This is a genomic window from Kangiella aquimarina DSM 16071, assembly GCF_000374105.1.
Lineage (GTDB): Bacteria > Pseudomonadota > Gammaproteobacteria > Enterobacterales > Kangiellaceae > Kangiella > Kangiella aquimarina.
In genome coordinates, this window is the sequence record NZ_KB893650.1 from 242,862 (window position 1) to 300,532 (window position 57,671).

Genomic DNA, 57,671 nt, shown 5'->3' on the forward strand with positions numbered 1-57,671 from the left:
GCCTGAGTACATTTTTCTGCAGCGTATGCTAGGTCAGAAGAGTAGCCCCAACCAGAAGCGTTGAATACCTTGATGATGTGCATTGGAACGCCAGGCGCCATACCTACAACACCAAAACCATTATCAGCTGCGCCAACTGTACCTGCTACGTGAGTACCGTGTGGGCCACCGTCAGTGAACCAGTCGCCCGTACCTGAATCGCTGTCACCGGTAATAACTGACCAGTCAAAGTCAAAGTTCTTGCCGCCAGTTTCGCCCTGGCCGCCTGCGATACCTGAATCGATAACACACACTTTTTGTCCAGGTTGCAATGTTAGCTGATCAGCCTGTGACTGATAAATTGCATATGGCGTCAATTGTTGGCTTGCAGGATCACCTGCGTCATCATTATAGATAGCCATTGGGAAACGCTTGTAGTCAGCTTCCATTGATTTGAAGCCTTTCTTACCGCGGATGGCACTTTTGCCATTCTCGTCCAGCTCAACAGCGAACCAGCCTTTTCCTTCTACTTTTACCTGGTGACCTTTTTTAAGGCCTTGACCATTGCTATCGTATGAAACGATAACACGCTCAGCGTGTGCCGCTGAACCTAGCGCTAATAATGTGGCCGCGCAAGCCATCTTTACTTTAAAAGACATTAAACCTACCCCTTCTCTGGATAATTCTTTCAATCATTAATTAATCTATCTAAATAATGATTACTGAATCATTTGCTTAATCTTTCGATCTCAAAAGTTAAGTAACTGCAAATGAAGTGGGCCTGATTAAAGCAAAGCGGTTAAAAAGTCGTCAAGGGATAATTTAACTAATCCCATTAATTAGCTAAATTTATCATCAATGTAAGCAAATCTATCAGAAATGTATCGTTTAGTATCAACAAAAGTGTAAAAAATATCGGCATTAATTAACAAGGCCTATTTAATTAATCATTTCTATAGGATTAGTTTTTCTAAGCCAAATTAAAAATTAATGCTTAAAGCCCTTATTGCAGGCTTTGCGCTTTGTCCGTGCTGTATATCGCCATAAAAAAAGGCCGCCTAAGCGACCTTTTCTTTTTTACTAGAGAGACTAGTTTGAACTTCCGTCCAGGCTAACACCTGAATAGCTACTGTAGCCACTTAGCATTATGTAATAAGTACCTTCCTGAGCAGTAAGTGAACACGACTCATTGTTACCATACTTATAAGGACGACAATCGTAGCTTGAAGTAGTAGGCTCCGAACCAAACTTAACGTATAAGTCAGCGTCGCCTGATCCTCCTGACATCACAATATCAACAACCGAACGGCCTGCTGGTACATCCAATGTGAAGTATTGCTTGCTACCCTGAGCACCTGACAAGTTAGACTCGCTCAGGGTGTCATTGATTGGAGTAGAACCACCATCAACATAGTCCGCAACCAGGCTCATACCCGAATAGGCCTGATAGCCACGGATCATCACATGCCATGTACCGGCCTGTGGCGCCGCGAAACTACAGTTTTCGGTGTTACCGCCTTTATACGGACGACAGTCATAGCTTGATGTGGTTGGATCCGCGCCATACCTTACGTACAGATCAGCATCGCCCGAACCGCCACTGATATCAAAAGTCAGATCCGTAGCCCCTGCAGGTACTTCAAAGGTATAGAAGGTTTCTGAACCCTGGGCACCGCTTAAGCCAGTCAGCGCAACACCCTTGCTCAGCTCATTACCACTCGGTGGTGGCTCAGTACCGCCGCCACAGTTACTAGCATTCAAATAGTTTACTGCAGCCTGAGCTTTTACCAGGCCATAACCCGTTTTGTTATCAACACCTGATACATCCAGATCCACGGCTGTTGCTTGTAACGCACTGCGAATTTCTGCTGCGGTACAGCTCGGATGGAAGCTCCAGGCCAATGCCGCTACCGCACTGACGTGTGGTGTTGCCATTGATGTACCATTGTAATATTCCCAGTCCTGACCACCGTCTTTAGACATGGTTACGCTTTGACCGGCACGATTAGCAAGCTCCAAACCAGTAGCTCGGTCAACCGAAACAACTGGTGTAGTGCCAATCTTACTGTCGAAATCAATCAAGAATGGATGCTGTAGACCAGGACGGGCAGCATTACTGTAGACCACTACGCCAGATGCACCGGCATCCATACAGGCATTAACCGCACGATATTCTGGGTAGTTGTTTTCTGTTGAGCTGGTGTTATCAGCCTGGTTCTCACCACGCTCTACTAAACATACTTTGCCAACCATACTAGGACAGCTGTAGCTGGTGCCAGATGTTGAACAGACGCCTAAAGTGCCTGAAGCAGTACCAACGTTTGCCCCATTATCGAACTGCAGGCTGCTGTTGTAGAAGTTTTGCGGCACTACACCATTATCAAAATAGTCGACACCACCTACTTCAAGCTGGCCTAAGTAACCGTCGCCAATCGCAACACTTGAAAGGATAGCTTCGCCAGGACCTGCTAGTTCCACCTGGTCATTGCGTTGTGAGAAATTAGCATGCTGATTACCTGAATCCACTGCCGCTATCGATACCACATCATCATAGGATGCAGGATATGAATATGAAGTGTCGCCACCGTTACCTGCTGCGGCAATACTCAAGACACCATTGTTATAATAACTTGAGAAAGCGTTGCCCTCAGTTGTTGAAGAGCCGCTACCGCCTAAACTCATGCTAATGATATTAGAGCCAGCAGCAACACAGTCATCGACTGCACTAACCAAATCTGACGAATAACCCCAACCGGATTCATTGAAGACCTTGATAATGTGCAAGTTAACATTCGCATTTGGAAGAACCCCTTCAACTCCAGAGCCATTGGCTACTGCAGCGATGGTGCCGGCAACGTGTGTACCATGAGAGCCACCTGGCTGGTACCAGTTACCTGTTCCAGAATCATTAGTTCCAGAAACGCTGTTCGAACTTAAATCAGAATGGTTAATGTCATAACCTGAGTCGATGATACAAACAGTACGATTACCGGCATTAGCATCAGAAACCAGATCAGCCTCAACTCGGGCAAGGCCCCAGGGCTCAACTTCAGTGGTATCAAGATTGGTTGAAAGCAATTTACGAGTCAGATCTGGCTCAATGTACTCAACATTTGGATTATTACGCAAACCTTTCAATGCCTGAGTGGGAACCTCAATGGCAAAAGCATCATGCTGCTTCAAGTCTACTTTAAGTTCGCCGCCAGCTCTTGCCGCAGCGGATTTAACAGTGCTTCCATGTCCTGGTTTAAATTTAATGATAACGCGCTCTTTACCTTTTGCAGTGGTTGGCGCTTTGGTTGCCTGATTACCTAACTCATTAGCACCATGAGCAGTAACGCCCATTGCTAATAGTGTTGCGGCACAAGCCATCTTTAATTTAAAATACATTTAGTTACCCCTTAGCTATATTTTTTAGTTAATAAAAAAGCCCTAACTCCGAAGACTAACTCACGAGTTCCGTCTTAAGAGATTAGGGCTGGGTCTGGTTATACCAGTTAGAAAAATTGATTACAAGGGCAGTTTTGTATTAGTTACGGTAATAGCTGCATTACCATGATCCCAATGCTTTCTTATTAACTTTATAATAATCAGGGACTTAAGTTACCGGCTCCAACTTGGCATAAGCCAGCATTAATTTTTTCAGTCCTTCCTTTTCAAAATTGATCTGAACGGAGGCCTGCGGTCCTTCCCCTTCATAATTGATGATAATGCCTTTGCCAAATTTCGGATGCTTGACCAGTTGACCAAGATAAAATCCTTCGGGACCTTTGCGCTGAATGGGTGATTTAGGTGAGCGGTTAAACACAGGGCGCTGCACTCGAGTATTCAGTCGCACTTCGGTTAGCAGTTCGTCAGGGATTTCGCGGATAAAACGCGATTGTTGCGGATAGGTTTCGCGGCCAAAAATGCGACGTTTTTCTGCGAAAGTCAGATACAGCTGCTTCATGGCGCGTGTAATACCGACATAAGCCAGACGTCGCTCCTCTTCCAGACCACCGGGTTCATCCAGCGACATCTGGTGTGGGAATAGCTTTTCTTCCACACCGGCAATAAAAACCAGTGGAAACTCAAGACCTTTCGCCGAATGCAAAGTCATCATCTGTACCGACTCCTGATATTCGTCGGCCTGAGTTTCACCTGCTTCTAAAGTGGCATGGGCGATAAAGGCCTGTAATGGCGTCATGTCTGGTGTTTCATCAGGAATCGCTTCGTCTGGGTCGAACTCACGAGTAGCATTGACCAGCTCCTGCAAGTTCTCTTTGCGCGCCTGACCCTTCTCGCCTTTTTCCTTGCTGTACATGTCCAGCAAACCCGAATGCTCAATCACAATATCGGTCTGTTCCCACAAATCCAGTTCTGCGGTGCTGGTTTCCAATTCATTGATTAGATGCAGGAAACCACCCAAAGCATTCTTGGCACGTGGTGGTAACAATTGCTCCACCACCATTTTACTGGCCGCCTGCCACAGTGAGGTTTCATCCTGACGGGCCTGCATACGGATCATATCAACTGACTTTTCGCCCAAGCCTCGCGCTGGCTGATTGACCACTCGTTCAAAGGAAGTGTCATCGTCTCGATTGGCCATGAGGCGCATATAAGCCAGCGTATCCTTAATCTCAGCGCGTTCGAAGAAGCGTAAGCCGCCATAGATTCTGTACGGTATGCCTTTCTGGAGCATGGCATCCTCCAGAATCCGCGATTGAGCATTGCTGCGATACAGAATGGCGATATCGTCATAACTGTTGCCCTGCTGCACCCAATCTTCAATACGGGCTGCGATAAAACGCGCTTCTTCCTGCTCATTAAAGGCAGAATATAGAATAATCGGTTCGCCCTGATTGCCCTCAGTCCACAGGCTTTTACCCATACGATCCTGATTATTGGCAATCACCGCGTTAGCAGCTTTCAGGATGGTCGAGGTTGAGCGATAGTTCTGCTCAAGGCGAGACACCTTACAATCCGGAAAGTCTTTCTCGAACTGCTGAATGTTTTCAATACGCGCACCACGCCAGCCATAAATCGACTGGTCGTCATCACCGACAATGGTAATCCGGTTGTTATCGTTGCATAACAGGCGAATCCAGGCGTACTGTATCGCATTGGTATCCTGAAACTCGTCCACCAGGATATGCTGGAAACGATCCTGATAATGCTTCAGTAAATGAGGATTATTAGCCCACAGTTCATAGGCACGCAGCAACAGCTCATTGAAATCGACCAGGCCGCCTCTTTTACAGGCTTCTTCGTAGGCGTAATAGACTTTGACCATGGTGCTGACAAAGAAGTCACCGTGATGATGAATATCACCGGGACGCAGGCCATCGTCTTTTTTGGCATTAATAAACCATTGCGCCTGCTTGGGTGGCCACTCGTTGTCATCCAGGTTGAGTTCTTTCATGACCCGCTTGATGACTCTTAACTGATCCTGGGCATCAAGGATCTGAAAACCTTCGGGCAGCCCTGCGTCGCGATAATGGGCCCGCAACAGGCGATGAGCGATGCTGTGGAAAGTGCCGATCCACATGCCACGAGCAGGCATCGCCAGCATATCCTCAACCCGGCCCAGCATTTCCTTGGCCGCTTTATTGGTAAAGGTTACAGCCAGTATGGAATGAGCAGAAACGCGTTCCACCTGTACCAGCCAGGCGATACGGTGAACCAAGACGCGAGTTTTACCCGAACCGGCACCGGCCAGCACCAACAATGCTTTATTGGGCGCGGTGACCGCTTCTTTCTGGGCGTCATTCAGGGGTTGTATTATGCTACTGGCATCCATTAGGGTATGCTTGCTTCTATTGAAAATAATCGGCCTATTGTAGGGAAAAAGCCACTATGAAAAAAGCATTGCTCGGTATTAGCCTCGTTTTCTCGTCATTAGTTGTCGCATGCGTCTCTACGAATGCACCGGAAAAGAATCCATCCGCTGACGATCTGGAATCAGCCTATCAGCTGCAATATCAATTAGTTCAAGGAGTTGCCTTTCCTATTATCGGTTACAAGGCTGGCTTAACCAGTGAAGCCGGACAAAAGAAGTTTAATGTCAGTGAGCCGGTTGCTGGTGCCCTATTTCAGGAAGGCCTCGCTTTTGATCGCCATGCCTATCTACTGAGCAATCACACCAATCTCATGCTGGAAACTGAAATTGGCTTCATCCTTAATCAGAATATTACCCAACTGGTCACCGCCGAGCAGTTACCGGCGATGATCAAAAGCGTGGTGCCAGTAATTGAATTACCTGACCTGCGCTTTGAAGATCCCTCCAGCATTTCAGGACATGGATTGATAGTGAATAATGTGGCTTCCAACAAAGTGCTGGTGGGTAAACCCATCAGTGTTGAATCGCTGGATATCAATCAAATAACAACTAGGCTGACACGCAACGGCCAACTGGTTATTGAAGGTCAAGCGACCGATGCCATGGGCGATCAATGGCGGGCGCTTGCGTGGCTGATCAATCGCAGCCTAAGAACCGGCTACCCGGTCAGCGAAGGCAACCTCTTGATCACAGGCTCTTTAGGCCCCATGATTCCTGCCGAGCGAGGTCAATACGACGCCGACTTTGGCAAGTTGGGAAAGCTGGCTTTCTCAATACGATAGATTCTTAAACAATTTACAGACAAGATTATTTAAACAGGAACCTTATTTATGCGCGCAGTGTTTCTTGATGCCGATACTCTGGGTCAATGGCAAGACAACGAAAAGCAAAAAGCCAAAGTAGATTTAACGCCGCTGACCAGCTGTTTTGACGACTGCAAACTGTATGGACTAACCAGCCCCGAGCAACGTCTTGAGCGTTGTCAGGATGCCGATGTCATTATCACCAACAAGGTAGTCATTGATCGAGAGTTAATCGAGCAGTTGCCCAACCTCAAAGCCATTCAATTAGCCGCTACCGGCATGAACAATATCGATCTGGAAGCAGCCAAAGAAAAAGGTATTCAATGCTTTAATGTCGCCGACTACTCAACCTTTGCCGTCGCGCAGTTAACCATGCAGTTTATTTTAAATTTCGCCACCCGCGCCAGTGATCACTTTAATCTGACTCGCCAAGGTGCGTGGCAGGAAAGCCGCATGTTTACCTTAACCGACTTCCCGACCATGGAAGTCGCAGACAAGACATTAGTCTTGGTTGGCTATGGCAACATTGCGCAACAAGTTGAAGCGTTAGCCAAAGCATTCGGTATGCGCGTTCTCATCGCCAATATTCCAGGTCGGCCTATGCGCGATAATCAGGTGCCATTACACACAGCACTACCACAAGCCAATTTTGTATCGATTCACTGTCCATTGACTAAAGAAACGAAAGAGCTGGTCAACAAAGACTTTATTGACCTCATGAAAACCGGCAGTTTTATTATCAACACCGCACGCGGCCCCATCATCAATGAGCAACACCTGGCCGATGCACTCAAAAACGGAAAAATCGGCGGAGCCGGCCTCGACGTTTTATCCGTCGAGCCACCCAGTCCTGACAATCCATTGTTGCAAGATGATGTACCCAACACCTACATCACACCCCATATCGCCTGGGCCAGCCACGAAGCAAAAATCCGATTGATAGAAGGCATGGCTGAGAATATGGAAGGATTGTTGGAGTGATTACTCCACTCATTTCTCCCTCTCAATACTCACCAACAATTCCTTAATCTAATTCATGTCATTCCCGCGAAGGCGGGAATCCATGCTCTTATTAATTACATTCCTTAATTAATGGTTTCGCCCCTCGGCGAGTTACTTTTCTTGCGTGGTCAAGAAAAGTAACCAAAAGAAGACCACCCCGAGATTGAGGCTTCACTTCGTTCAACTTCCTTCGCTACTGCCAAAATACTTAACGTACCAGAATTTACATCACATCCTTGTGCTGAAAATTCTTATCAAAATCATCCACGATTTTGATTACTATATTTTGTACGTAACTCAGCTCAATCTAAGGGGAATATTGGTGCAAATCTGAAATTTATCATTTGTAGGGTGCGTCACGACGCACCCTACTAAGACTATTTTTTATCTATTGGTGTTCTGGGTGGAATAACAATGTATCGATGCACCAAAGTCCAGCCCTTATCGAGTTCAAAGTAACACATGCCACTCTCACCTAAATTTTCTAAGTAATCTTCCTCGCACAAATAAGATTCTGATACGGGTGACTTGTAATACTCATAAGAGAATGAGTGAGACCTATTTTGCTTTACAGTATCAAAGGTCAAGAGAATGAAACCATTAGGATCACCTCCACCTAAGGGACTAGCTTTAGCATTGTATAAAGCTGTACAAAGCTCTTCAAAGTTCAAGATTTCTTTCTGCTCTTGTAGAGATAGCGATTTAAAGTACTCATCTTCTCTTACATCCTCTCCATCAAAGTAATAAATGCAGTGTTCTTCACCTATAAATTTATGATTATTGTCATAGTAATATTTCTTAATGAACTCAAATTCCTCAACGTTATCCCTAAAATTCTGATTAATAACTTTAATTACTTTTTCTAACGAAGAATTTTGATCTATGGTTGGTTCACAAGCTTGTAAGCTTAGTGCTAGCAATAGCAAAATAATTTTATTCATCACATAATCCTATTAAATACTTCTTTGTATTTCACCAAAAATCAGCTGCACTGTTCTAAATCACTTCAGTCGATTTTTAACGCGGCTAGCGACTGCAGGAAGTTGCCACGAAACCGCGGTATGACAAAAAAAATAAATCAACTCACCACCCACTCATACAACTTCCCAATATCATTTACATGAATTTCTAAATGCTGGCAGTCGGCGGCTATGCTACTTTTGATGTCGGTTTCGTAACTGTCGCCTATATGGAGAAGTTGTTGCGGCTCTATATTTTTAATTTCACATATTTTATGTAGCATTTCTGGTGAGGGTTTGGCGCGTCCATGAATCCCTGCGATGAAGTGGTGCTCGAAGTAGTCCATTAAGCCAAGCGCATATAAATTGGAATTGCCGTTGCTGGTAGCAAATAAGCTATATTTTGTCTTTAATTTTTTTAATAGATCATGGGTGATTTGTGGAATTTCGATTTGGCTTCGACAACCGTAAAACACTGCGAAGGCTGGATTAATGAGTGCGGCACCACCACCTGTTTGTTCAAGCATTTGGTGAATCATTTCTTTGCGGAGCACAGTCATGTTATCCAGTTCAGGACGGTCTTCCTGAATCAATTTCTTTGAGATTGCCTGCATGGCAGCAACGTCATACTTCTCACCAATTGGCGGATGCTCTTTTGCGAGGAACTCCAGTAAGTCCTGTTCACATTTTTCTATGACACCACGGTTGTCCCATAGCGTATCATCTAGATCAAAGCTGATGACTTTGACTTGTTGCCAATCGATCTCTTTTATCTTTTCGGTCATTGTTTAATCTTTCTTTTTTCTTGCTCGAGGATGGGCGGCATCATAGGTTTTCGCGAGATGTTGAAAGTCCAGATGAGTATATATTTGCGTGGTGGAAATGCTGGCGTGACCCAGTAATTCCTGAACTGCTCGAAGGTCACTTGATGATTCGAGTACATGGGTTGCGCAGGAGTGTCGTAATTTATGGGGATGTAAACGATCATTCAAACCAAGTTGCTTTCCCCAATGAGAAAGTCTTTGCTGTATTGCTCGATTGGTTAATCGATTGCCTTGTTGGCTGACAAATAGCGCTTTTTCATCTGCACTCTTTACCAGCTGGTTTCGCTCTTTAATCCATATCGTCAATATTTTTTTTGCACTATTTCCAAAGGGAACTTCACGAATTTTATTTCCCTTTCCCAAAACCCTAAGTATTTGGTCTGAGAAACTTAAGTCATTCACATCCATTCCGCTGAGTTCTGCGAGTCGTATGCCAGATGAATACAAAAGCTCCATCATCGCCTTATCGCGAATTTGTAAAGACTCATCTTCGGGCATTTGATCGAGAAAATGATTTAAACTATCGACATCAATATTCTTAGGAAGACGTTTCGCTTTTTTAGGTCCACGCACCCCAACTGCGGAATTAAGCTTAATTTTCTTTTCGCTGAGTAAGAATTCCAAAAAGCGTCTTGATGCTGATAAGAGCAATGCACATGTTGCAGGGGATGCTCCTTGTCGATGTTGTTTGGCAATGAGCATCCGTATGTCTTGAGTGGTAATCTGTTGCCAGTTGTTGTATCCGGCGTTTTGACAGAAGGCTAATAATTTTTCAAGCTGACGTCGGTAATTATTGACCGTATGTTCTGAATATCGTTTTTCATGCAACAGTCTGTTCAGATAGCGTTGAATATCAGATTCCATGGTCAGCAGTTAAATTAACTCTCCTGTTTTGCCAGGCACGCTTCTGTCACATCACCGATCAAGCGTAAAAATAAGGTGCCCATATCAGCGGTAAACAAATCCACATCTTTACTGCCCAGAGCAATAACACCAATGCTGGCATTTTCGCCAAGCGGAATCATCGAATAGGATTCCAGCTCATGATCACCACCGAACAGTTGTGAAATACTTTCTGTTACACGGCCGCAAACGGGATCGTTCTGAATGAAATGCTGATCAGTCAGTTGACGTATAATTTCGATGTCGCTGTAATTCACATGGTGTAACGTACCGCTGTCATCACATAACCATAATTGAACATTATCCAGTTCGAAATTATCGCGCAGATGCTCAAGCAGACGATCAACCATTTCCTGAGTAGAGTGAGCCGAGATCATGGCCACAAACAGCTCTGCACATTTATTGAGTAACTCACCATTGCTGTGAGCATTATCAATCAATGTATTAAGTTGCGTTTGCAGTTTTTCTGCCTTACCTCTTAGACCCAAAATCTGTCGTTCAACCAAAGAAACTGAGCCATACACTTTATGCTGTAATCTCAGCTTCTCTAAAATTTCTTGATGATTCTCAAAGAACTCTGGATGCTGCTCCAAATAAGCGGCAACTTCCTGTTCTTTTTTCAATCGGTCTTCTGCTGAATTGCCTTCTGTCATTGTACTTCCCCGAAAAAGGTATTCCCTTGATAAATAAATAAAGCCATTCCCAACTGGTGCGCAGCTCGCGCTATTTTTTTATTGTTAAATCTTTAGAACTAAACTTCTACCTGACCTTCAAAAACAACTTTTGCCGGGCCACTCATCAGAACTGTTGAGCCTTCACCCTGCCATGTAATCCAAAGACTACCGCCTGGTAGTGTAACTTTGACCTTTTCGTCGGTCAGTCCTTGCAAACGGCTAACGACCACCGCTGCACAGGCACCTGTACCGCACGCCAGGGTTTCGCCAACGCCGCGTTCAAAAACACGTAGCTTTATATTCTGGCGATCGACGACTTCCATAAAACCTACATTGGCCTGCGCCGGGAAGTAGCTATGCTGGCTTAGCAATGGGCCGACAGTTTGTACAGGAGCCTTCTCAACATTATCCACTTTAAGCACACAGTGTGGGTTGCCCATTGAAACCGCACCCACCTTATAACTAATTCCACCAGCGTCTATTGAATATAGAACCTGTTTCTCAGCAAATCGCAATGGGATCTGTGCTGGTTCCAATCGCGGCTTGCCCATATCAATGGTTATTAATCCATTATCTTCCAGAGTCGCCTGCATGGTCGCGGTATTAGTCGACAATCTTAGCTGTTTTTTCCAGGTTAGACCCTTTTGTCGCACATATTTTGCAACCGCACGGGCACCGTTACCGCAATGACCAGCTTCGCTACCATCCGCATTAAATATACGGAAGTGGAAATCCGACTCCGGATGCTGTGGTGCTTCGACAATCAACAACTGGTCAAAGCCAATACCAAAATTTCTATGGGCCAAATTAGCAATCTGCCCCTGATTCAGATAGACCGGCTGCGATATAGCATCCACCACCACAAAGTCATTGCCCAGTCCCTGCATTTTGCTAAATGGCATAATCATGGCTGATCACCTGTTGGCTCAACAGATTCCTGTTCAACCTCTTGCTCAGTTTCCATGATAGGTCCATCTTTCGGATCCTGCTCATCTGGTGCTTCTTTAGTTTGAACCTCACTTTCAGTAGTTTCAGGTTCCGCTAAGAACAAGTCACCTTTTTGGCCGCAGCCTGTAATTATCAGACCCAGCAATGACAGTGCTAATAACTGTCCAATTCGATTTTTACACATCGTGTGTCGAGTTTTTTCATCAATTTGAGAATTAGCCCTATCTTCCTACAGCTTGCCGTTTCCTGCAAGTTCGCATCGCCCATAAAAACAGGCCTGATAGACTATTTTAACTTAACCCTGGGCTACCAATCTGGCACAATGTGCCAGCATTAATCATTAAGATTATTAGGAATTGCTATGACTGAATCTGAATTCAATCAACAGGTTGATGACACTCTGATTGCCATCGAAGAAGCACTGGACGAGCTGGATCTTGATATTGACTATGAAACCAGCGGCGGAATTTTGACCATTACGCTGGAAAATGGCACCAAGGTCATCATCAATCGTCAGACGCCGGTTAAACAATTGTGGCTAGCAGCCAAAGATGGCGGCTATCATTTAGACTGGGTTGATGAGCAATGGCTTACTGATAAAGATCAGGAACCGCTCTCTCAATTACTCTCACGCGTTATGACTCAGCAATCTGGCGAGTCAGTGACTATCACTCTATAACCATTATTTTATAACTATAAGTTTCTTTTTATGTCTGAATTACTTCCTTGCGTTATTGTTGAGCCCACTACTGAGCACAAAGCCACTGTCATCTGGCTACACGGACTTGGGGCCGACGGCCATGATTTCGAACCGATTGTTCCCGAGTTAAAACTTCCTGCTGAGTTGGGCGTTAAATTTATCTTCCCGCACGCACCCGTGATACCCGTCACCATCAATGGTGGCTACCAAATGCGAGCCTGGTATGACATTCGAAATGCCGATCTGTCTCAGCGCGAAGACGAAGCAGGCGTTCGCCAGTCTGCCGAACAGGTTGAGCAACTGATAAAACATGAAATCGAGCAAGGCATTCCAGCAGACAGAATCATTCTTGCAGGCTTCTCACAAGGCGGTGCCGTAACTTTGCATCTAGCCACACGCCTCAAGCAAAAACTGGCTGGCATAGTTGCACTATCCACCTACCTGACTATTCCAGACAAACTTGCTGGTGAAAAATCAGACGCTAATCTCGACACCCCAATTTTCATGGCCCACGGCCAGCAAGATCCCGTCGTCCCGATGCAACGCGGCCAATACAGCGCCAAAGTGCTTGAAGACAATGGCTTTAAAGTCCAATGGAGTGACTACCCAATGCCACATGCGGTGTGTTTAGAGGAAATCCAGGCTTTAGGTAGCTATATTCAATCCGTTTTGAAATAACTTTTGCTTTTCCTGCATCCTATTACTGGATGCAGGTTCAATTCTGCTCAACTTTTTCTACTTCTCTGTTTTTCAACTAACTTGTGGATTTCCTTGCACTTTTGCGCGACTATAAGCTTCATGAATGCTGCAAAACAGACCAACAGCTCATTGAACCAGCTCCCCGACTTCTGTCAGGCGGCTACCCTTTATCTGATTGTGATTGCCAGTGTTATTCTGGCTTTGCTGCTCAGTTTTGCCACAGCCAATTGGCAACAGCAATTCTGGATTCACCTCAGCCTTTACTCACTGTTTATTCTTTGGACTTCGCTGACCAGTCTCGGCATCTTATGTCTGTTGCGGCGCTACATTCTATTAAAGCTGCCCAATGTCAGTCTGCAACGTTTCTCAGCTTTGGCTATCGGTATCATTTTGCTGGTTACTCTCAGCTATAGCCTGCTGATCAGTTTCTATTTAAGCGAAGAACCTTCGCTATGGTTTCTGCTTCGCAATCTCTTTATCGCCTTAATTGTTAGTGGCGTTTTCTTTCGCTACTTTTATCTGCGCGAAGAAAGCCTGCGTCGTATTCGCTCTGAAGCTGAAGCTCGTATTCAAGCATTACAATCACGCATTCGGCCACACTTTCTGTTCAATAGCCTGAATACGCTAGCCAATCTGGCGATTATCGATCCGGTAAAAACCGAACACATGATTCTCGATATGGCGGATATTTTCCGCGCCAGTATGCAGCGCTCAGACGTGCTGATCCCATTCAGTGAAGAAAAAAATCTTTGCTCTCAGTACCTCAATCTTGAGCAACAGAGGCTTGGCGACAAACTACGTTACGAATGGCAAACTGATACTATTGACCCAAACATATTAGTACCGCCTTTATTGCTGCAACCGATTATTGAGAACGCGGTGTACCACGGTGTTCAGGCCTGTCCTCAGGGCGGCTCGATCATCATCAAAGGTGTCAGCTACCAGAAACATATTCAGCTGGAAGTGATTAATCCTCTGCCTGAAGAAAGCGCCAAGCAACACAAGGGCAACTCGCTGGCTTTGAGCAATATTCAGCAAAGACTGGATGTACTGTTTGGCAATAAGGCATCGGTTAATTATCATCAGGCTAATGGCCGTTTTTATTGCACACTGACGATTCCCAAACGTTTAAGTTGATAGATTATGATTTCGGTACTGATTGTTGATGATGAACAACCCGCTCGCCAGCGTTTACGTCGCCTGCTTGGTGAGCATCCACAGCTGGACATTGTTGGTGAAGCAGATAATGGTCAAACCGCCCTCGAATTGATCGAGCGGCAACAGCCGGACCTGATCTTTCTTGATATATCGATGCCAGTCATGAATGGCATGCAGGTGGCCAAACAACTCAATGAACAACCACATCAACCGCATATCATCTTTACCACCGCCTATGATGAATACGCATTGCAGGCATTTGATGTTGATGCACAGGATTATCTGCTGAAACCGATTCGTCAGGAGCGTTTGTCCAAAGCCCTACAAAAACTGAAGCGACAGACAGCTACTGCCAAGAGTGCATTTCTGAGTATTCGTGAACGTGAAACCGTGCGTCGAATAGCGATTGAAGATATCCTCTTTCTGCACTCCGATCAGAAATATACCGAAGTCCATTTAGCCAATGAAGTACTGCTGTCGAGCGATAGCCTTAAAGATCTGGAGCAACGCTTTAGCAATGACTTTATCCGAATCCATCGTTCAACGCTGGTCAATCGGCAACACCTGATTGGTATTGAGCAGGAAGATAATGCGTGTCTGGCGTTAATTAAAGATAGCCAAACGCGGCCGGAAATCAGTCGACGCCATCAGCCTGATGTACGTCAATTTTTGACCGCAAATTCTGCTTAAGTAAATAAGTTTATGCTAAGATCCGCGCAACATGCTTGATAAGCAACTAACTGTTAAGAGTTAACTATCCAATTATGAGTATCTCAACCCTTCGAATTGCCACCCGCCAAAGCCCATTAGCCATGTGGCAAGCCGAATATGTTCAATCCCGCCTCCAGCAACTGCATCCTGATCTGACCGTTGAGCTGGTTCCGATGACCACTCAGGGCGACAAGATTCTTGGCACGCCCCTGACTAAAATCGGCGGCAAAGGATTGTTTGTTAAAGAACTGGAACAGGCCATGCTTGAAGGACGTGCCGATATCGCCGTGCATTCAATGAAGGATGTGCCCTACCAGTTCCCGGAAGGGCTTGAACTGAAGGTGATCTGTGAGCGCGAAGATCCAACCGATGCCTTCGTCTCCAACAAGTACCATAATCTGGATGAGTTGCCGTGTGGTGCCAATGTCGGCACTTCCAGCCTACGCCGCAAAATTCAGCTATTAAAAGCCCGCCCCGATCTTAAAATTACCGATTTACGGGGCAATGTCGGTACCCGTTTATCCAAGCTGGATGACGGCAATTATGATGCCATTGTGCTTGCCTCGGCAGGCCTTAAACGTTTAGGTCTTGAAGAACGCATTCGCAGTCAATTTGAGCCAGAACTGATGCTTCCAGCACCGGGCCAGGGCGCCGTCGGTATTGAAGCGCGCACTAATGATCCTGAACTGGATGCCATTTTGCAGCCTTTGCAGGATGAAACCACCAGTCTTCGTGTTCTCGCCGAACGCACCATCACTAAAACCCTGCAGGCCAGTTGTCAGGTACCGGTTGCCGCCTTTGCGACAATTGATAATGACACCTTGTCGTTGCGCGCTTTAGTCGGTGGTGTCGACCAGCAAATTATCGAAGCCAGTGCAGAAGGCTCGGCCAAAGATGCATTAGCGATTGGCCAGAAGGTCTCGCAGGAATTACTGGATTTAGGCGCAAGAGAACTTATTCAGGAACTGGCTGCCAGCGCAGACCATTAACGAGCCTCCGATTGCCATGGCTAATTCGCCAACCATTATCGTCACTCGCCCATCACCCATGGGCGAAAAGCTGTGTCAGGAACTTAATGAGCATGGTTATCGAGCCATTCATTGCCCGCTGATCCGTTTTACCGCAAATACCGACTACAAGCCCGAGCAGAAATTTGCCTTATTGAAACAGCATAAGCTGTGGATTTTCGTCAGTAAACAGGCGGTGGATTTTTCATTAAAAGACCTCAGCAAAGAGCAGCTTGATCAGTTTCTTGGCCATACTCTTATTGCCGTGGGTAAAGCTACCCAGAAAGCATTACAACCTTATGGCCTGTCAGCGCTGGTTCCGAAAACACCGGACAGCGAAGGCATTCTGGCACTCATTAATCAATTCTCATTACCTGCGGATTATCCGATCCTTCTGATTCGTGGTGATAAAGGACGCGGCCTGCTAGAGCAGGAACTGAGTGGTCCTTATCAGCTTGGCGTTCTACCGGTCTATCACCGTATTGAACTTACCGCAGCTCTGCCTCCAGCTGTGCAACAGTCAAGCGCAGACAAACCTATTGGCTGGGTCGTCACCAGTGGCCAACTCCTTGAACTCACCGATAAGATGCTCTCAACTGCGGGGATAAAACCCGAACAGGTTGCTATTATCGGGGGAAGTGCACGAATTAGCGATTTGGCTCGACAAAAGGGTTATACAAATTGTTATACTGCAAAAGACGCATCCAATGTTGAAATCATTCGTGCCTGTCAGGAATGGCAAAAAGCCTGATCAAAGTCACGGTAAAGCAGCAACTTGCCAAGTTCGTTCAGCAATGTTTTATTTCTGATATGAATAAGTAACTGATAATGAATAAATAAAGAGAGAGACACTATGAGCAAAAAGGATAAGGACGCAAAAGATATGGTTAAGCAAGAGTCGTCTCCTGCCAGCCAGGATGACAATCAAGCGACCTCCAGTACAGATTCTAAAGCTGATAGTAAGACCAAGTCAGAGCAAAAAGAGCCAGCCAAAAAAGTAACCGGTTCTGGCCCAGGCAAAAAGACGCCACCAAGCAATACCACTAGCCCTAAAAACTCCTCTCCTTTTAAGTGGGTCATCATCGTTATTATTCTGGCAATCATCGGTGCTGGTTCATACTATGGATGGACGCTCTGGAACAATTATCAAACAGCACAAGACAAGGCGAGCACTCTCGATCGACTCAATCAACAAGTGCAACAACAACAAAATGTTATCGACAGCCTGGAAAGCGACAGCAAGCAGCAGGCTAACGAACTATCACAAGTTAATCATCAGCTCTCGTTACAGCTCGAGCAACTGCAAAAAGAATTAAAAGAAACCCAGCAAAAGATTACTTCTACTGACGAGCAACAAAATCAGTGGATGCTTTCCGAAGCCGAGTACCTTATTCGTCAGGCTTCCTACAAATTGCATTACACTGATAATGCCAAAACCATCGTCGGCTTATTACAGGCCGCCGATCGTCAGGTGTTGGCCATGAATGATTCCAGCCTGCAAAATCTTCGTCAGGCTATCAGCAATGACATCAATGCAGTGCGTGCCAGTGGTGCGCTCGACATTGAGGGCGTGACTATCAAGTTACAAAGTCTCAAGTCATTGGTCGCCGATCTCGAATTAGCTACCGTGCAACTGCCTGACAGCCAAACGAATCAGGAATCAAATGAAGCAGAAACAACCAGCGAAGAAGACATTTCTGGCTGGCAACGCTTCAAAGACTCTTTCAGTTCTGCATTGAGTCAGTATTACACGGTGCATCATTATGATGAGTCGATGAAACCCTTTATCTCGCCACAGCACGATGCTCTGCTCCGTCAGAATATCCTGTTGAATCTGCAAACCGCTCAACTGGCCGCCATTCAGCATAATGACGCCATGTATCACAATGCGCTAAGTGTAGTAGAAGACTGGGTAAGCCAGTATTTCAAAAGTGAACCGGCAACCACCACTGCTTTTATGCAGCAACTGGACGAACTGGTTCAGATGAATGTGGCGCTGAATTTGCCACAGCAACTGGAGTCATTGCCTGTTATCGAGCGTGTTACTGGACGCCAGTCGCAGACAGCTCCAGTGCAACAATCGCAACAGGAAGCTGTAAAGGAAGAGCCAGCAACCTCTGAGGAGGTCGCCCAATGAAGTTGAAATGGTATCTACTATTCGGTCTGCTCGGCGGTCTGATTATTGGGCCTCTGATCAGCAAAATCCCTGGTTCAACTTACATCCTGCTCGACAAAACTGCCATTGAGTTTAAGAACAATGTTGCGCTTGGTATGTTAATTCTTGCTATCGTCCTGTTATGGCTAGTCTGGATTTTGGTTCGTTACTTATTGCGTACCAGCAACCTGACGCTTAACTGGTTCGGCGATCGCAACCTGCGCAAAGCTCGCCAGAACACGATTGATGGCATGATTGCACTGGCCGAAGGTCATTGGAAAACCGCTGAGAAACTTCTGGCCAAAGGTGCTCAGATTCGCAATACCAAACTGATTAATTATCTGGCGGCTGCCCGCGCCGCTCAAGAACAGGGCGATGACAAAGGTCGTGATCACTACCTGCATATTGCTGCAAAAACCCAACCGGATGCACAGGTAGCCATTGGTCTGACTCAGGCTCAGCTACAAATGCAGCACAAGCAATATGAACAGGCGCTTGCGACACTATCACATCTGCGTGACTTATCACCGCATCATCCTTACGTGCTCAAACTGTTGTATCAGTTATATGCGCGTTTAAACGATTGGCAACATGTCATCGACATATTACCGAAGCTGCGTAAGAACCGCGTTTTTGATACAGAACAATTAAGCAGCATCGAAATCACCGCCTGGCAACATCAGCTGCAGAAGCATGCGGAAACCGCCAACTTTGATAAGCTCTCTGCATTCTGGAATGGCATACCTGCTCATGTTCGTAAATCGCCCGAGCTAGAGCTTACCTATGGTAAAGCGCTGGCTCAATTGCAACAGGATCAGGAACTTGAAGTACTGGTTAAAGATTCGGTTAAACACCAATGGCAAGATGAGCTGATTCAACTGTTCGGTGATATCGATACACCACAGCCGGATAAAACATTGGCTTATGCAGAAACTTGGCTCAAGCAAAAGCCACACAACGCAGTGTTGCTTACAACACTCGGTAAGCTTTCTCTAAAAGCCCAACTCTGGGGCAAAGCCAAAAATTATCTGGAACAAAGTCTGGCCATCATTCCGACACCTTCAGCACACTACTACTTGGCGCAGGCATACAATGAACTTGGCCACCCGATACAGGCACAGGAAGCTTATCAAAATGGATTGGCTAATGAAGTTAAACCAAGAAGGGAATATGATTTGATTGGTGATTTAACGGAAAAGAGATAAAAATTACTCTCTTCGTAGGGTGCGTCGAGACGCACCTTTTTTTCGGTTAAATAGTGCCGACCCAAACAATAAGCATTAAAAGTGTAATCCCAACCACATAGATTGCATTTTTACGCTTACTATTTCCAACCTCATCTAATATTTCTGGTTTAAATAACCAGTATAGTGTTAAAAAAGGAACTTTAGAAAACCCTTCTTTTATGTGGTTGTATGCTATAAGCCAGTTCCACACATACATAATACCCGCGATTGAAATTAAGCTAATAAATAGTAGGTTCATAGAGTCCCTCCTTTCTTAGAATTATATGAATTTACACCCAGTTATAGATTCCCGCCTTCGCGGGAATGACGTGTCGGAGAATATAATGCTGTAGTTTACTTCTTTCTTACTCTTCAACTAACGAAAACTCTAATGCATAACCCTCTTAAGCAACCACGCAAGCTTGTCATTCCCGCGTAGGCGGGAATCCATTTCATTTGAACCAAAAGGTGGCCTTCACCTAATCGGTGCGTCAAGACGCACCCTACACCTAACCTTGAGCACATCTCAGTCTTTTTAGCTATACCCCTATAACTCTTTGACCTTAATAATCTGCGGCTTTGATTTATCTTCTTGTTCTTCGTCATGACCAATCTTTTCATGAAATCCACAGTCAAGGCATTCGCGTACAAAGATATCGTCTTCGTAATAGCAGACGGTAGTGTCCATCGCCTTACATTCAGGGCAGACGGCACCGGCGACGAAGCGTTTGGGGGTTGTTTTCTCTTGCATTGAATTTACCTGATGATTGCTATATGGTGCTTTGACGGAAAACTCGAATAACAAAACCATTACCAATATGTCCTGGTTAAGCATCCTTCCACCCATTGTAGCGATTTTAATTGCTGTCTGGAAACGTCAAGTCATCATCGCTCTGTTGATGGCTATTTTCACGGCTGAGTTAGTTCTGGTCGGCGGTAATCCTATCCATGCGTTTACCGACACCGTTGACCGCCTAGTGAGTGTTTTTTCCAGCGCTTACAACACCCGTATTTTGATGTTTAGCCTTTTGATTGGTGCCCTGATTCAGTTGATTAAGATTTCCGGTGGGGTATCCGCATTGGTCAATTGGTTAACGCGCAAAGAGTATGTGCACAATCAACGCCGCGCTGGCATGCTACCGACCATTTTAGGCAGCAGCATTTTTATTGATACCAATATGAGCGTTTTAACCGCCGGCCTTTCGTCACAGGCGTTATTCGATAAGTTTAAGATGAGTCGAGCACGACTGGCTTATATTATTGATTCGACCTGTGCGCCAATCAGCGTTCTGATTCTTCTAAACGGATGGGGCGCAGCCATTCTCGGTCATGTTGAAAAAACCGGCGTCACTAATCCAACTGAAGTCTTAGTCACCAGTATTGGTCTTAACTTTTACGCCATAGTCACCCTGCTGATCGTGTTTTACACCGTATACACCGGCAAAGTTTACGGTCCCATGAAAGCCGAAGAATCAAAAGCACTGGAAGTACCAAGCGAGCCATTACCACCAGCCACTAAGAAACGGTATATGCTATGGCCACTAGCTTTTATGGTGCTAAGCATTCTTGTGTTTATGTTTATCACTGGCGATGGCGATCTACGCAAAGGTTCTGGTTCAGAATCCGTTCTATGGTCAGTCATCCTATCGACACTTTTAATTTTTGCTCTTTTACGCTTTGACGCTAAACGCAAAACCAAAGAGCTGATGGAGGAATCGTTCAAAGGACTTGGACATCTATTACCCTTGGTTACTTTAGTTCTTCTTGCTTTTGCCTTGTCTGACTCGATGACGGATTTAAAAACCGGCGAGTTTGTGGCTGGTGCAGTTGGTGACTTCCTGCCGTTATGGATTATCCCAGCGCTAATTTTTGTATTAGCCGGTTTTATTTCTTTTACCACCGGAACCTCATGGGGCACCTTTGGCATCCTAATTCCGATTGCCATTCCACTCGCAGTCAGCTTGGGTATATCACCAAGTCTGGTGCTTGCAGCCGTTCTCGGCGGCAGTGTTTTTGGTGACCATGCCTCACCGATTTCTGATACGACTGTAATATCGTCTTTAGCGGCTGGTTGCGATCTTTTGGATCACGTTAAAACCCAGTTACCTTATGCGCTGTTTGCAGGCGGCATAAGTATTGTGCTCTATATTATTTTCGGTTTAATCGGTTAGAGTTTTTATATGACTAGCATTATTGATCCCAATAGTCCGTTACGCCTTGGCGTTGTCGGTAACCCCATATCACACAGCATGTCACCACAACTGCATCAACAATTTGCCCAGCAGTTTGGTATGAAAATTCAATATGGAAAGATCTGTCCAACGGTAAAAGGTTTCAACCGCGTCCTTAATGACTTCTTTCAAAGCGGTGGCTATGGCTTAAATGTTACCGCTCCTTTTAAGCAACAGGCCTTGCAGTATGCAACCATCATTACGCAGCGCGCGGAAGATTCGCAAAGCGTTAATACTCTGGTTAAAACCAAAGAAGGTATTCTTGGTGATAGCACCGACGGTATCGGTTTTGTCAAAGACCTGCACCATAAACAGATTGACTTTCAAAACAAGCGCGCAGTCTTATTGGGTGCAGGTGGTGTTGCCCGATGTATAGCTCAGGCTTTGCTGCTGGATGGCTTTGAGGTCTACCTGATTAACCGAACTCAAAGCAAAGCTCAGACTATGGCTGATGCACTGCAGCATCTCGGCTCAATTCAACTTTACAACAATGAACCTGCGATAGATTTAGTCGTCAATTCGGTCAGTTTTAATGCAGAACAGTTTTTGCAGCAGATTCAGTTTGACCCAAAGGCTATTGCTTATGACTTAAATTATGGCGCTAAAGCTGAGTCTTTTTTAACTGCTGCCAAAGATTACACCGCGCAACAGTTTGATGGTCTGGGCATGCTACTCGAACAGGGAGCAGAGTCCTTTGGTCTATGGACAGGTAAGTATCCAGATACTTCATCTATCCATTTATAATTTACACTTTATTCTTAAGATACCCTATGCACGCTTTAGAATTAAAAATTCCCCCAATCATAGTATTGTTTTTATTTGCTTTGTTGATGTGGGTAACACAATATTTATTTTCTATCTTGCCCTACACTTTTGTAGGTAAAGATTTTTTTGCCTGGACACTCTATTGTCTTGGCGCGCTCTGTTCACTGCTCGGTGTTTATCAATTTCGTAAAGTACAAACCACGGTTGATCCTCGCTTTCCTGAGCAAACAAGCTCTCTCGTTCGCTCAGGCATTTACCGTTTCAGCCGAAATCCAATGTATCTTGGTTTTTTGTTCATTTTAATAGGCTGGGCAATCCAATTGGCAGATGTACTGCTTCTGTTATTCCTACCTTCTTTTATTGCCTATATGAATCGCTTTCAAATTATTCCAGAAGAGCGCTACTTAGCTGCGAAGTTTGGCTCTGACTTTAACGATTATCAATTGAAGGTTCGTCGTTGGCTCTAAATCTTTCCTGCAAAAAAAAATGCCACCCAAAGGTGGCATTTTTTATAGTATTAAGCAATTACTCAAGATCAAAACGATCATTGGTCATTACTTTACTCCATGCAGCGACAAAGTCATTCACAAATTTTTCTTTTGAATCACTTTGTGCATACACTTCTGACACTGCACGCAGTTCCGAGTTAGAGCCGAAGATCAGATCCACTGGCGTTGCCGTCCACTTCAGTTTACCTGAGGCACGGTCATAACCTTCGTACATGCCGTCTTTACCTTTGGCTTTTTGCCATTTGGTATCCATGCTCAACAAATTCACAAAGAAGTCGTTGGTCAAGGCTCCGGGCTTGTCAGTAAAGACACCATGCTTAACACCGCCGGTGTTTGCACCTAATGCGCGCATACCACCTACAAGTACCGTCATTTCTGGCACAGTCAGGCCTAAGGTATCCGCCTTATCAACCATCATCTGTGCTGGTGATAAACGGTTTCCGTCAGCAAAATAGTTACGGAAGGCATCAGCTTTTGGCTCTAGATACTGGAATGAATCTACTTCCGTCATTTCAGCTGTCGCGTCAGTGCGTCCAGGATAGAACGGAACTGTTACATCATAGCCGGCATCTTTCGCTGCTTTTTCAACTGCCGCAGCACCACCTAATACGATGACATCAGCTAACGATACTTTTTTGCCGCTCTTTAAGCTTTTATTGAAGCTTTTCTGAATCGACTCAAGCTTCTTCAGAACTTTAGCCAACTCTTTCGGATCATTAACTGCCCAGTCTTTTTGCGGGGCCAGACGTAAACGCGCGCCATTAGCACCACCGCGCATGTCGGTATTACGGAATGTTGCTGCAGATGCCCATGCAGTTCTTACTAACTGATCGACAGTTAAACCTGAATCCAATATTTCTTCTTTCAGGTCAGCAATGTCATCTTCATCAATTAGGGTGTAATCAACTGCTGGAACTGGATCTTGCCAGATCAAGTCTTCTTTAGGCACTTCATCGCCAAGATAGCGGGCTTTAGGTCCCATATCGCGGTGCGTTAGTTTGAACCAGGCTTTGGCAAATGCCAACTCGAACTCTTCTGGATTCTCATGGAAACGCTTTGAAATTTTACGGTACTCAGGATCGAATTTTAGCGACAAGTCCGTGGTGAACATGATTGGTGCATGACGCTTGCCTTCGATGTGTGCATCAGGAACCAGATTAGCGGCCTGACCATCTTTTGGTACCCACTGAATTGCACCTGCCGGGCTACGGGTCTGCTCCCACTCAAATCCAAATAAATTATCAAAGTACTGAGTCGTCCAGGCAATTGGATTAACCGACCAGGCACCTTCAAGGCCACTGGTTACTGTATCTTCCGCATTACCTTTGCCACATTTGTTCATCCAACCGAAACCCTGGTTTTCTGTTGGTGCGCCTGCGGGGTCAACTCCTACACACTCATCAGGCTTATGTGCACCGTGCGCCTTGCCGAAGGTGTGACCGCCAGCGATTAAAGCTACAGTTTCTTCGTCATTCATCGCCATACGACCGAACGTATCGCGAATATCTTTCGCTGCCAATAATGGATCTGGGTTACCGTTAGGACCTTCTGGGTTTACATAGATCAAACCCATTTGAACTGCTGCCAATGGATTATCCAGTTTACGGTCACCTTTATATCGCTTATCAGCTAACCACTCTTTTTCTGGGCCCCAATATACGATGTCAGGTTCCCATTGATCGACACGACCGCCAGCAAAACCAAAGGTTTTAAAGCCCATGGATTCCAATGCCACATTACCAGTCAATACCATCAAATCAGCCCAGGAAAGGCTACGGCCATACTTCTGCTTTACTGGCCACAATAGACGACGAGCTTTATCAAGGTTCACATTATCTGGCCAGCTGTTAAGCGGTTCAAAACGCTGCTGACCACCACCGGCACCACCACGGCCATCTTGTACGCGATAAGTACCCGCGCCGTGCCATGCCATACGAATGAAGAATGGACCATAATGACCATAGTCAGCCGGCCACCATTCCTGATCAGAGGTCATCAGGGCTTCAATATCTTTTTTAACTTCGTCTAAATCTAATTTGCTGAATGCTTCGGCATAGTCAAAGTCATCGCCGTAGGGATCGGATTCGGGACTATGCTGGCGGAGGGGTTCAAGGTCCAGTTTGTTAGGCCACCAATATTCGTTTGCCATGGACCCAGTTTCATCTGCCGCAACAGCATGTGTCGATGCCATTCCTAATGACACCGCTACTGCCAAAGCAGAGATTAAAGGGATTGATTTTCTTAACATTTTACGACTCCTTCTGTATGAGAAATACAAGGTTCCTTTTGAATATACTCTTACCAAAGAATCGCTAACATTTTTAAAGAACTATGAGATAGATAGATTTTATTTATAAGAAGTCATAAATGCATAGATTATGCACTGAAGAATTGCTACCCCTGGCTCTTTCCAAACCGGCATGCTGGTCAGAATATATCCTTACAAAAGCTAGGGTATTCCTCTACATTGTCAATTTCAATCCTATATTCGTAAAAACTAATGCTAGCTCTCAATTAAAGCTGCCTCTGAACAGGCTTGACTTAAATCAAGTCAATCTTCTGCTCAACCTGTTAGCTTTTACCTGTTATTTTTCATCTCTCAGGTGTACTTATGCTTATTAAACGTTGGCTCCCCTTTTCCCTTATTGTTGTATTTATTTCCTTATTACCAATTAACCAAGCCTCTGCTCATTGCGACACTTTGGATGGGCCTGTTGTCATGGCTGCCAAAACCGCTCTTGAAAAAGGTGATATCACTCCCGTTTTGAAATGGGTCAGTACAGATGACGAAGACATCATTAAAGCGGCTTTTGACAAGACTGTTACAGTTAGAAGTCAAAGTAAGGAAGCAATGGAACTAGCAGACATGTACTTTTTCGAAACTTTGGTTCGAATACATAGGGCCTCTGAAGGAGCTCCTTATTTAGGGCTGCAGCCAGCTAACTCCACTAGCCCTATTATACAGCTAACCGATAAAGCTATTGAGTCTGGGGCTGTGGACGAACTTAAAAATGCCCTCCTCCAGAAACTATCACGTAAACTGGTTACCGATTTTGAAGCTACGAAAAATGCTTCCAAGAATGCAGACAACTCTGTGCAGGCTGGTCGTCATTTTGTAAAACAGTATGTTGAATTTACGCACTTTGTTGAGGCTGTCCATGAACTACTTGATAATACCAGTAATGAAAGCATTCACGCAGACCACACAAATCACTAAATACTTTAATGATGTATAAACGATTATGCATTATGCAGTTGTATTCTGGGTTTCTCCATGAAATCCAGAATACATAAAAAGTATCTAATTCTAATTTATCAAACCGGAACGATATCAAATGACGTTTTAATCGGCATATTGGGATCAAGTGAATGCATGACTGAACAGTATTTCTCCACTGATAGATCGATCGCCTTCTTCACATGCTTTGGAGACAGATCCTTTCCATTGACTACAAAATGGAAGTTTATTCCCGTAAAGCGGCGCGGTGGCTCATCGGCTCTGTCAGCTTCGATTTCACAATGACAACCAGTAATATTCTGACGTGCTTTTTCCAGAATCATGACCACGTCAATCGAGGCGCAGGCTCCTGCAGACATCAATAAATTCTCCATTGGAGAAACATAATCACCCTCTCCGCCAAACATGACACGCTGGCGTTTGCTGTTCTTTCCGACGAAATTCAGGTCGCCGACCCAGTCTAAGGTTACTTTCATAGTGTTTTGTGACTCAGTTGTATAATTAGGTGGCTATATAGTGCCACAACAAATTTGATTTTGAAGGGGTACATGACTAAGATTTCATGCTATATTTTCATTAGATTACAATAAAATAGGACGACTTCATGGCGCTACCTTATCATTTGGCACAAGACGAGACCATTCAATGGTTCCTCAACCATTGTCAAAGACGTCGCTTCCCAGCGAAAAGCACTCTGATTTATGCCGGCGATTCGTCAAATACACTGTATTTCCTACTTGAAGGCTCAGTAACCGTATTGATTGAAGATGATGAAGGTCGCGAGTTAGTGCTTGCTTACCTGAATCCTGGTGATTTCTTTGGTGAGATGGGCCTTTTTACTGATGACCATGATCGCACTGCCTGGGTTCGTACTAAATCTGAGTGTGAGGTCGCTGAAATCAGCTACGACAAATTCCGCCAACTGACGCGTGAAAATCCAGATGTGCTATTCCGCTTGGCGACTCAATTGGCTACCCGCCTGCGTAAAACCAGCCGTAAAGTTGGTGATTTGGCATTCCTCGATGTGACAGGTCGTGTGGCACATGCCCTACTTGAGCTAGCCAAAGAACCCGATGCTATGACTCACCCAGACGGGATGCAGATTAAAGTCACCCGTCAGGAACTCAGCCGAATTGTTGGCTGTTCGCGTGAAATGGTTGGCCGAGTGCTGAAAGCGCTGGAAGAAGAAGGCCATATTCACGTTAAAGGTAAGACAATGGTGATCTTCGGAGCACGCTAGTTTTACTGTTTCGTTATGATAAGAAAGCCATGTGGAAACACATGGCTTTTTTGTTGGGTGATTGATTCTAAACAAGTACCTGGATCACCTAGTCGATGGCTCGTTTAACCAAATATCGTCAGAGACAGACAAGATCGAAAATCATACTTCACCGGATACTTCTGTAATAATAGCAACTTTTTATGGATTCCCGCCTTCGCGGGAATGACATGTCGGTGAAGATATTGCTCTGCGTTTACTTTGGTAATACTTAACGAGATGAAGACTATAAATGTAACCGAGAGATGAACTAACTAATAAGCTTGTCATTCCCGCGTAGGCGGGAATCTATGCTCTTTTAATTTTCAATAGAATTAAATCAACCATCATTTTCGAACTTTCTCATCTATCAACTCATAATACAAATCTTCCCACTCAGGATTCATCTCTTCAATTAACCTGATCTTCCAAACCCTATTCCATTTCTTGATCTGTTTCTCGCGCGTAATAGCAGACACAATGTCTTCAGTAACTTCATAATAAACTAATTGCTTCACATCATATTTTTCAGTGAAGCCTTTGGCTTGATTATTTTTATGTTGCCAAACTCTTTGTAAAAGGTTGCTCGTAACCCCAGTATACAGAGTCCCATTTGGTTTTGAGGCGAGCATATAAACACATCCTTGTGTCTTCATACCTATCTAATTCCTATATTCAAGGATAAAATTCTTCAACATCTGATGGCCATGCTGGCTCATGATGGATTCTGGATGAAACTGTACGCCTTCCAGTTTCAGACTTTTGTGTTTAATGCCCATGATGTATTCAAGCTCACCTTCTTCATCTTCCGTCCAGGCGGTGACTTCAAACTCTTGAGGCAGGCTGTCGTTATCAACTACTAATGAATGGTAGCGTGTTGCTTCTATCGGATTGGGCAGATCTTTAAAAACACCTTTATTGGCATGGTGAATCTCTGAGGTTTTTCCGTGCATAACCTGCTTAGCACGAATAATCCTGCCACCAAAAACCTGTGCCATCGCCTGGTGCCCTAAACAAACGCCCAGTATGGGGTAGTCCTCCGCCAGCTCTTCGATGACGGCAAGCGAAATACCGGATTCATTTGGGGTGGCAGGCCCTGGTGAAATTACAATGTAGTCAGGATTGATTTCCTTAGCTTCTTTTACCGTTAACTCATCATTGCGTTTAACTAAGACATCCAGTCCTAAGTCTGCAAAGTATTGCACCAGGTTATAGGTAAATGAATCGTAGTTATCGATCATCAGCAGGCGTTTGTGCTTGCCGACCATGGGTTTGGGAGCTTTGATGAAATAGGCACCAATTGCAAAAGCTACACTCAACACCAGTAGAATGATGAAGCCAATATGGTTGGAAATATAGTTAGTCGAACCGGCATAGGCTTCTGTTTTAGAGCAATAATGCTGGTCGTAAAAATAGGTTCCGCCAGTTTTTAGACACTCATCGATTGCTGCCTGATCCGCAATATAGTGGCCGATAAATGCTGCGACCACTAGTGCTACTAATACCCACCAAACTTTTCTCATAGTTTCAACCTAACAAGCTGACAATGAACTTTCAAATAGGAGGATTAACCTAAACGCCCTTTAGCAGCATTTTCTTTCATGCTATGAACCACCTTGGCATAATCATCCGCATTAAATACAGCCGAGCCGGCAACAAAAGTATCAGCCCCACAAGCTGCAATCTCCTCAATATTATCGACCTTGACGCCACCATCAATTTCCAGGCGAATATCTAACCCACGCTCATCAATCAGACGGCGTACTTGTTGGCACTTTTGTAAGGTATGAGGAATAAAGCTTTGACCACCAAAGCCAGGATTCACGGACATCAACAGCACCATGTCCAGTTTATCAATCACATAATCCAGCACGCTTAATGGTGTTGCCGGATTCAGCACCAGACCTGCCTTGCAACCCTGCTCTTTAATCAGGCCTATAGTGCGATCAACATGCTTGGATGCTTCTGGGTGGAAGGTAATATAACTGGCACCGGCTTTGGCAAAGTCAGGAATGATTCTATCGACAGGCTCAACCATTAAGTGCACATCAATAGGGGCTTCAATGCCATAGTTTCTCAGGGCTTCACAAACCATCGGCCCGATGGTCAGGTTTGGTACATAGTGATTATCCATCACATCAAAATGAACCCAGTCGGCTCCGGCCTTCAACACATTCTCGACTTCTTCTCCAAGACGGGCAAAATCGGCGGATAAAATAGAGGGGGCAATGACGATATCTTGCATAGCAGCACTTATTGGATGAGTTTAAGGCATTGTAACTAAACTTTATTTTAAGTGCTAATGAAGACGCTTGATAAGGGTGCCGCCTACCTAGGTTATTAAGCAGGCGGCGAGGGGTTGGTCTTTATGACCTAACTTAAGACATTTTCTTATAACAATAGCTTTAGGCAGCTTTAATGCCCGATTTTTGAACCAGTGCTTTTTCAACCTGATTCCAAAGTGCATCGCGCATCTGTAAGCATTCCTCGCCTACCGTCAATGCTCGCTGCCACTTTTCTTTATCGTCACCGCATATTGCCTTTAGGCATTTTTCAGCCAGTGGGCCATGCTCATCACCATCAAGTTCGATATGACGCTCCAGGTAATAGATCAGCGTTGGGCAGTCAGCATTTTCTCTGATTAACGCTTCTTTGATGCCGGTGAACATTTCTGGGATCAATTTTTCGCGCCCATACAGGAAGGCTGCAGCGACTTCTTCATCGGTTCCTTCTTTAGCAAGTTTCAGGTTGTACTCCACGAACTCTCGAGCACCTTCTGGAATGATGCTGGTATCAAGCGTTGCAACAAACTGCTGTACCTTTGCAACGTCAGCCCCAACTTCCTGCATGGCTTCGATATAGAGTGAATAGTGACTAATCGGATGACCATTTTGGTCAAGATCACTTTCTTCCCCAATCACAATTTCATTAATGAATCGCACAACTTCTGTGGGGTAACTTGATTCCCGCCACGGAATATCCACACAGGTTAAACGGCGTTGCAGGGCTTTCAATAAGGTCATGAAATCCCATACAGCATAGACATGATATTCCATGAAGGTGCGAATATTGTCCGTCGAGTTTAATAGTCCATAGGCTTTATGGTGGGATAAGGCCTGCTTTAATGGTGAGAGTTTTTGTTCAATCATAATTTCCGTCCTTCGTTCAGCTATATTGTTTTAAAAATTTTTACCTTATCTGACATTATAAAAATGCAGATATGCATTAACTGCTTCTTTTTATTACAGTTTTTCTATGCCCCTCTAAATAATCATACCCACATCAAAATAACCATATGTACCAAAGGGTTATTTATAGGGTTTATGAATTGGTTATCACTTTTTGCAGTGTTTTTAACAAAATTGTTATAAATCCTGCATAAAAAATACTTTTTATTTTGATGCATTTCTGCATTGACGCAGTGGTCATTTCTGCATTCTAAGCTATTGATATATATCAATAATTAGTGTCTACTAGAGAGATTAAAAAGATAATATTTTGTTTCTACTTTTTACATATAGCTGAGGAGTCGCACCATGTTTGGTTTTATCAAAAACTTTTTTCGTGATCGACCAGAAAATATCGATACACGTGAGCCAAACCCCATCCAAGAAGTTGATTTCACCAAGAAGCGTAATCATTACGGCATCAGTTACGACCCCCACCTGATAGACAACCTAAAAGGTGATCATAATCATTTGGTTGCACTTTATGGTCGTATCTGGACAGAAGGCTTTGAGGCTAATAACCGTGAGAAACTTGCCGATTTAGTCACTCAGTTTAAACGTGACTTTCAGGCACACCTGCTAAAAGAAAATGTGAAGTTTTATGTCTATCTGGAGCAGAAATTGTCCGATGACTCTTCCAGTATGGATCTGGTCAAAGATTTCCGTAGTGAAATGAATGACATTGCACAAGCAGTTATCCGTTTCTGTAAAACCTATTCAAAACCGATTATCACAGCGGAACAAAAAGAATCCTTTAAAAAGGATTTTGAAACTGTGGGTAAAGTGCTGACTCATCGTGTATCGCTAGAAGAAAACGAGCTCTATACCCTGTACCAGCCTAACTAATTTTTTATTTGCTTCACTTCCCTTGAGGCACCTGGCTAAGCTCCCAACGAGGTCAGGTGCTATTTTTTTACCCCCAATCTTTCAAGAACAATCAAGGTGCTATCTTTGCCAGTCTGTGGAACAGGATGGCTAACACCAGCGCCATGACAATTGAGGTGCTGTCTGGCTGTTTTCCTACAATGAAAAATTGTAGTGCCGTGACCAGTATGACGAACACTGTCAATACCGTACCTGCGGCTCTGTAGCTCGATAGCCATTTGCCAAGAAAATAACCAAAGGAAGCCAGCAGCAAGGATTCGCGTAACAAGGCACTAAGATTATTCCAGGTGCTGCCGGTCAGGAAGTTATCAAACGGCATCCACTCAAAGCTGTTAATGGTGCTTTGCCAGTGCCACGGGAAAAGGTTCTGCCAGACAAAGAGGGTCGCCGCCCCAATCGTTATTAGCACTACTTTTACCGAATGCCCCAGATAGGCATGCAGCAGAATTGCTAATGGCACCGCGCTAATTTCACTCCATCCAAGCTGGCTTCGATACATGGCCAGTTTAATAATTAGAACAAACAGTGTGATGCCAATGATGACCGTCATGCTGTATTTTTTGGCTACCACTCTTTCCAGCACATAGTAGAACACCATCCAGAATAATATCCGTTCCATCCACAATTCCAATGACCAGCCACTACTGACTATATGACTCAGTCCATCACCAAACTGCTTACCCTCGAACACCGGGATATAAGGAAAAAACTGCCATGCCAGCCATAACACCAACACCAGTAATGCTGGCGTGAGCTGGAACCGCAACCCTCTTGGAATTAAGCGCTGCACTCTTTGACTGTTGGTAAAGCCCGCCAGCGCAAAGCCAACCAGGATACCGATGGAGTTAGTTAAAGCGTCAGCTGCCTCAGGAATTCTGGAGGGAAGATAAAACTGTAGAATCTGCAGAAAAAGTGCAAATAGGAAACCACCGATAAAGGTCAGAATAATCCACAGTAGCGGCCAACCTCGATTTTCTTCCTTGATGGTTAATGCACCAAAGAATCCATAAGGGATAAAGAGCAGAATATTGGCAATCAGGTCACTGCGAATGGTTCTATGGTGCCAGCTGAATAACCACTTTGAAAAGTCATCTGGAAGATCGCGGCTCAGACCAAAATCAAATGGATACAGAGAACCGTAGGTGATGAATAAAATGACGATGTACCAAATTAGCCGCATATAACTCTTTCTTTTAACCCTTTTCTTTTTCTAATATCGTTAACTGCTCAATTGGCTATTGAGCCTAGCTTATGATGATTATTCCGATGATGGCATACATGTGCGTCAATTGCTGACGTAATTCATTGAAAAAGCTACAATAGCGGCACTCTTTTCAATAGGAACAATCATGTATTGCCAGCTTGACGCCATTGTAACTGCAAGCCAGCAAAAATTCGCGGACAAAGTCGCGATTGACGATAACAAACGTCAATTGAGCTATGCCCAGCTAGAGCAGGCCATTAACCATCTTGCTCATACCTTTATTAATATGGGGCTAAAGCCGGGTCAGCGTATTGCAGTCTATCTGCCAAAACAGATAGAGACAGTTATTAGCATTCTGGCTGCCAGTCGGGCGGGCCTGGTATTCGTTCCTGTCAATCCAGTGCTCAAAGCTGCTCAGGTCGCTTATATTCTTAATGATTGTAATGTTAAGTTACTGATTACCAGCCAGCAAAGAGCTACATTGCTTGGCGATGCCTTACAACCATTGGCTGATCTTGAGCATCTGTTGCTGGTTGATAAGACTGCTGATGCTGATACTTTCTCGGCAGACCTTAAGCAGCAACTTTGGCCTCAAACAGCTGAACATACTTATTCTGCACCGGATATCCCGGTTATCGATCAAAACCTGGCGGCAATCCTCTATACCTCTGGCTCAACCGGTCAGCCGAAAGGTGTTTGTCTGTCCCATCGCAACCTGATTGCCGGTGCCCAGAGCGTCAGTCAGTACTTACATAATACAGCTGAAGATAAAATCCTGGTGGTTCTTCCTTTAAGTTTTGATTATGGCTTAAGCCAGATCACAACTGGCCTGCTGGTCGGTGCAACGGTTGTCTTAATGGAGTACCTGCTGCCCCGTGACGTCATTCGTCAGGTCGCCAAACATCAGATTACGGGACTCGCAGCTGTTCCGCCACTGTGGATTCAATTGGCAAAATTGGAGTGGCCTGCAGAGACCAGCTGTCTGCGATACTTCACCAACAGCGGTGGCGCCATGCCAACATCCACCTTGCAGCAATTAAGGGCACATTTACCCAGCGCTAAGCCTTATCTGATGTATGGCCTGACCGAAGCTTTCCGCTCTACTTATCTCGAACCTGCCTTTATCGACTCACACCCTGAGTCCATTGGTAAAGCCATCCCCAATGCAGAAGTTCTGGTGCTTAGACCGGATGGAACCGAATGCGATGTAGACGAACCCGGAGAGCTGGTTCATCGTGGGGTTCATGTCAGTCTCGGTTACTGGAATTCACCTGAAAAGACCGCAGAGCGCTTTAGACCGATTGACAGTACCACAAACTACCTGCCTGAACTGGCGGTCTGGTCAGGCGATACGGTTCGTCGAGACAAGGATGGTTTTCTGTATTTTATCGGTCGCCAGGACGATATGATAAAATGTTCAGGATACCGCATTAGTCCGGCCGAGCTTGAAGAAGCTCTTTATCAACTGGATGGTGTTGCAGAAGTCATTGCCTTTGGCTTAGCTGACGAAGAACTGGGACAGGCAATCAAGTTAGTTGTTAGATGTGATGGCCCACTGACGGAGCAGGATGTAAAACGCTACTGTCAGCAGCAGTTGCCAAACTATATGCAGCCTAAGTACATTGCCTTTGTCGATCAATTGCCGCGTAATCCCAATGGCAAAATTGACCGCAAACAAATTCAGCATGAATATGGCACCTCAAGTGCCCCGACGGCTAGCTAACCACTTAAAGGACCCTATGCATGAGTCTTAAAACGCACGCTGACATGAGTCAATTTACTACCCGTGATAGTCAACTGGTTATTGCCGGGCACGCCATTGACCAGCTAGCCGCTATAGCCGGACAAACGCCATTTTATGTTTATGATCGCGCAGTCATTCAACAGAACGTTGAAACACTACGCCACTATTTCCCAGAAGTCAGTTTGCATTACGCCATCAAAGCTAATCCAATGCCCGCGGTAGTCAACTATTTATCACAGCAGGTCGATGGTCTTGATGTGGCGTCTGCTAAAGAGCTGCATATCGCCTTATCTACCGGAATATCACCGTCCAAAGTCAGCTTTGCAGGGCCTGGGAAATCTACACAGGAATTGAGTATGGCAATTGCTGCCGGCATTACTCTCAATGTTGAATCAATCACTGAGCTAGAACGTATCATTGCCATTGTGGAACACGATAATACAAGTGCCAACGTCGCCCTTCGTCTAAATCCGGACTTTGAACTCAAATCTTCAGGCATGAAGATGGGTGGTGGGCCGCAACAATTCGGCATTGATGTGGAACAACTCGATTCAGTATTTGAGTTGCTCAAACATCCCAAACTCCATTTTATGGGTTTACATATTTTCACAGGTTCGCAAAATCTGAACGCAGGCTCCATCATCACCGCACATAACAGTATTTTTGCACTTGTCGATCGATTACAACAGGAATACAGCTTTTCACTAAAGCACTTAAATATTGGTGGAGGTTTTGGTATCCCTTATTTCCCTGGTGATCAATTGCTCGATCTTGAGCCAATTGCTGACAACCTCAATCAGCTAATTACCGAGCATCAAAAACTTCTTGTTGATTGCGAACTAATTTTAGAGCTTGGCCGTTACCTGGTCGGCAACGCCGGTGTTTATGTGTGTCAGATTACCGATAAAAAGATTTCGCGCGACCAAACCTACCTCATTTGTAACGGTGGCCTGCATCATCATCTTGCTGCATCTGGTAATTTTGGCCAGGTCATCCGCAAAAATTATCCTGTTGCAATTGCCAATCGTATGCAACAATCTGACACCGAGCTGGTGAACATTGTTGGTCCCTTGTGTACACCACTTGATATCCTTGCCAATAAGATGGAACTCCCGAAGGCAGAAATTGGTGACTGGGTGGCAGTTTTTCAGTCTGGCGCCTATGGCTTCACTGCCAGTCCGCGCGACTTCTTAAGCCATCCGCATCCTGTAGAGCTACTGCTCTAACTGTATTAACGAATAGAGATTTTTATGTCGATTTCATCTTCTTTAAAAAACCTGACTGTTTCACTGTTACGCCTACCATTAAAATTATTGGTTCGTGAGCAGGGTGCGCCATCTGATCCTAAAAAAGAATTCGAACTTAATAATGATGATCACATTATTTATGTGCTAAGAACTCAGTCGATGACTGCGATAGAACTGCTTCGCCGCCAGGCTTCGCAGCTAGAACTGCCTTCCGCTCGTGCGACCGATAAAAAGCTGGCGGTTCCTGAGTCCGGCAGTTGTTTATTCTTGAATACTCGCCCAGGTATTATTCGCCGCAGTAAAGTCAATGCTGCCCATAAGCAGTCGCTGTCCAAACTGGTGCAAGCACAACAGGCTAATCCCGATAAATCTTATAAGCTCGTTCCTGTGTCTATTTACTGGGGACGAAATCCGGGAAAAGAAAAATCTTTCCTGCGCTATTTCATGTCTAACGTTGAACAGTCAGGCCGTATCGCAAAGTTTTTTATCATGCTGTTTCTTGGCCGCCAATGTCTAGTTCAATACGGCGAGCCCATTGCTCTTAATTCACCTGACGTTAATCTGGACAATCCTGCTGACAAAACAGCACATAAAATAAGCCGTATTCTGCGTGTTCACTTCAACCGACAGTGGGTAGCGACCGTCGGGCCACGCACACAAAATCGTCGCGACCTGATTGATGGTATCGTCGCCTCCGATCTCGTGAATCAGGCGGTTGAGCGTGAAATCAAGAAAACCGGCAAATCACGTGCTCAAATAGAAAAGCAGGCTGGCAAATATGTTAAAGAAATTGCAGCCAACTTTAGCCCGCGCATGATTCGCTTTTTGTCGACCACTCTTACTCGATTGTGGAACAAAATTTACGCCGGAATTGAAGTCAATAATCTTAAAGAAGTGCGACAGCTAGCCAAAGATTATGAGCTGGTTTATGTTCCCTGCCACCGTAGTCATGCTGATTATTTATTACTGTCTTATCAGCTTTACCATGAAGGATTGGTGCCACCTCATATTGCCGCGGGTATAAACCTTAACTTCTGGCCGATTGGTTCAGTCCTGCGTCGTGGTGGTGCATTCTTCTTGCGCCGCAGTTTTCGTGGTAACAAACTCTATACTGCGGTTTTCAATGAATATCTTTACCGTTTGTTCAACAAAGGTATCCCGGTTGAATATTTCCAGGAAGGTGGTCGTAGCCGTACAGGGCGATTGCTAACTCCCAAAACCGGTATGCTGGCCATGACCGTGCAAAGTATGTTGCGCGGTGTTCGTCGTCCCATCGTATTTGTGCCTGTTTATATTGGTTACGAGCGTATGTTTGAAGGCAAAAGCTATGTCGGCGAACTACGCGGCAACGCCAAGAAACAGGAGTCTGTCGGACAATTGCTCGGTGTTCGCAAAGCACTGAAACGATTTTATGGTAAGGTTTATCTAAATTTTGGCCAGCCCTTGGCGCTTGAAGATTACCTCAAACAGCAACAGATAGACTGGACAGAATTTCAGGGCCAGTCTCAGGCTCGCCCTGACTGGTTATCTAATTTCGTAGTTGATCTGGGCGATGAAATTAATCGTCGTATTAATGCCTCCGTCAGTTTAAACAGTGTCTGCCTTGTCAGTTTATCGCTTCTTGCAACTCCACGTCTGGCGATGGACAAACATGAGCTGATTGCTCATCTTGATCTTCTAATGACCATCTCCCGTCAGGCTCCTTATAGCGATCACATCAATATCCCAGAGGAAAGCGGTGAAGAGTTATTAGAAACGGCTCAAAAGCTCGGTATGGTGCAGGAAATAAACGATCCTGCTGGTGATGTAATTTCCATCGAAGGCGATGAAGCGATACTGTCTACCTACTACAGCAACAATATCCTCCATGTATTCGCACTTCCGTCTTTAATTGCTTCTATCTTCCAGCGCCACGATGACGTCACTCATGAACACATCATCAATGCCGTCAAGACTGTCTATCCTTTCCTTCACCAGGAACTCTATGTTCGCTGGGATATTGAAGAGCTGGATCAGCGCGCTGAACAACTGATTCAGACCATGCTTGATAACAAACTTTTATTGAAGCGTGGCGATGAGTACGTTCCGGCAGACAGTGAAGCACCACAATGGTCACGTCTGATGTTGTTGGCACAGGCCGTTCAGCCGGCTCTTCAACGCTATGCAATGAGTTTAACCATTTTGTTCAGTCTTAAACCTGAACAAGTTATTCACCGTGCAGAGCTTGAGCAGGAAAGCCAGAAGCTGGCACAACGTATTGCAGCGCTTTATGGTATCAATGCACCGGAGTTCTTTGATAAGAACCTGTTTAAAACTCAGGTTAAAGTTCTAAAGGAACAGGGTTGGGTTGAACACAGAGAAGGCATTGGTATGCGCGCCACTAAAAGCTGCGAAGATCTGTATCAAAGTATTCTGAGCATGCTGAGTGTTCCTGTTCAGCAAGGTCTGCAGCAGGCTGCTCGTAGTTTACGCCAGCAGGCCCGCGATCAGATTCTTCTTGTCGATGAAAACTCACCCAAACTGGAAGTGCAGGACGATTCCCAGAAAGAGGACTAATCCAACATAATTATTATTTAAAAAGGCGTTGAAGCACTCCTGACGATCACGGGTACGACAACGCCACATCTGGATTGCCACCAGCAACAAAGCTATAACCCAAGCAACGTAATAATAGACTCCAAATTCCAATTGCTCCCCAACCAGATACATTCCAATTAGGAACAACGCCTGAATAACACCGACCATCACAAGGTCCATCTCACCAAACAATATCGCGGTCGATTTCAATCCAAGGCGCAAGTCATCCTCACGGTCAACCATGCCATACAGAGTGTCATACGCGAGAACCCATAACACCGTTGAGGTATAAATGACCCAGACAATCAAAGGTAATTCATCCTGTATTGCTGCAAACGCCATAGGAATTGACCAGGCAAAAGCAGCGCCCAGAATCACCTGGGGGAAATAGGTATAGCGTTTCATAAAGGGATAACTCGCGGCCAGACCAATAGCAACAAAACTCAAACTGACTGCAAACCAATTAAGGGTCAAAGCTAAAGCAAACGCTATTAACACCAGCAGTAAGAACAAACTCATAGCTTCACGCGGCGACACCCTATTTTGCGCCAGGGGTCTATCCCGAGTCCGCTCCACATGGGCATCAAAATCCCGGTCAGCATAATCATTGATTACACAACCCGCTGATCGCATTAAAAACACACCTAGACAGAACACCAACAAAATCCATAAAGGAGGCAAACCCTCCGCCGCAATCCACAACGCCCACAACGTTGGCCACAACAATAAAAAAGTACCAATGGGCTTATCCAACCGCATTAATAACGAATACTGACGCCATTTCTCTTTATTCAAACTTATCCCCTTTTTATAAGTACATAAACCTATAAAATTTTTTCATTCAATTACCAGCTTGCCTCGGGCTAGCCCATTTGAATTGAGCTAAGGAACTTTTTGGTCATAGTAATTTGAATCTGGACGATTCAAATAGCGAAATTCGGGCCAGGGATGGAACGTATTTCGCGGTACGTTATGAACAAACAGTTTTGAAGGTAATCATTCGAAGAATGATCTCAATTCACGGGTGGTCTTCTTTTGGTTACTTTTCTTGACCACCCAAGAAAAGTAACTCGCCAAAAGGCGAAATTTATACTGATAAATAATTAAGCTACCGATACAAAGGTGCATCCGGCAAAAACACCTCACACACCAGCATCCCATCGTCTTTATCTTTCTTCTTCCACAGCGAACGCCTTGCCCACAGCTTTGGCTTCTCGCTATCCACTAACAAGTTTTCATTCTTCAAATACCTAATCGCGCTTTTATACAGCTGGCTGGTTTCCTGTAGCTGACATACCTGCAAAAATTGTCTTCTCAGTTCTTCATCGGTAAACAATATGCTGCCCAATGGTTTACTGCCAAGCTTCTCAATCAGGTGTTTACTTGTCAGCGGCATACTGGTTCTCGCGTAGATCCAGGGGCTTTGTGGGCCATATAAAACTACTTCTCGAACCTGACAGGTCACATCACCGCTTACCTTTAAAGCTGATGCCTCTTCGGCTGTTAATATATCAGCACCTTCGCAAAGTACATCGAGCTTAACCTGATCCACATATCGCGACAGCTTTTCTGTGAGTGAGCCAAATTCTGCCAGCCACTCAGCCACATGAAAAGGCAGCTCTTTTATCGCAGTATCATCGGCATTTTGCCAGTTATTAAAATTCATGCTTTGCCAGCCTAAACTAAAGTGAAGTCATTGTACTGGATCTTAATCACATTACCCAAGGGCTATGCGCCGTTGCCGGCCAGAGCATCTTTGCACACATCTTTTAAGGCTTCCACGCTTGATAGCCGGGTGAAGTTAGGCCGGATAATAAAGGCAATTCGCCTGTGTGGGCCGGGTTCTTTTAGATGGACCGCTGATAATTCCTTATTCTGTGAAATCAGCTGATCCAATGCCATTTCAGGAATCAAAGTCGTCCCCAACTTGCCGAGTACCATTTGAATCAGGGTATTCAAGCTTGTTGCCCCGAAGCCATGCTCGGTTTCTTCTTCACTTAATTTGCAGGCATCCAGAATATGGTCTTTCAAACAGTGGCCTTCTTTTAACAGCATCAGATTGCTATGCATCATTTCATCACTGGTGATTTCTTTCTGCTGGCTGTATTTATCGCCTTTCAGGGTTACCCAGAAAAAGTCTTCCTGCCAGAACTCCATAGTCAGTAAGCCTTCACACTCATAAGGCAAAGCAAGAATCGCTGTATCCAGCTCCCCTTTTCTGACCTTTTCGACCAGAACGTGTGACTGTTCTTCGACAATGCGCAACTCGGCATTTGGAAATCGCTTATTCAGGGTCGGAAACATTTTGGGTAATAGATAAGGTGCAATGGTTGGAATAACGCCGACCGACAGTGGAAAACTCAATGGTTCTTTAAGGCTGGAGGACAGATTTTGTAACGAATGTACCTGCGCCACAATCTCCGCTGCCCTTGCCAATACTTCCTGCCCAATGGGTGTAACCAGCACCTTTTTATTATCTCGCTCAAAGATCTGTACGCCCAGTTGCTCTTCCAGCTGGCTGAGCGCCGTGCTTAGTGCCGACTGACTGACATGGCATTTATCGGCAGCTTTCTTGAAATGGAGTGTTTCTGCTGCTGCCAGGGCATAAGTTAATTGCTTAAAGGAAATCATAGCGGTATCTATTAGCCTCGATGTTCAATATTTTAGAACATAAATATCAAATTAATCAAATTTACTAATTTGCCTATAACCACTACAGTAGCTCCTGAACTCAATTAATACTTATTACTTAACCATCCTAGGAGACTTATTTATGGCACTTATTAACACTGAAATTAAACCATTCAAAGCAACTGCTTTTAAAAATGGTGAGTTTGTTGAAGTTTCTAACAAAGATATCGAAGGCAAATGGGCAGTATTTTTCTTCTACCCAGCCGACTTCACATTCGTATGTCCTACCGAGCTTGGCGACCTTGCCGATCATTATGAAGAACTGCAAAGCCGTGGCGTAGAAGTATTCTCAGTATCTACTGACACTCACTTCACTCACAAAGCATGGCATGAAACTTCAGACACTATCGGCAAAATTAACTATGCCATGATCGGCGACCCAACAGGCGAAATCACTCGTAACTTTGACGTTATGCGTGAAGGTCAAGGCTTAGCAGACCGCGGTACTTTCGTTGTTGACCCTGACGGCGTTATCCAGGTTATGGAAATCACTGCTGAAGGTGTGGGCCGTGATGCTGAAGAGCTAGTGCGTAAAATCAAAGCCGCTCAGTATGTACGCAATAATCCAGGTCAAGTTTGCCCAGCAGCCTGGAAAGAAGGTGAAGAAACTCTTGCTCCTTCATTAGACCTGGTAGGCAAAATCTAAGACCGACTGTTTTCAGTCATACCCTTAAGAATTGGCTGGCTGCGGCCAGCCAGCTCTCCGGAGCTTGAGCATTCTTTACCCTTTTCTTATATCGGGTGTGGAATATCCAACTAACGCAAGACAAAGGTGAATACCCAATGTTGAATAATCAAATTTTAGAAGCCTTAAAGGGCTATACCGCCAAGATGCAAAAGACGGTGACTTTCGTTTTGCAAACCGGTGAGCATTCAAAACGAAATGAACTTAAAGAATTCCTAACCAGTTTTGTCAGCGTCAGCGACAAACTGCAATTTGAAGAGCGTGATCTGTCAGGTCAGGTTCGCAGTCCGATCAGCTTCATTCTTGAGGCAGATGGAGACGATACAGGCATCCGATTCTCAGGCATCCCATCGGGCCATGAGTTTAACTCTCTGGTGCTTGCTGTGTTACAGGCAGCGGGCAGTCCGGTCAAGCTGGATGAATCCCTGAAGAAAATGGTAGCCAACGTACAGCAGGAAATGAATTTTGAAGTTTTCATCAGCCTAAGCTGTCATAACTGTCCTGATGTGGTTCAGGCATTGAATCAGTTCGCGCTGCTGAACCCTAATATTAAGACAGAAATGATCGATGGCGGCCTATTCCAGGACATGGTCAAAGAGCGCGATATTCAAGGTGTACCAAGCGTATACATGAATGGTGAGCTGTTTGCGAACGGTAAAGTCACAGCTGCAGAATTGATAGATAAGCTGCTGGAAAAAGATCCCAGCATTGCACAAGCTAATGCCGACGAGCAGATGCCGTTACAGGACGTTGTTGTTATTGGCGGTGGCCCAGCAGGTGTTGGCGCAGCCATCTACAGTGCGCGTAAAGGACTGAAGGTTACCCTGATTGCAGACCGTATTGGTGGTCAGGTCAAAGACACCATGGGTATCGAAAATTTGATTTCTGTGCCTAAAACGACAGGTCCAGAATTGTCAGGTGCTTTACAGCAACACCTGAATGATTATGACGTTACTGTCAAAGAACATCTACGCGTTACCAATATCGAACAAGGTGATATTAAAAGCGTAACCCTTTCTTCGGGTGAAGTTATCGACAGTAAAACTTTAATTATCGCAACGGGTGCTAAATGGCGTGAGCTTGGTATACCTGGTGAGAAAGAAAATGTTGGGAATGGCGTTGCCTACTGTCCCCACTGTGATGGGCCTTTCTTTAAAGGTAAAGATGTTGCGGTCATTGGTGGTGGTAACTCAGGCATTGAAGCGGCACTTGATTTGGCAGGCATCGTGAAGTCGGTTACCGTTTTCGAATTCATGCCCGAACTAAAAGCCGACAAGGTCCTGGTCGATCAGGCAGAAGCTCGCGATAACATCACCATTCTGCGCAATGTCTCGACAAAAGAAATCCATTCAGAGAATGGTAAAGTGTCCGCTATCGAGTATCAGGACAGAGCCACCGAAGCTTTGCACAGCTTAAAGCTGGATGGCGTCTTTGTGCAGATTGGACTGGTGCCAAACAGCAAGTTCCTAGGTGATGTGGTTGAGCTGACACGCTTTGGTGAAGTGGTGATCAATGAGAAGTGCGAAACTTCACAACCCGGCATCTATGCCTGCGGTGATGTGACTACGGTACCTTATAAGCAAATCGTGGTAGCAATGGGTGAAGGCGCTAAAGCTTCGCTGGCATCCTTCGAGTACCTGCTGGCGAACTCAACACGACTTGAAAAGATGTATCAGGATCATCAGTCACGCCAATCAAAAGCTGCATAAGATTGTCCTTTAAACTAGGCAGGCCATGGGCCTGCCTTTTTCGTTTCTAAGCACTAACTCACCGCAATATCCCCAATTGCAATCCTTCTTGGTTCATGGCTTAATATTTCTTAAGCAAGGAGGTTTTTATGTCATTAGTGGTCGTCGAAACATATCCCAATACCATGCAGGCACATATCGCCCGCGGCCTTCTTGAATCTCACGGTATCCAGGCCACCATCTTGCACGAACACTCTCTCAGCACCTACTCTTTTACTATCGGTGAAGTGCCTTTGATGGTAGATGAAGAAAATTATATTCGAGCCAGAGAGATTTTAACCGACGAGTTGCCACCGGACCCGATCGAAAGTTTTTCGGCGTAAGCCCTATTGAAATGATGGCAAAGGTATAGCGAAGTCTAATTACTTTTCGACCGGATTATTCAGTTTCCACAACTCAAAACCACCATCCATGCTGTAGACTTCTTTAAAACCATGAGCGGCAAAATACTGCGCGGCTGGTTGGCTGCTGTTACCGTGATAGCAAACCACAACTAATGGCTTGTCCTTATCCGACTGCTCAATAAACTCTGCAGCATTCTGATTATTGATATTCTTTGAGTTCGGCATATGGCCCGCAGCAAACGACTGCGGGTCACGTATATCGGCCAACATGACATCCTTATCCTGCATCAATTGCTTAGTATCTTCGATACTGATTCTTTTGAATTGGGTCATGAATTAAAACGCTCTAGTTTTTGCAGTGATGTAACCTAATAGACCACCACTCAGTAAGCCTATTAAATGGGCGGCATTGGCAATATTGCCTAATAATCCGGTAAAGCCGAGCACCAACCACAACAACATGAACTGCATCAGTCCAGGATGGACATGAACCGGGAAGAATGGATCGAAACGACGGCGCACAAAGTTAAAGCCTAGTAGCCCATAAACCACACCCGACATACCGCCAAATAAATAGGATCTTCCATAACCGAAATAAACTGAAGAAAAATACTCACCAACGTTTGAAGCGACACCTGTTATTAGCACTATCACCAATAAATACCAGGCACTTCGGGCTTTCTCAATTGAGCCACCCTGATCCCATAACCACATCATGTTAAACAACAAGTGGATTGGAAATGCACCAATCATAAAGTGTAAAAAGATGGGGGTAATTAAACGGTGAACTTCACCTTGCAGGATAAGATTCCAGTTAAAAGCAAACCAATAGGTATATTCGTTGGTTCCCGACATGGTCAGAATACTGACCAGAATAGAGATGCCCACAAGGGTTTTAGTCATCCAGCCTGCTTGAGAAAGAAAATCTTTAAGCATCGTTGTCCTCGTATTGTCTAATCATGCCTATATGTGGGATACCATCTTCAAGATAGGGTTCCGTTACCGTGACAAAATCCAAACTGGCATAGAAGTCCTCAAGATATTTCTGCGCACTGATTTTAATATTTTTAGCAAAATGCTTATCACTGTAACTCAACGCCAACTGCATCATGTCTCGAGCTAAGCCCTGCTTTCGCATTGATTGCTCAGTACACACCCGACCTATTGATGCCAGACCATAATACTGTTCCAGCGACTCAAACAAACGTAAATACCCAATCAGCTTTCCATCATTGTAAGCCAACAAATGCATCGCCTGTTTATCAAGACCATCCAGATCCTGATAGGGACAATTTTGCTCGACACAGAATACAGCAAGGCGGAGCTGTATCAGATCATACAACTCTTTCTTGGATAAACCGTTCCAACTTCGCCAGCGAACACTTATTCCCAAAGTCACCTCAAATTATGTCAGTTTACTCTGTTATCAACAGCAAGCACATCTTAGATCCCCTTATATTGAGCTGAGGAGTTCTCAAGTTATAGCAATCAAAATCGTGGATGATTTTGATAGTAAAATTCAGGCCAAGGAAGGCCTGTATTTTATGGTGCGTTAAGTGGCTTGAGAGCTTCGAAGGCAGTCATTCGTTGAATGACCTCAATATCGGGGTGGCCTTCTTTTGGTTACTTTTCTTGGCCACGCAAGAAAAGTAACTCGCTGATTAGCGAAACATTGGTCAGAGTTTTACAATCCAATATTCCACTTATAAATCATCACAAAATAAAATTTACCAATCTAATCCCAACTCAAAACCACTTTACCAGACTGACCACTGGCCATGGTTTCAAAGCCTGTTTCAAACTCGTCAATCTTAAAGCGGTGAGTAATGATTGGAGAGACATCCAGACCAGACTGCAGCATGGCGATCATCTTATACCAGGTTTCATACATTTCACGGCCATAAATGCCTTTGATGATGAGACCTTTGAAAATCACCTGATTCCAGTCAATTGCCAGATCACTTGAAGGAATACCTAACATGGCAATCTTACCGCCATGATTAATAGTCTGTAGCATCGAACGGAAAGCTGACGGCACGCCTGACATTTCCATGCCCACGTCAAAGCCTTCTTTCATGCCAATCTCTTTCATGACATCTTCAAGCTTTTCCTGACTGACATTTACAGTGCGCGTTGCACCCATTTGCTTTGCCAGATCCAAGCGATAATCATTGATATCGGTAATCACCACATGACGCGCACCTGCATGGCGAGCAATGGCGGCGGCCATAATGCCAATCGGGCCAGCACCGGTAATCAGTACATCTTCACCAACCAGGTCAAATGACAATGCCGTATGCGCAGCGTTACCTAGCGGATCAAGAATAGACGCGACTTCATCCGAAATGTCATCTGGAATCTTGTAGGCATTTTCTGCCGGAATAACCAGGTACTCGCCAAAGGCTCCCGGACGATTAACACCGACACCCACCGTATTACGGCACAGGTGACGTCGACCCGCACGGCAATTGCGACAGACACCACAGGTGATATGGCCTTCGCCAGAGACACGGTCGCCCACCTTAAAACCTTTAACTTCCTGGCCAACTTCTTCGATCACGCCCACATATTCATGGCCAACCGTCATTGGCACCGGAATGGTATTCTGCGCCCACTCATCCCAGTGATAAATGTGCATATCGGTACCGCAGATTGCGGTTTTCTTAATCTTGATTAATACGTCATTATGGCCAAGCTCAGGTCTAGGCTGATCGACCATCCAAATACCTTTTTCGGCTTTGGCTTTGCTTAATGTTTTCATTCAATCTACCCCAAACAGGTTTAGCTAATCACGCCAAGTTCTTTGCCCACTTTTTCAAAAGCGGCAATGGCGCGATCAATGTGTTCGATATCGTGAGCGGCTGACATTTGCGTACGAATACGCGCCTGCCCTTTCGGTACAACCGGGAAAGAGAAACCGATGACATAGATGCCTTCTTTCAACATCATATCAGCAAACTTACTGGCTAAAGCGGCATCTCCTAGCATTACTGGAATGATTGGATGCTCACCTGGCACTAGTTCAAAACCTAAAGCCGTCATTTTTTCGCGGAAGTATTCACTGTTATGACGCAACTTCTTACGTAACTCGTCGCCATTTTCCAGCATATCCAGAACTTTTAAACTGGCGGCCGCAATCACTGGCGCCAAGGTGTTCGAAAATAGATAAGGACGTGAACGCTGGCGTAACCACTCGACCACTTCTTTGCTAGCCGAAGTATAACCACCTGAAGCACCACCTAGTGCTTTGCCTAGTGTTCCAGTAATAATGTCAACGCGACCCATCACATCGCAAAATTCATGCGAGCCTTTACCTTTTTCACCGATAAAGCCCACCGCATGTGAATCATCAACCATCACTAACGCATTGTATTTATCGGCCAGATCACAGACTGATTTAAGGTCGGCGATGATGCCGTCCATTGAGAAGACACCATCTGTCACAATCAGCTTATAACGGGCACCGTCAGCGTCAGCCTGTTGCAATTGTTTTTCAAGATCAGCCATATCGTTATTGGCATAGCGGTAACGTTTCGCTTTACATAAGCGTACACCGTCAATAATCGAAGCATGATTCAATGCATCAGAAATTACCGCATCTTCCGGATCCAATAATGTTTCAAACAAACCACCGTTTGCATCAAAACATGAAGAATAAAGAATGGTATCTTCCATACCCAGAAATTCACTGATGCGCTTTTCCAATTCTTTATGCACATCCTGCGTACCGCAGATGAAACGTACTGAAGCCATGCCGTAACCATAATGGTCCAGCGCTTCCTGACCAGCCTTGATCAGTTCTGGGCTATTAGCCAGACCGAGATAGTTATTGGCACAGAAGTTAAGAACACTCTCACCTGTTGTGACATGAATATCGGCGGCCTGTTGTGAGTCAATGACCCTTTCTTTCTTATAAAGGCCAGCTTCCTTAACTTCGTCAATGTTTTGCTGAATATGCTTAAGAAATTCTTGATTCATGAAATAACCTTTTGAATATTTGAAACCTGCTCATGGCAGGCTATTTGAAACTGATAAAATTGACGCCATTCTAACATCTACGCCTGAAATTTACTCTATTGCCGTATGAAAAATATACCGCTGATAGATGCTTTCAATGGAAACCGGAGCCAGTCATTACTGACTCCGGTAGATTAGGACTCACTGACTAGAAAGGAAAACTACCAATTAAATCGGGTGCCTTTAATGTTGTCGCTGATGCGATCCTTGATAGCAATCGCTACGCCAAGGTCCAGATAGGGAATATTGATATGATGCGCACCGACCATTGCACCGGCGGTATCCACTTCCAGGCTGGCCATGCCATGACGACGGTCGAATGGACTTTCCTTCACCGCTATAGTCTGGGTTTTGGGTAGTCTGACAAAAGTGTATTTAGTAAAAATGACACCATCTTTAAAGGCTACCAATTGACCATTAATGTGATAGCCAGCCCCTTTAACGTAGGCTTTAGAATAATAAACGCTATAGATTAGCCATAAAACAAAGCCCACCGGATAGGCATAGAGGGTCCACAAGGCTAACGGTGCAGTAATGACCAACCCTATTAAGACCATAACCTTCAAAACGCGGCGCCAGCCTTTCTGATTAATTGGCTGCCAGTCAATGGCATCCCAATTCACATCGCTCTGAATTTCATTGAGCAACTGATCACGCATACTATTGGGCGCAACTGGAACCACCTGCTTCATGCTGACACCCTGCTGTTCATTATTAACACCACCGGCAGTTTCAATGGTGATACCAATTCGTTTAAACCAGCGATGCAGCAGCGACTCATGAATGGTCAAGGTCTGAATGCGAGTCATGGGAATGGTGGCCTGCAAGCGCGTTAGCAATCCCATGGTTGCCTGCAGTTTATCTTTGTTTTTGATCAGCACGAAGCCATGAAATTTCAGTAACGCCATGGCTATCGACAATAGCCACAGGGCAATGATTGCCGCAATCACGCCAATGATGGTTATCAGGATGTAGTAAAGCCAGCCATTTTCGAATTCGATACTACTTACTAAGCCATCAATCCATTGCGTGAACTGACTGATATAGTTGGTAACAAGGCGTTCAACCTGGTTATCCATGAATTGCATGATAAAACCAAAAAAGATGGCTACAGCGACAATGCCCCGGTTAGTAATCATGCCATAACGCACAATCTCACCGAATGATAAGCTTATGATACTGTCTTTGGGTTGCGCGACTTCTTCCTGCTCTTCTTCTTCATTTATTTTGCGCTTAAGTTCATTTACCGCCTGCATATCTATTACGTTGATAACCGCTTCCGGTTTACCGCCTGATGCAGACTCAAGCTGTACTTTAACCACTCCAAATAACCGGTGTAGTGGCGACTGTACTAAATTGAGGTTCTGAATTTTTTTATAAGGAACCTGGCGAACATTGCGAAAGAAGATCCCTTCCTGCACTCGAATCTTATCGCCTTCCAGCCAATAACGATAAAAGCGGTATTGGACAATGGCGCCTAAACTGATGATCAGCGCAAAGCCCAAGGCAAATAATTCCCATGAACTTCCGCGCGTACTGAAAAGGGCAACAACGATAGGAAATATTAGTTTCTTAATGTTTTCAAACAGAATAAATAACGGGGATATTTTGTGCAGCCGATTGGCCTGTACTTCAGACTGCATCGCTTTCGCCTTCTTCCTGCAACACGGAACGCAACTTATGAGCGGTATCCAGCAAGATGCCGTCCAGCGAAACTGAGGCATCACGTGTACCCGCGGTGTGCGTCACCAGCTTGCCCAATTTATACTTACGTTCCAGTGGGCCTTGCGCCACATCGGTGTGTTGCACACGATTAAAAGGTATCAGCGTCTTTTTACGCCACCAGACTCCGCTTTGAATATAAAGACCTTCGTCAGCCAGCCAGTACCAGGTGTAGTCGTATGATTTTTTGGCCCAGATAAAACCAATGGTAAAGATAATCGCTGCAACCGCCAGACCAATATACATCAGCCAGAAATTATCACTGAATATAGCGATCGCAGTCGGCACAATAGCAATGATCAAACACACCAAAGCGGTACTGATTCGCGACACTTTGATGGAGTCTGGATGCAGCTGTTTTTTATTATCCGGTAACTGCTCTATAAGACTGGAATCCGGTAGCTTCTGTTCTGTCGCTGCTTCGGTTTTATCTTGATCTTGTTGCTGTTCTTGTACGCTGCTCATAAACGCAAATCCCCATTGCTTTTTTTTATAATTCGAGTATATCGAAACCTCACATACAACACTGTAGCAGAATGTTACAGTCTGTTATTACAGTTAGTTGCGTTTAATAGCTTCCATACCGCCATGCAAGCTGTAGACACAGGAAAAGTCTGCCTGAATAAGCAAGCTGGCGGCGTTAAAACTTTTTTGTCCGACTTGGCAGATTGTCACTACCGGTTGATCGGGATCGAGCTGATTGATATGACTGCCAAATTCAGTAATCGGTATATTTTTAAGTGTTCCCGCTTTTATAAAGTTCAGCAATGCCTTATCAGCCTCATGCTCTTCCCCTTTTCGCACATCGATCACTAATGGCGCATCCTGCTGGCTGGCCCATTGTTTTAACTGTTCTGGACTTATCAGCTGTACCGCATCAGATTCCTGCCATTCGAAATTGCTCATACCTTAGACCTGTGTTGTTCAATCAGTTGCATCATTGATGTAGCCGTCTGCTCTGGATAGTGGGCCTGGGTAATTGCAGAAATCATTGCAATCCCTGACACACCGGTGCTCGCTACTTCTGGGATTCTATCAGCATTAATACCCCCAATGGCAACCCAAGGATAACTCTGCATCAGGTTTTTCCAATAGCTTAATTTGTTTATGCCATGTGGAATCCATGACATTTGTTTACTGTCGGTATGATACACCGGGCCACAGGCCAGATAGCTTGGCTTTATGGCGTGCGCACGCGCTACTTCATAAAAGCAGTGGGTGCTGACTCCCAAGTGCAATCCCGCCTGACTGACTGCTTCAAGGTCTGCATCATCAAGATCTTCCTGCCCGAGGTGTACGCCATAGGCTTGGTACTTAATTGCCAGCTGCCAGTAGTCATTGATAAAGAGTTTTGCTTTATATTGCTCAGCGATGGCTATGGCCTTTCGGATTTCATTTTCTAATGCATCACCTTCTAAGTCTTTCACTCGCAATTGAATGGTCGTAATGCCCAACGGTAACAACCGTTCCAACCATTCGGCACTATCCACTACGGGATATAGGCCCATTATTTGCTTGGCCAGAGAAGGAAAATGGTATTCACTTAAAGGGTACTGCCTGGTCAGTTTAGGCATGTCCTGTTCATCCATCGGCCATGACTTAACCGCTAACGGACCTTTCTGTTGCTTAACCGAATAGCTATACCTTAGTCCTTGATTCAAAGTCATTTTGCCGATCACCACAGCGTCTTCTATCGAGTAATTCAACGCCAAAGCAGTCGCTATAGCTGAAGACAACACACAGCCCGTTCCACGGGTATTGTTCGTTTCTTTTCGGTCACTGTGTAGCCAAAATTGATTCTTTTTATTGACGAAGAAATCCGAGGCGTGTTCAGAGGACCAGTGCCCACCTTTTACCAACACCGCACCTACACCCCGGTCGATTAATGTCCTAGCCTGTCTTTCAATATCTTCTATCGACTGAATTTCCTGACCGGTTAATCTGGCCAGTTCATCAATATTAGGAGTGATGAGAGTAACCACTGGTAATACTTTTTTTAACTGTTCGATGACTACATCCGGCATCAATTGCGTACCCGATGAAGTCTCTACGACTGGATCTAAAACTAGTGGTACAGACTTTTCTGTTTGTTTAAGAAAAGTAATTAACAGCTCCAGCGAATCTATGCTGGGTAACAGTCCAACCTTGATAGCGTCGGGTTCGCCCAGCTCTTGCAATGCTTGTAGTTGTGACGCTAGCTGTTCTTTTGTCGAGGGATTGATCGCCACGACTCGATAGTTGTTTTGCGCCGTAATAGCAGTGGTAACACAGCATGCGTGTGCTCCTAGAGCTTGAATAGTTCTGGTATCTGCAAGTTGACCGGCCAGCCCAGAATTATCCAGTCCAGCGTAACTCCAAACTAAGCGTTTCTTTGTATTGCTCATGATTCCTGTTGCCAGAATGGCGTGCCTAAAACGGGGGTACTTGGTTGTGCCAGATCGCGCTGTGGCATTGCGCCAGCCTTATAAGCCTTGCGCCCTGCGGTCACCGCCTCTTTAAATGCTTCAGCCATAACCACAGGATTATCAGCCTGAGCAATTGCCGTATTAAGTAGCACTGCATCAAACCCCATTTCCATGGCCTGTGTAGCATGTGATGGTAAACCCAAGCCTGCATCAATCACCATCGGCACATCCGGCAAACGCTTGCGCAAAGTTTGCAGTGCGTAAGGATCAGTGAGCCCACGACCCGTTCCAATTGGTGCTCCCCACGGCATCAAAATATTGCAGCCAGCATCCAATAAACGCTGACACAGCACCAGATCGTCGGTGCAATACGGAAATACTTCAAAGCCCCGTTTGACCAATTCTTTTGTCGCTTCAAGAAGCTGAAATGGATCGGGCTGAAGATTATATTCATCGCCAATCACTTCCAGTTTAATCCAGTTGGTTTGAAAGATTTCGCGCGCCATTTCAGCAGTCGTGACAGCCTCTTTCGCAGAGTGACAGCCAGCCGTATTGGGCAGCCAGAGACAATCCAGTTGCTTTAATTGATTCCAGAAATTTTCACCACCCAAACCCTGTCGTCTTACTGACACTGTCACAACTTCCGCCTCGGAAGCTTTAATGGCATCCAGCATAATTTGTGGTGACGGATATAACGCCGTCCCGACGAATAATCTGCTGTTTATTTCTTTATTACCGATTTTTAGCATTCGATTCCTTATAATTTTTCAGGCTTTCTCTCTTAACTGTATCAGCGCATGAAATGTAATTTTTTCGCTACTCAGCGAGTTACTTTTCTTGCATGGTCAAGAAAAGTAACCAAAAGAAGACCACCCCATGATTGAGGTTTCACTTCGTTCAACTTCCTTCGTATCCACCAAGCCACTTCACGCACCGTAAAATACGTTCCATCCCTGGCCCGAATTTTACTATTCAAAACTTCCTGTTTTGAATTGCTATGTCTTGGCTTCTACTCAGCTCAATCAAAAGGGGTTATTGGAGCACTCCTGCACGTTTGAACTTATCTACAACAACTTTATAAATCCCATTTACCCGCTAAACAAATGCACCAAATTAATTCTTAGCACTTGTTAAATCGTCTAAGCTAAGTTGGGGCGCGGCAAGATTGATTCTTGGAGCAGGAATTTGCTCATGACAAATGACGGTGACAAGAATTAATTTACACTTCTGAATCAATACCCTTACCATAAAACAAAAATAGCTAAACAAGTACGCGGCAAAAAACAGTGTTCCAGAGGGAGTTTACTTTAGTAAATGACCTTGCAGGACACTGTTTTTAACAAAGTAATTGTGACGATTTTTTTGTTTTATCCGCCTTGCATCGGCAAAACAATTTCAACCCGATCCCCCTCTCTCAACAAGGTCTCTCCATATAACGAACGGGGAACGAACTCCATGTTTACAGCTATTGCAAAATTTCCGTCTTGCTTAAACCATCGGATGAACTCTGCAATACTCATCGGTTCATCTATCTCTAAAGTTTCATCATTAACAATTAATTGCATGGCTAGCCTCATCTTTTTCTATCAATGCCTGTTCAAATAGCTTCATCATCTGCTCTACAACTGCTGGTGCTAATAAAATACCATGCCGGTATAGACCATTGATAATTCCAATACCGTCTTGCAGTTCTATTTTTGGCAGGTTGTCGGGTAATGCCGGTCTGCAATTTACCACCTGTTTGATAATGCGAGCTTCGCCCAAGGATTTATGAAGGCTATAGGCTGCGGATAATAATTCGAGGGTCGACCGGACAGAAACTGGACTGTGGTCTTCGCTCTCTATTTCAGTAGCTCCAATCAGGTAAACATTATTGGGGCGAGGCACCAGATAAATTCGATATCTAGGGTGCATTAAACGGGTTAAGTGTTTAATGTTTACATCCGGTGCATGCAACCATAACAACTCTCCCCTCACCGCGCGTAATGGTAATGTTTCTTTTGCCCCCAACCCGCGACAGTCAAAAACCCAGTCGTAATTACAGGAGCCTTTATCAGTTTTAATTCTACCCGGCTCTATTTGCTGCACTTCGGTATTCTCTACCCACGAAACTCCTCGTTTTAACAATTGCTTTTGTAGAGCTGTTAACAACGCAATCGTGTCTATCTGTCCTTCATTTGTCATCCATAAACCATTCCCCAAGTGGGCTAATTCCGGTTCCTTTTCGCCAATACTTATTTTTCTTACCTGGTCTTTACCATTGTTAAGCTTGGTCTCAAGTAATCGATACAACCGTTCCAGTTCGACTTTATCTGAACCATGCGCTGTGACTAATGATCCCTGATGACGATAGTATATTTCAGTATCTAATTCCTTGATTAGATCGGGATATAGCTGAAGCGACCGAGTCCCTAATTCATAAATTTTAGACTCGGCCATCTCCAATTCTGCCAGCGGTGACAATATGCCAGCGGCGGCAAAGGAACAAGCTGCTTCGCTGTCTATTGCGTTCTTGTCAAACAGCGTAACATCAAATTCTTTCTTTACCATTTCCCATGCTAACAGTCCCCCTGCGACTCCAGCACCAACAATTCCGACCTTCATTGGATCACCTTTTGGTTTGCAATTTGCAACTTGTTATTTAACCTGGACGTAAATTTCTGCGCCTTGCTGCTTAAATTGCTCTGACTTTTCAGCCATACCTTGCTCTATTTTCTTCTGTTCCGCTGAATAATCACGAACATCCTGTGAGATTTTCATTGAGCAGAATTTTGGTCCACACATGGAACAGAAGTGCGCTACCTTGGCTGAATCTTTCGGTAAGGTTTCATCGTGAAATTCGCGTGCCGTGTCTGGATCCAGTCCAAGGTTGAACTGATCTTCCCATCGGAATTCAAAGCGCGCTTTGGATAACTGGTCATCACGGTAACGTGCACCAGGGTGCCCTTTAGCCACATCCGCTGCATGGGCAGCCAATTTATAAGTAATGATTCCGGTTTTGACGTCATCTCGGTTAGGCAGGCCCAAATGTTCCTTTGGTGTGACATAGCACAGCATGGCACATCCAAACCAACCAATCATCGCTGCGCCAATTCCGGAAGTGATATGGTCATAACCCGGTGCAATATCAGTGGTTAACGGTCCCAGCGTGTAGAATGGTGCTTCGTCACATTCTTTTAGTTGTTTATCCATATTTTCCTTGATCATATGCATCGGCACATGACCCGGTCCTTCGATCATGACCTGCACATCATGTTTCCATGCTATTTTTGTCAACTCGCCCAACGTTTCCAGTTCGCCAAATTGTGCTGCGTCATTGGCATCGGCTAATGAGCCTGGTCGCAATCCATCACCCAACGAGAAACTGACATCATAGGCTTTCATGATCTCGCAGATCTCTTCAAAGTGGGTATAGAGGAAGTTTTCCTTGTGGTGTGCAATGCACCATTTCGCCATGATCGAACCACCACGTGACACAATGCCTGTGACTCGATCTGCAGTTAACGGCACATAGCGTAGCAATACCCCAGCATGAATCGTGAAATAATCGACGCCCTGTTCGGCCTGTTCTATCAAGGTATCGCGGAATACTTCCCAGGTTAGATCTTCAGCCACACCACCGACTTTTTCCAAGGCCTGATAAATGGGTACTGTGCCAATCGGAACCGGTGAGTTGCGCAGTACATAATCGCGTGTCGCGTGAATGTTTTTGCCGGTCGATAAATCCATGACCGTATCGCCGCCCCAGCGGGTTGCCCATACCAGCTTCTCAACTTCTTCTTCTATGCCTGAACTGACTGCGGAGTTACCGATATTGGCATTTACCTTCACTAGAAAGTTGCGTCCAATGATCATGGGTTCCAATTCGGTATGATTAATATTGGCAGGTATAATGGCACGGCCAGCAGCAATTTCATCACGCACAAATTCTGGGGTGATAAATTCTGGTGTATTGGCGCCAAATGAATTGCCTTTCAGACGTGCTTCTCTTTCACTATCAGTTGCTTCTTTTAACAAAGCTTCACGTTTCTGATTTTCACGAATGGCAACATACTCCATTTCGGGCGTGATAATTCCCTGGCGGGCATAGTGTAATTGAGTAACATTGGCACCAGCTTTGGCACGCAATGGCTTACGCTGGAGCTCAGGGTTGTGAGTTGCAAATGCCTTGTCATCATCCTGATAGCCATTATCAATCGGCTTTACCTGTCGTCCCTCATAGGCTTCCACATCACCTCTATCAAGCACCCACTGACGACGAACTTCCTGTAATCCTTTGCGGACATCAATTTCAATGGCAGGATCGGTGTAAGGTCCAGAGGTATCATATACAGTGACCGTCTCACCGTTAGTCTGGCTTATTTCACGCATCGGCACGCGAATATCTTTATGAACTACACCATGCTCATAGATTTTCTTTGAGTTAGGTAAAGGGTCTCGTGTGATGAGATTGTTTTTGAGATCAACAGGATTATTTTTGGCCGCGTTCTTTGTTACGCTTTTTGTCACGCTTCTTGTCACAATAGTCTCCGGTTTGTGACTGCACGGCGCAAAAAAGTAATGAGAACGGATCTACATTAGATCAATAGATAGGTTGTGCATTACTCTTCCCTACGCCGATGCGAGTCGGATCAGGTTATACGGGTTTGCTTGCGCATCTCAGCTCCTGAAATGATGTTGCTATGTAGCAACAACTTCAGGCGCACCCCGAGAGTTGCTCGAATTATACACATGCTAAGCCATAAATTCCTAGCCCCTATTTCTCGGTCTTTTTCGCAGTCTTTTCCTTTGTCTTTTTATTCAGACAAAAAAAAGCGGCACCTAAGTAGCCGCTGGGGAGAATGGGGCGAAGCTTTTGATTCGACAGCGCCCCCTGTGGAGAGTCATTTTTTATTATTAGAATCTTGCCTATCTATTACTGGATTAACTTCATTGAGAAGGGATACTCATAGACACCGCCTTCACTAGCCTTGATAGCTGCCAGAATGGTCACGATAAAGTGGAAAATGATCAGTCCAAACAGAATCGGTATACCAATCAGGATGATGCATAGGATTAATGCAGCACAGTAAGCAATAAACATGGTGATATTAAAGTTTAATGCTCGTTTGCCGTTTTCTGCGACTAATGGCATCTCATCTTTCTTCAATAACCAGACAACCAATGGTCCAAGTACCATACCGATGACCGGCACCAGAGGTACCATGGCAACAAATGCAGCTAAGTGGGCAAACATCGACCAGGTTTTCTCTTCACCGCGAATCTCTTCAGTACCCAGTACCTCCGCTTCGCCTTCGTAGACCCGTTCTTTACCTTCACCGCCTTGTTCTGGCTTGCTGTCGCCAGTGCCTTCAGGTTTTTTATCATCTTCGTGGTTCATCACAATTTTCCTCGTCTGAAATCAAAATGTGTCAACGACCTTATTCGTTGCTCATTTACAGACTAGCAAAGAGTGATATTTCAAATTGTTACTTTGAGTGATAGGAATTAACGATAAATCGGTACTTTCAATTAATTTTCGCTATAACCTTAAGTTATTGAAATTTAAGGATTATTTTTATAGACGACATTCGACGAGTTTCATTTATATTTATACAACATGCTTTGC

The 57,671-nt window shown here is 44.9% G+C and carries 57 protein-coding genes and 1 riboswitch; of the genes, 22 read left to right on the forward strand and 35 right to left on the reverse strand.

Going from position 1 to position 57,671, the window contains the following annotated elements:
- The 3 genes from B158_RS12825 to uvrD form a co-directional block, all read right to left on the reverse strand.
- On the reverse strand, positions 1 to 638 hold a 638-nt coding region (locus B158_RS12825; RefSeq protein WP_018623494.1), incomplete at its 3' end, for a S8 family serine peptidase.
- Between the two features lie 430 nt (positions 639 to 1,068).
- Entirely contained in the window at positions 1,069 to 3,369 is a 2,301-nt protein-coding gene (locus tag B158_RS13645; protein ID WP_018623495.1) for a S8 family serine peptidase, read from the reverse strand.
- Between the two features lie 208 nt (positions 3,370 to 3,577).
- Positions 3,578 to 5,758 carry a DNA helicase II gene (gene uvrD, locus B158_RS0101200; RefSeq protein ID WP_018623496.1) on the reverse strand — a complete coding sequence of 727 codons (2,181 nt, stop codon included), beginning with the start codon at positions 5,756 to 5,758 and terminating at the stop codon, positions 3,578 to 3,580.
- A gap of 56 nt (positions 5,759 to 5,814) precedes the next feature.
- Here uvrD and B158_RS0101205 point away from each other — a divergent pair, with 56 nt between their 5' ends.
- On the forward strand, positions 5,815 to 6,579 hold the full coding sequence (locus tag B158_RS0101205) for a 2-keto-4-pentenoate hydratase (protein ID WP_018623497.1): 765 nt from the start codon (positions 5,815 to 5,817) through the stop codon (positions 6,577 to 6,579).
- 48 nt (positions 6,580 to 6,627) lie between these two features.
- Positions 6,628 to 7,581 (forward strand): D-2-hydroxyacid dehydrogenase, encoded by a 954-nt coding sequence (locus B158_RS0101210; protein WP_018623498.1) that lies wholly within the window; start codon positions 6,628 to 6,630, stop codon positions 7,579 to 7,581.
- 398 nt (positions 7,582 to 7,979) lie between these two features.
- On the opposite strand, the gene B158_RS0101215 is transcribed toward B158_RS0101210, so the two are convergent.
- From B158_RS0101215 to lptM, 6 genes are all read right to left on the reverse strand, one after another.
- Positions 7,980 to 8,543 carry a hypothetical protein gene (locus B158_RS0101215; RefSeq protein WP_018623499.1) on the reverse strand — a complete coding sequence of 188 codons (564 nt, stop codon included), beginning with the start codon at positions 8,541 to 8,543 and terminating at the stop codon, positions 7,980 to 7,982.
- 137 nt (positions 8,544 to 8,680) lie between these two features.
- A complete protein-coding gene (locus B158_RS0101220) occupies positions 8,681 to 9,346 on the reverse strand; it encodes an HAD-IA family hydrolase (protein ID WP_018623500.1) in 666 nt (221 codons plus the stop codon).
- A 3-nt stretch (positions 9,347 to 9,349) separates the two neighbouring features.
- Positions 9,350 to 10,249 (reverse strand): tyrosine recombinase XerC, encoded by a 900-nt coding sequence (gene xerC, locus B158_RS0101225; RefSeq protein WP_018623501.1) that lies wholly within the window; start codon positions 10,247 to 10,249, stop codon positions 9,350 to 9,352.
- A gap of 14 nt (positions 10,250 to 10,263) precedes the next feature.
- Positions 10,264 to 10,941 carry a DUF484 family protein gene (locus B158_RS0101230; RefSeq protein ID WP_018623502.1) on the reverse strand — a complete coding sequence of 226 codons (678 nt, stop codon included), beginning with the start codon at positions 10,939 to 10,941 and terminating at the stop codon, positions 10,264 to 10,266.
- Positions 10,942 to 11,039: 98 nt separating this feature from the next.
- Positions 11,040 to 11,870 (reverse strand): diaminopimelate epimerase, encoded by an 831-nt coding sequence (gene dapF / locus B158_RS0101235; RefSeq protein ID WP_018623503.1) that lies wholly within the window; start codon positions 11,868 to 11,870, stop codon positions 11,040 to 11,042.
- The gene (gene lptM / locus B158_RS0101240) at positions 11,867 to 12,094 is read right to left on the reverse strand and encodes an LPS translocon maturation chaperone LptM (RefSeq protein WP_018623504.1); all 228 of its coding nucleotides are present in this window, start codon (positions 12,092 to 12,094) and stop codon (positions 11,867 to 11,869) included. Before lptM ends, dapF begins: the two co-directional genes overlap by 4 nt.
- A 177-nt stretch (positions 12,095 to 12,271) precedes the next feature.
- Here lptM and cyaY point away from each other — a divergent pair, with 177 nt between their 5' ends.
- From cyaY to B158_RS0101280, 8 genes are all read left to right on the forward strand, one after another.
- Positions 12,272 to 12,589: an iron donor protein CyaY gene (gene cyaY, locus B158_RS0101245; protein WP_018623505.1), complete on the forward strand. Its 318-nt coding sequence runs from the start codon at positions 12,272 to 12,274 to the stop codon at positions 12,587 to 12,589.
- A gap of 30 nt (positions 12,590 to 12,619) precedes the next feature.
- Positions 12,620 to 13,288, forward strand: a complete 669-nt coding sequence (locus B158_RS0101250; RefSeq protein WP_018623506.1) for an alpha/beta hydrolase — start codon at positions 12,620 to 12,622, stop codon at positions 13,286 to 13,288.
- Positions 13,289 to 13,408: 120 nt separating this feature from the next.
- Entirely contained in the window at positions 13,409 to 14,446 is a 1,038-nt protein-coding gene (locus B158_RS0101255; protein ID WP_018623507.1) for a sensor histidine kinase, read from the forward strand.
- 6 nt (positions 14,447 to 14,452) lie between these two features.
- Positions 14,453 to 15,157, forward strand: a complete 705-nt coding sequence (locus tag B158_RS0101260; protein ID WP_018623508.1) for a LytR/AlgR family response regulator transcription factor — start codon at positions 14,453 to 14,455, stop codon at positions 15,155 to 15,157.
- A 74-nt stretch (positions 15,158 to 15,231) separates the two neighbouring features.
- Entirely contained in the window at positions 15,232 to 16,167 is a 936-nt protein-coding gene (gene hemC / locus B158_RS0101265; RefSeq protein WP_018623509.1) for a hydroxymethylbilane synthase, read from the forward strand.
- Positions 16,168 to 16,183: 16 nt separating this feature from the next.
- On the forward strand, positions 16,184 to 16,936 hold the full coding sequence (locus B158_RS0101270; protein WP_018623510.1) for a uroporphyrinogen-III synthase: 753 nt from the start codon (positions 16,184 to 16,186) through the stop codon (positions 16,934 to 16,936).
- Between the two features lie 102 nt (positions 16,937 to 17,038).
- Entirely contained in the window at positions 17,039 to 18,322 is a 1,284-nt protein-coding gene (locus B158_RS0101275; RefSeq protein WP_018623511.1) for a uroporphyrinogen-III C-methyltransferase, read from the forward strand.
- A complete protein-coding gene (locus tag B158_RS0101280) occupies positions 18,319 to 19,545 on the forward strand; it encodes a heme biosynthesis protein HemY (RefSeq protein ID WP_018623512.1) in 1,227 nt (408 codons plus the stop codon). Before B158_RS0101275 ends, B158_RS0101280 begins: the two co-directional genes overlap by 4 nt.
- A gap of 46 nt (positions 19,546 to 19,591) precedes the next feature.
- Here the strand turns inward: B158_RS0101280 and B158_RS0101285 are convergent, their stop codons facing one another.
- Entirely contained in the window at positions 19,592 to 19,825 is a 234-nt protein-coding gene (locus tag B158_RS0101285; RefSeq protein ID WP_018623513.1) for a hypothetical protein, read from the reverse strand.
- A 288-nt stretch (positions 19,826 to 20,113) separates the two neighbouring features.
- The gene (locus B158_RS0101290; RefSeq protein WP_026309176.1) at positions 20,114 to 20,317 is read right to left on the reverse strand and encodes a YheV family putative zinc ribbon protein; all 204 of its coding nucleotides are present in this window, start codon (positions 20,315 to 20,317) and stop codon (positions 20,114 to 20,116) included.
- Between the two features lie 67 nt (positions 20,318 to 20,384).
- On the opposite strand from B158_RS0101290, the gene B158_RS0101295 reads away from it, so the two are divergent.
- The 3 genes from B158_RS0101295 to B158_RS0101305 are packed head-to-tail and all read left to right on the forward strand — an operon-like array spanning position 20,385 to position 23,029.
- Positions 20,385 to 21,737, forward strand: a complete 1,353-nt coding sequence (locus tag B158_RS0101295; protein ID WP_018623515.1) for a Na+/H+ antiporter NhaC family protein — start codon at positions 20,385 to 20,387, stop codon at positions 21,735 to 21,737.
- Between the two features lie 9 nt (positions 21,738 to 21,746).
- Positions 21,747 to 22,541, forward strand: coding sequence for a shikimate dehydrogenase (gene aroE, locus B158_RS0101300; protein ID WP_018623516.1), 795 nt, complete (start codon positions 21,747 to 21,749; stop codon positions 22,539 to 22,541).
- A gap of 26 nt (positions 22,542 to 22,567) precedes the next feature.
- Entirely contained in the window at positions 22,568 to 23,029 is a 462-nt protein-coding gene (locus B158_RS0101305) for a methyltransferase family protein (protein ID WP_018623517.1), read from the forward strand.
- Between the two features lie 58 nt (positions 23,030 to 23,087).
- Here the strand turns inward: B158_RS0101305 and katG are convergent, their stop codons facing one another.
- Positions 23,088 to 25,319 carry a catalase/peroxidase HPI gene (gene katG, locus B158_RS0101310; protein WP_018623518.1) on the reverse strand — a complete coding sequence of 744 codons (2,232 nt, stop codon included), beginning with the start codon at positions 25,317 to 25,319 and terminating at the stop codon, positions 23,088 to 23,090.
- Between the two features lie 363 nt (positions 25,320 to 25,682).
- Between katG and B158_RS0101315 the strand changes: the two genes are divergently transcribed.
- The gene (locus B158_RS0101315; protein ID WP_018623519.1) at positions 25,683 to 26,288 is read left to right on the forward strand and encodes a DUF6448 family protein; all 606 of its coding nucleotides are present in this window, start codon (positions 25,683 to 25,685) and stop codon (positions 26,286 to 26,288) included.
- A 98-nt stretch (positions 26,289 to 26,386) separates the two neighbouring features.
- Here the strand turns inward: B158_RS0101315 and B158_RS0101320 are convergent, their stop codons facing one another.
- Complete coding sequence (locus B158_RS0101320; protein WP_018623520.1) at positions 26,387 to 26,785, reverse strand: OsmC family protein; 399 nt, start codon at positions 26,783 to 26,785, stop codon at positions 26,387 to 26,389.
- Positions 26,786 to 26,913: 128 nt separating this feature from the next.
- Here B158_RS0101320 and crp point away from each other — a divergent pair, with 128 nt between their 5' ends.
- Positions 26,914 to 27,549, forward strand: coding sequence for a cAMP-activated global transcriptional regulator CRP (gene crp, locus B158_RS0101325; RefSeq protein WP_018623521.1), 636 nt, complete (start codon positions 26,914 to 26,916; stop codon positions 27,547 to 27,549).
- 365 nt (positions 27,550 to 27,914) lie between these two features.
- Here crp and B158_RS0101330 read toward each other — a convergent pair whose 3' ends face one another.
- The 4 genes from B158_RS0101330 to B158_RS0101345 all read right to left on the reverse strand — a co-directional run bounded on the left by B158_RS0101330 (position 27,915) and on the right by B158_RS0101345 (position 30,716).
- Positions 27,915 to 28,223 (reverse strand): GIY-YIG nuclease family protein, encoded by a 309-nt coding sequence (locus B158_RS0101330; RefSeq protein WP_018623522.1) that lies wholly within the window; start codon positions 28,221 to 28,223, stop codon positions 27,915 to 27,917.
- A gap of 6 nt (positions 28,224 to 28,229) precedes the next feature.
- Positions 28,230 to 28,835 (reverse strand): anthranilate synthase component II, encoded by a 606-nt coding sequence (locus tag B158_RS0101335; protein ID WP_033413920.1) that lies wholly within the window; start codon positions 28,833 to 28,835, stop codon positions 28,230 to 28,232.
- Between the two features lie 299 nt (positions 28,836 to 29,134).
- Positions 29,135 to 29,812, reverse strand: a complete 678-nt coding sequence (gene rpe / locus B158_RS0101340; protein WP_018623524.1) for a ribulose-phosphate 3-epimerase — start codon at positions 29,810 to 29,812, stop codon at positions 29,135 to 29,137.
- 160 nt (positions 29,813 to 29,972) lie between these two features.
- Positions 29,973 to 30,716 (reverse strand): DUF3050 domain-containing protein, encoded by a 744-nt coding sequence (locus B158_RS0101345; RefSeq protein WP_018623525.1) that lies wholly within the window; start codon positions 30,714 to 30,716, stop codon positions 29,973 to 29,975.
- A 387-nt stretch (positions 30,717 to 31,103) separates the two neighbouring features.
- Here B158_RS0101345 and B158_RS0101350 point away from each other — a divergent pair, with 387 nt between their 5' ends.
- On the forward strand, positions 31,104 to 31,640 hold the full coding sequence (locus tag B158_RS0101350) for a hemerythrin domain-containing protein (RefSeq protein WP_018623526.1): 537 nt from the start codon (positions 31,104 to 31,106) through the stop codon (positions 31,638 to 31,640).
- A gap of 91 nt (positions 31,641 to 31,731) precedes the next feature.
- On the opposite strand, the gene B158_RS0101355 is transcribed toward B158_RS0101350, so the two are convergent.
- On the reverse strand, positions 31,732 to 32,859 hold the full coding sequence (locus B158_RS0101355; RefSeq protein ID WP_018623527.1) for a VanZ family protein: 1,128 nt from the start codon (positions 32,857 to 32,859) through the stop codon (positions 31,732 to 31,734).
- A 169-nt stretch (positions 32,860 to 33,028) separates the two neighbouring features.
- Here B158_RS0101355 and B158_RS12830 point away from each other — a divergent pair, with 169 nt between their 5' ends.
- Genes B158_RS12830 through plsB form a run of 3 tightly spaced genes read left to right on the forward strand, consistent with a single transcriptional unit; the run spans position 33,029 to position 38,430 of the window.
- Positions 33,029 to 34,606, forward strand: a complete 1,578-nt coding sequence (locus B158_RS12830; protein WP_018623528.1) for an acyl-CoA ligase (AMP-forming), exosortase A system-associated — start codon at positions 33,029 to 33,031, stop codon at positions 34,604 to 34,606.
- Positions 34,607 to 34,626: 20 nt separating this feature from the next.
- Positions 34,627 to 35,853, forward strand: a complete 1,227-nt coding sequence (locus B158_RS0101365; RefSeq protein WP_018623529.1) for a pyridoxal-dependent decarboxylase, exosortase A system-associated — start codon at positions 34,627 to 34,629, stop codon at positions 35,851 to 35,853.
- A 24-nt stretch (positions 35,854 to 35,877) separates the two neighbouring features.
- A complete protein-coding gene (gene plsB, locus B158_RS0101370) occupies positions 35,878 to 38,430 on the forward strand; it encodes a glycerol-3-phosphate 1-O-acyltransferase PlsB (protein ID WP_018623530.1) in 2,553 nt (850 codons plus the stop codon).
- On the opposite strand, the gene ubiA is transcribed toward plsB, so the two are convergent.
- The 3 genes from ubiA to B158_RS0101385 form a co-directional block, all read right to left on the reverse strand.
- Positions 38,386 to 39,210, reverse strand: a complete 825-nt coding sequence (ubiA, locus tag B158_RS0101375; protein WP_407635752.1) for a 4-hydroxybenzoate octaprenyltransferase — start codon at positions 39,208 to 39,210, stop codon at positions 38,386 to 38,388. The two genes, plsB and ubiA, sit on opposite strands and share 45 nt — an antisense overlap.
- A gap of 349 nt (positions 39,211 to 39,559) precedes the next feature.
- Positions 39,560 to 40,117 (reverse strand): chorismate--pyruvate lyase family protein, encoded by a 558-nt coding sequence (locus B158_RS0101380; protein ID WP_018623532.1) that lies wholly within the window; start codon positions 40,115 to 40,117, stop codon positions 39,560 to 39,562.
- A 62-nt stretch (positions 40,118 to 40,179) separates the two neighbouring features.
- Positions 40,180 to 41,082, reverse strand: coding sequence for a hydrogen peroxide-inducible genes activator (locus tag B158_RS0101385; protein ID WP_018623533.1), 903 nt, complete (start codon positions 41,080 to 41,082; stop codon positions 40,180 to 40,182).
- Between the two features lie 142 nt (positions 41,083 to 41,224).
- Here B158_RS0101385 and ahpC point away from each other — a divergent pair, with 142 nt between their 5' ends.
- The 3 genes from ahpC (at position 41,225) to B158_RS0101400 (ending at position 43,898) form a co-directional block, all read left to right on the forward strand.
- Positions 41,225 to 41,788, forward strand: a complete 564-nt coding sequence (ahpC, locus tag B158_RS0101390; protein WP_018623534.1) for an alkyl hydroperoxide reductase subunit C — start codon at positions 41,225 to 41,227, stop codon at positions 41,786 to 41,788.
- Between the two features lie 137 nt (positions 41,789 to 41,925).
- Positions 41,926 to 43,536 (forward strand): alkyl hydroperoxide reductase subunit F, encoded by a 1,611-nt coding sequence (gene ahpF, locus B158_RS0101395; RefSeq protein WP_018623535.1) that lies wholly within the window; start codon positions 41,926 to 41,928, stop codon positions 43,534 to 43,536.
- A gap of 128 nt (positions 43,537 to 43,664) precedes the next feature.
- Positions 43,665 to 43,898: a putative signal transducing protein gene (locus tag B158_RS0101400; protein WP_018623536.1), complete on the forward strand. Its 234-nt coding sequence runs from the start codon at positions 43,665 to 43,667 to the stop codon at positions 43,896 to 43,898.
- A 39-nt stretch (positions 43,899 to 43,937) separates the two neighbouring features.
- Here B158_RS0101400 and glpE read toward each other — a convergent pair whose 3' ends face one another.
- The 14 genes from glpE to B158_RS0101480 form a co-directional block, all read right to left on the reverse strand.
- Positions 43,938 to 44,252 (reverse strand): thiosulfate sulfurtransferase GlpE, encoded by a 315-nt coding sequence (glpE, locus tag B158_RS0101405; RefSeq protein ID WP_018623537.1) that lies wholly within the window; start codon positions 44,250 to 44,252, stop codon positions 43,938 to 43,940.
- Positions 44,253 to 44,255: 3 nt separating this feature from the next.
- Positions 44,256 to 44,822: a rhomboid family intramembrane serine protease gene (locus tag B158_RS0101410; RefSeq protein ID WP_228127050.1), complete on the reverse strand. Its 567-nt coding sequence runs from the start codon at positions 44,820 to 44,822 to the stop codon at positions 44,256 to 44,258.
- 25 nt (positions 44,823 to 44,847) lie between these two features.
- Positions 44,848 to 45,312 (reverse strand): GNAT family N-acetyltransferase, encoded by a 465-nt coding sequence (locus B158_RS0101415; protein ID WP_018623539.1) that lies wholly within the window; start codon positions 45,310 to 45,312, stop codon positions 44,848 to 44,850.
- Positions 45,313 to 45,654: 342 nt separating this feature from the next.
- Positions 45,655 to 46,680: an L-threonine 3-dehydrogenase gene (gene tdh, locus B158_RS0101425; protein WP_018623541.1), complete on the reverse strand. Its 1,026-nt coding sequence runs from the start codon at positions 46,678 to 46,680 to the stop codon at positions 45,655 to 45,657.
- Positions 46,681 to 46,700: 20 nt separating this feature from the next.
- Positions 46,701 to 47,897: a glycine C-acetyltransferase gene (locus B158_RS0101430; protein ID WP_018623542.1), complete on the reverse strand. Its 1,197-nt coding sequence runs from the start codon at positions 47,895 to 47,897 to the stop codon at positions 46,701 to 46,703.
- A gap of 200 nt (positions 47,898 to 48,097) precedes the next feature.
- Positions 48,098 to 49,579 (reverse strand): PH domain-containing protein, encoded by a 1,482-nt coding sequence (locus tag B158_RS0101440; protein WP_018623543.1) that lies wholly within the window; start codon positions 49,577 to 49,579, stop codon positions 48,098 to 48,100.
- Entirely contained in the window at positions 49,569 to 50,123 is a 555-nt protein-coding gene (locus tag B158_RS0101445) for a PH domain-containing protein (protein WP_018623544.1), read from the reverse strand. Before B158_RS0101445 ends, B158_RS0101440 begins: the two co-directional genes overlap by 11 nt.
- A 93-nt stretch (positions 50,124 to 50,216) precedes the next feature.
- Entirely contained in the window at positions 50,217 to 50,564 is a 348-nt protein-coding gene (locus B158_RS0101450) for a rhodanese-like domain-containing protein (RefSeq protein ID WP_018623545.1), read from the reverse strand.
- A complete protein-coding gene (gene thiE, locus B158_RS0101455) occupies positions 50,561 to 52,042 on the reverse strand; it encodes a thiamine phosphate synthase (protein WP_018623546.1) in 1,482 nt (493 codons plus the stop codon). The genes B158_RS0101450 and thiE overlap by 4 nt, the downstream gene beginning before the upstream one ends.
- Complete coding sequence (locus B158_RS0101460; RefSeq protein ID WP_018623547.1) at positions 52,039 to 52,812, reverse strand: thiazole synthase; 774 nt, start codon at positions 52,810 to 52,812, stop codon at positions 52,039 to 52,041. Before B158_RS0101460 ends, thiE begins: the two co-directional genes overlap by 4 nt.
- 618 nt (positions 52,813 to 53,430) lie before the next feature.
- Positions 53,431 to 53,628: a sulfur carrier protein ThiS gene (gene thiS / locus B158_RS0101465; RefSeq protein ID WP_018623548.1), complete on the reverse strand. Its 198-nt coding sequence runs from the start codon at positions 53,626 to 53,628 to the stop codon at positions 53,431 to 53,433.
- Positions 53,612 to 54,667, reverse strand: a complete 1,056-nt coding sequence (gene thiO / locus B158_RS0101470) for a glycine oxidase ThiO (protein WP_018623549.1) — start codon at positions 54,665 to 54,667, stop codon at positions 53,612 to 53,614. Before thiO ends, thiS begins: the two co-directional genes overlap by 17 nt.
- A gap of 33 nt (positions 54,668 to 54,700) precedes the next feature.
- Positions 54,701 to 56,509: a phosphomethylpyrimidine synthase ThiC gene (thiC, locus tag B158_RS0101475; protein WP_156823066.1), complete on the reverse strand. Its 1,809-nt coding sequence runs from the start codon at positions 56,507 to 56,509 to the stop codon at positions 54,701 to 54,703.
- A gap of 145 nt (positions 56,510 to 56,654) precedes the next feature.
- Positions 56,655 to 56,783: riboswitch (TPP riboswitch) on the reverse strand.
- Between the two features lie 195 nt (positions 56,784 to 56,978).
- Complete coding sequence (locus B158_RS0101480; protein ID WP_018623551.1) at positions 56,979 to 57,443, reverse strand: DUF4870 domain-containing protein; 465 nt, start codon at positions 57,441 to 57,443, stop codon at positions 56,979 to 56,981.
- Positions 57,444 to 57,671 lie beyond the last annotated feature (228 nt).

Coding starts and splice junctions, on each gene's coding strand:
- B158_RS13645 (WP_018623495.1), bottom strand. CDS start 3,369: ATGTATTTTAAATTAAAGATGGCTTGTGCCGCAACACTATTAGCAATG.
- uvrD (WP_018623496.1), bottom strand. CDS start 5,758: ATGGATGCCAGTAGCATAATACAACCCCTGAATGACGCCCAGAAAGAA.
- B158_RS0101205 (WP_018623497.1), top strand. CDS start 5,815: ATGAAAAAAGCATTGCTCGGTATTAGCCTCGTTTTCTCGTCATTAGTT.
- B158_RS0101210 (WP_018623498.1), top strand. CDS start 6,628: ATGCGCGCAGTGTTTCTTGATGCCGATACTCTGGGTCAATGGCAAGAC.
- B158_RS0101215 (WP_018623499.1), bottom strand. CDS start 8,543: ATGAATAAAATTATTTTGCTATTGCTAGCACTAAGCTTACAAGCTTGT.
- B158_RS0101220 (WP_018623500.1), bottom strand. CDS start 9,346: ATGACCGAAAAGATAAAAGAGATCGATTGGCAACAAGTCAAAGTCATC.
- xerC (WP_018623501.1), bottom strand. CDS start 10,249: ATGGAATCTGATATTCAACGCTATCTGAACAGACTGTTGCATGAAAAA.
- B158_RS0101230 (WP_018623502.1), bottom strand. CDS start 10,941: ATGACAGAAGGCAATTCAGCAGAAGACCGATTGAAAAAAGAACAGGAA.
- dapF (WP_018623503.1), bottom strand. CDS start 11,870: ATGATTATGCCATTTAGCAAAATGCAGGGACTGGGCAATGACTTTGTG.
- lptM (WP_018623504.1), bottom strand. CDS start 12,094: ATGTGTAAAAATCGAATTGGACAGTTATTAGCACTGTCATTGCTGGGT.
- cyaY (WP_018623505.1), top strand. CDS start 12,272: ATGACTGAATCTGAATTCAATCAACAGGTTGATGACACTCTGATTGCC.
- B158_RS0101250 (WP_018623506.1), top strand. CDS start 12,620: ATGTCTGAATTACTTCCTTGCGTTATTGTTGAGCCCACTACTGAGCAC.
- B158_RS0101255 (WP_018623507.1), top strand. CDS start 13,409: ATGAATGCTGCAAAACAGACCAACAGCTCATTGAACCAGCTCCCCGAC.
- B158_RS0101260 (WP_018623508.1), top strand. CDS start 14,453: ATGATTTCGGTACTGATTGTTGATGATGAACAACCCGCTCGCCAGCGT.
- hemC (WP_018623509.1), top strand. CDS start 15,232: ATGAGTATCTCAACCCTTCGAATTGCCACCCGCCAAAGCCCATTAGCC.
- B158_RS0101270 (WP_018623510.1), top strand. CDS start 16,184: ATGGCTAATTCGCCAACCATTATCGTCACTCGCCCATCACCCATGGGC.
- B158_RS0101275 (WP_018623511.1), top strand. CDS start 17,039: ATGAGCAAAAAGGATAAGGACGCAAAAGATATGGTTAAGCAAGAGTCG.
- B158_RS0101280 (WP_018623512.1), top strand. CDS start 18,319: ATGAAGTTGAAATGGTATCTACTATTCGGTCTGCTCGGCGGTCTGATT.
- B158_RS0101285 (WP_018623513.1), bottom strand. CDS start 19,825: ATGAACCTACTATTTATTAGCTTAATTTCAATCGCGGGTATTATGTAT.
- B158_RS0101290 (WP_026309176.1), bottom strand. CDS start 20,317: ATGCAAGAGAAAACAACCCCCAAACGCTTCGTCGCCGGTGCCGTCTGC.
- B158_RS0101295 (WP_018623515.1), top strand. CDS start 20,385: ATGTCCTGGTTAAGCATCCTTCCACCCATTGTAGCGATTTTAATTGCT.
- aroE (WP_018623516.1), top strand. CDS start 21,747: ATGACTAGCATTATTGATCCCAATAGTCCGTTACGCCTTGGCGTTGTC.
- B158_RS0101305 (WP_018623517.1), top strand. CDS start 22,568: ATGCACGCTTTAGAATTAAAAATTCCCCCAATCATAGTATTGTTTTTA.
- katG (WP_018623518.1), bottom strand. CDS start 25,319: ATGTTAAGAAAATCAATCCCTTTAATCTCTGCTTTGGCAGTAGCGGTG.
- B158_RS0101315 (WP_018623519.1), top strand. CDS start 25,683: ATGCTTATTAAACGTTGGCTCCCCTTTTCCCTTATTGTTGTATTTATT.
- B158_RS0101320 (WP_018623520.1), bottom strand. CDS start 26,785: ATGAAAGTAACCTTAGACTGGGTCGGCGACCTGAATTTCGTCGGAAAG.
- crp (WP_018623521.1), top strand. CDS start 26,914: ATGGCGCTACCTTATCATTTGGCACAAGACGAGACCATTCAATGGTTC.
- B158_RS0101330 (WP_018623522.1), bottom strand. CDS start 28,223: ATGAAGACACAAGGATGTGTTTATATGCTCGCCTCAAAACCAAATGGG.
- B158_RS0101335 (WP_033413920.1), bottom strand. CDS start 28,835: ATGGTCGGCAAGCACAAACGCCTGCTGATGATCGATAACTACGATTCA.
- rpe (WP_018623524.1), bottom strand. CDS start 29,812: ATGCAAGATATCGTCATTGCCCCCTCTATTTTATCCGCCGATTTTGCC.
- B158_RS0101345 (WP_018623525.1), bottom strand. CDS start 30,716: ATGATTGAACAAAAACTCTCACCATTAAAGCAGGCCTTATCCCACCAT.
- B158_RS0101350 (WP_018623526.1), top strand. CDS start 31,104: ATGTTTGGTTTTATCAAAAACTTTTTTCGTGATCGACCAGAAAATATC.
- B158_RS0101355 (WP_018623527.1), bottom strand. CDS start 32,859: ATGCGGCTAATTTGGTACATCGTCATTTTATTCATCACCTACGGTTCT.
- B158_RS12830 (WP_018623528.1), top strand. CDS start 33,029: ATGTATTGCCAGCTTGACGCCATTGTAACTGCAAGCCAGCAAAAATTC.
- B158_RS0101365 (WP_018623529.1), top strand. CDS start 34,627: ATGAGTCTTAAAACGCACGCTGACATGAGTCAATTTACTACCCGTGAT.
- plsB (WP_018623530.1), top strand. CDS start 35,878: ATGTCGATTTCATCTTCTTTAAAAAACCTGACTGTTTCACTGTTACGC.
- ubiA (WP_407635752.1), bottom strand. CDS start 39,210: ATGCGGTTGGATAAGCCCATTGGTACTTTTTTATTGTTGTGGCCAACG.
- B158_RS0101380 (WP_018623532.1), bottom strand. CDS start 40,117: ATGAATTTTAATAACTGGCAAAATGCCGATGATACTGCGATAAAAGAG.
- B158_RS0101385 (WP_018623533.1), bottom strand. CDS start 41,082: ATGATTTCCTTTAAGCAATTAACTTATGCCCTGGCAGCAGCAGAAACA.
- ahpC (WP_018623534.1), top strand. CDS start 41,225: ATGGCACTTATTAACACTGAAATTAAACCATTCAAAGCAACTGCTTTT.
- ahpF (WP_018623535.1), top strand. CDS start 41,926: ATGTTGAATAATCAAATTTTAGAAGCCTTAAAGGGCTATACCGCCAAG.
- B158_RS0101400 (WP_018623536.1), top strand. CDS start 43,665: ATGTCATTAGTGGTCGTCGAAACATATCCCAATACCATGCAGGCACAT.
- glpE (WP_018623537.1), bottom strand. CDS start 44,252: ATGACCCAATTCAAAAGAATCAGTATCGAAGATACTAAGCAATTGATG.
- B158_RS0101410 (WP_228127050.1), bottom strand. CDS start 44,822: ATGACTAAAACCCTTGTGGGCATCTCTATTCTGGTCAGTATTCTGACC.
- tdh (WP_018623541.1), bottom strand. CDS start 46,680: ATGAAAACATTAAGCAAAGCCAAAGCCGAAAAAGGTATTTGGATGGTC.
- B158_RS0101430 (WP_018623542.1), bottom strand. CDS start 47,897: ATGAATCAAGAATTTCTTAAGCATATTCAGCAAAACATTGACGAAGTT.
- B158_RS0101440 (WP_018623543.1), bottom strand. CDS start 49,579: ATGCAGTCTGAAGTACAGGCCAATCGGCTGCACAAAATATCCCCGTTA.
- B158_RS0101445 (WP_018623544.1), bottom strand. CDS start 50,123: ATGAGCAGCGTACAAGAACAGCAACAAGATCAAGATAAAACCGAAGCA.
- B158_RS0101450 (WP_018623545.1), bottom strand. CDS start 50,564: ATGAGCAATTTCGAATGGCAGGAATCTGATGCGGTACAGCTGATAAGT.
- thiE (WP_018623546.1), bottom strand. CDS start 52,042: ATGAGCAATACAAAGAAACGCTTAGTTTGGAGTTACGCTGGACTGGAT.
- B158_RS0101460 (WP_018623547.1), bottom strand. CDS start 52,812: ATGCTAAAAATCGGTAATAAAGAAATAAACAGCAGATTATTCGTCGGG.
- thiS (WP_018623548.1), bottom strand. CDS start 53,628: ATGCAATTAATTGTTAATGATGAAACTTTAGAGATAGATGAACCGATG.
- thiO (WP_018623549.1), bottom strand. CDS start 54,667: ATGAAGGTCGGAATTGTTGGTGCTGGAGTCGCAGGGGGACTGTTAGCA.
- B158_RS0101480 (WP_018623551.1), bottom strand. CDS start 57,443: ATGAACCACGAAGATGATAAAAAACCTGAAGGCACTGGCGACAGCAAG.